Raw genomic sequence first — 56,357 nt, forward strand, 5'->3', positions numbered from 1 at the left:
TGGATGCGCCGCAAGCCCACCGTGCACGACACCGCCATGACCGGCGGCGACGGGCCGCGCATGCACCACGTCGCGTTCTCCACGCACGAGAAGCACAACATCCTGGCGATCTGCGACAAGCTGGGCGCCCTGCGCCGCTCCGACGCGATCGAGCGCGGGCCCGGCCGGCACGGCGTCTCGAACGCGTTCTACCTCTATCTGCGCGACCCCGACGGCCATCGCGTCGAGATCTACACGCAGGACTACTACACCGGAGACCCGGACAACCCGGTCATCACCTGGGACGTGCACGACAACCAGCGCCGCGACTGGTGGGGCAACCCGGTCGTCCCGTCCTGGTACACGGATGCGAGCCTCGTGCTCGACCTCGACGGCCACCCTCAGCCGGTCGTCGCCCGCACCGACAGCAGCGAGATGGCGGTGACGATCGGGGCCGACGGCTTCTCGTACACCCGCCGTCCCGAGACCGAGGGCCAGGAGACCGAGCACAAGCTCGGCAACCAGCTCTGAGGAGAAGCGGATGCTGACACCCGAGACCATCGCACGGCTCGCCGAGGAGCTCGCCGAGGCCGAGCGCACCCACGGCATGATCCCGCGGATCACCGCCCGGCACCCGGAGGCCACCGTCGAGGACTCCTACGCGATCCAGGGCGTCTGGCGCGACCGGCAGCTGGCCGCGGGCCGGAGGCTCTTCGGCCGCAAGATCGGGCTCACGTCGAAGGCGATGCAGCAGGCGACGGGGATCACCGAACCCGACTACGGCGTGATGTTCGACGACACGGTGTACCGTTCGGGGGCGGAGATCCCGTTCGACCACTTCTCCAACGTGCGCATCGAGGTGGAGCTGGCCTTCCTGCTCGCGAAGCCGCTGGAGGGGCCGGATGCGACGCTCGAGGACGCCCTCGACGCGATCGACTACGCGGTGCCGGCCCTCGAGGTGCTGAATTCGCACATCGAGCTGGAGGGACGGACGATCGTCGACACGATCAGCGACAACGCCGCCTACGGGGCGATCGTGCTCGGTGACGTCCGCCTGCGCCCCGACGAGATCGACCTGCGCTGGGTGCCCGGGGTGCTCAGCCGCAACGGGGAGATCGAGGAGACCGGGGTCGCCGCGGGCGTGCTCGGCCACCCCGCGACCGGCGTCGCCTGGCTCGCGAACAAGTTCCACCAGCACGGCGCGCGCCTCGAGGCCGGGGAGATCATCCTCGCCGGCTCGTTCACGCGACCGATGTGGGTGTCGCGCGGCGACGAGGTACTGTGCGACTACCGGGAGATGGGAACGATCGCATGCCGCTTCGTCTAGACGCGTCCTTCCGCGAACGGATCGCGGGAGCGGACCGTGCGCTGATCGGCATGTGGGCCTGCGCCGGCAGTCCCCTGGTCACCGAGGTGGCCGCGGGATCCGGGTTGGACTGGCTGCTGATCGACATGGAGCACTCCGCCAACTCCCTGGAATCGGTGCTGATCCAGCTGCAGGTCGCCGCGGCCTATCCGATCGCCCCGGTGGTCCGCGTCCCGTCGAACGACGTCGTCGCGATCAAGCAGGTTCTCGACCTCGGCGCGCAGAACGTCCTCGTGCCCATGGTGTCCTCGGCCGAGGAGGCCCGCGCGGCCGTGCGCGCCGTCCGGTACCCGCCGGAGGGCGTCCGCGGGGTGGGCAGCGCCCTGGCCCGCAGCGCCCGCTGGAACCGCGTGGACGGCTACCTGCACGACTCCGCGCGGCACACCTCCCTGACGGTGCAGATCGAGACCGCCGCCGCGGTGGACCGGGCGGCGGAGATCGCCGCGGTCGACGGCGTCGACGCGGTGTTCGTCGGCCCGAGCGACCTGTCGGCCTCGATGGGGCTGCTCGGGCAGCAGACCCACCCCGACGTGCTGTCCGCCGTCGGCCGGGTCTTCACCGCGGTCGAGGCGGCGGGCAAGCCGGTGGGCGTGAACGCCTTCGACCCGGCCGCCGCGGACGCCTACATCGCCCAGGGCGCGGGCTTCGTCGCGGTCGGCGCCGACGTCGCCCTGCTCGCCCGGGCCTCGGAGGCCCTCGCGGCACGCTTCATCCCGGCGCCCGGCGACGGAGAGGCATCCGGCGAGCGCGCCAGCTACTGACTTTCTTTCCGACTGGATCGACGTTCCCGCGGCGTGCCAGAATCATCGGATGCGGTCTCCCGGGCTCCTTCGATGATCCGCGGCCTCGCCGCGATGGCGGACCGCAACTTCCGGTGGTTCTTCCTCGCCCGCGCGATCACGCTGGTGACCGGATCGATGTCCTCGGTCGCCCTCGCCTTCGCGGTGCTCGAGATCGACAACGAGCCGACCAGCCTCTCCTTCGTGCTCGCCGCGTTCACGCTCTGCAACATCGTGTTCGTGCTCTTCGGCGGCGTCGTCGCCGACCGTCTGCCCCGCGCCCTGGTGATCCAGGTCTGCTACGTGGTCGACATCCTCTCGATCGGCGCGATCGCCTACCTGCTGTTCTCCGGCACGGCGTCGGTGCCGGCGCTGGTCGTGCTCGCCGGGGTGAACGGCGCGTCCACCGCGTTCGTGATGCCGGCGATGCAGGGCCTCATCCCGCAGCTGACCACCCCCGAGCATCTGCAGCAGGCCAACGCGATGCTGTCGTTCGTGCGGTCGGCGGTGACGATCGGAGGCCCGGTGATCGCCGGCCTGCTCGTGTCCACCGTCGGCCCGGCCTGGGCGATGGTGGTGCAGCTCTGCGGCTGGGCCGCGGCCATCCCGATCCTCGCGCTCGTGAAGCTCCCGCCGCCCTCGGGCACCGGGGAGTTCTCGCTGTTCGCCGACCTCCGGATCGGGTGGAAGGAGTTCTGGAGCCGCTCCTGGCTCTGGACGATCGTGCTGGCCTTCATGATCATGAACGCCATCCACGCCGGCGCCTGGGGGGTCGTGGGCCCGTACATCGCGAAGAACGACGACCGTCTCGGGATCACCGGCTGGGGCGGGGTGGTCGCCGCCGAGGGCGCGGGCGTGCTGCTGATGACGCTGATCCTCATGCGATATCCGCTGCGGCGCCCGCTCCGGCTCGGGATGATCGGGATGAGCGCCTTCGCGATCCCGCTCACCATCCTCGGCGTGCACCCCGCCGTCGTACTGCTGGGCATCGCGGCCTTCATCGCCGGAGCAGGCGCCGAGGTCTTCAGCACGGGGTGGAACCTGGCGATGATGGAGAACATCCCCGGCGACAAGCTCTCGCGGGTGTCGAGCTACGACATGCTGGGCAGCTTCGTGGTGATGCCCGTGGGCACGCTCGTCTACGGCTGGCTGATCACCCACGCCGATCCGGTCACGGTGCTGGTCACCTCCGGCGTCCTCTACGCGGTCGTCGCCCTCGCCGCGCTCACGGTGCCGAGCGTCTGGCGGATGGGCAGGCCCGAGGGCGCGATCCTCCGCTGACCGCGCCCCGCCGCCTCATCCCTGCCGATCGGACTGCAGGTTCGCCACGCAGCGCCGCACCGCCGTGGAGAGCTGCACGAACCGGCTGTCGCCCCCGCCCGGGTAGGACATCCGCTGCGGGATGTAGCCGAACGCGAGACGGTACATCGGATCGGCGTATCCGAGCGCCCCGCCCGCGCCGTCGTGCCCGAAGGCCAGGTGGCTGGCGAACGGGATCCGCGGCTGCGGCTTCATGAACACCACGCCGAAGGCCATCTCGTCGTGCAGGATCCTGTCGACCCCGTAGACCTGCTCCTGCGCCATCTCGGCCAGCGCCCGCTCCCCCACGACGGGCGCGATGCCGTCGATGCCCGTCGCCGCGGCCGCGTACACCGTGGCGAGCCCGCGGGCGTTGCCCACGCCGCCGACGGCCGCGGGCCCGGCGCGCCGGACGTCGGCCCGGTTCGGGATGAGGACGGGACCGTGGGCGTCGACGCCCGAGAACGCGGCGGACGAGAGCCCGTCCGCATCCCCGGGGATCGGCATGCTCTCCGCCTGCTGCGCGGGCGTGAGGATCACCGGCAGCTGGTCGCGGAACCGGGCGTCCTCGGCCTCGGGCAGTCCGAGGAAGAAGTCGAGACGGTACGGACGCCGGTAGGTCTCCGCGTAGAGCTCCTGCAGCGACGCGCCGTGCACGCGCCGGACCAGCTCCTCCATCAGCACGCCGATCGTCAGCGCGTGGTAGCCGAAGACCTTCCCGGGACGCCACGCCGGACGGACGGCCGCGAGCGCGGCGGCCAGCCCGCGGGAGTCGAGGTAGTCGTCGAGGGTGGTCCCGGGCGGCGCGAACAGGCCCGCCTGGTGGGAGAGCAGCTCGCGCACCAGGATGCCGTCCTTGCCGTGGGCGGCGAACTCCGGCCAGTAGCGGGTGACCCGCGCATCGAGGTCGAGCTCTCCGCTGTCGACGAGCGTCGCGATGCACAGCGCCGAGACCCCCTTCGACACCGAGAAGACGCCGGTGAGGGAGTCGGAGACCATGTCGGGCCCGCCCCACAGGTCGATCACCGGCCGGCCATGCCAGTACACGCACAGCTGCGCGCTGTAGGTCTCGTCCTCGAGGAGGAACCGGTCGAGGAGCGCCTTGACCGGCTCGAACCCTCCCTCGACGGCCCCCGAGGAGATCCGGTTCTCGGTGCTTCCGGCTGATTGCTGCATGGACATCAGGATGCCTCCTTCTCGCTCTCGCGCAGTCGGGTGAGGAGCTCGCGGCGCGCGACACGCCGTTCGCGTTGACGGACGGGGTCGGGCACCGGGGTCGCCCCCATCAGCGCCTGGGTGTAGAGGTCGCGCGGAGCGTCGCACACGGCGGCTGCGGCGCCCTCCTCGACGATCCGGCCGCCGCGCAGCACGGCGACCCGGTCGGCGAAGCCGCGCACCAGGGCGAGGTCGTGCGTGATGAAGAGGTAGGCGACGCCGAGGTTCTGCTGCAGCTCGCGCAGGAGCTCGAGCACCTGCACCTGGGTGGAGACGTCGAGCGCGCTGGTCGGCTCGTCGCAGATGATCACCGCGGGGTCGACCGACACCGCGCGGGCGATCGCGATGCGCTGGCGCTGCCCTCCGGAGAAGCTCCCCGGGTAGCGGTCGGCGGCATCCGCGGGGAGGCCCACCCGGGACAGGAGGTCCCGCACCACGCGACGCGCCTCGGCCCGCGGCATCCCGCCGCCCGCCTCGAGCGGTTCGCTGAGGATGTCGCCGATGCGCAACGACGGGTTGAGCGAGCCGTACGGATCCTGGAACACCACCTGCAGCTCCCGGGCGAAGGCGGCGCGGCGGCGCACGGGGATCGCGGTGATATCCCGTCCGCCGAGCTCGATCCGCCCGGCCGCCGCGGGCACCAGCCCGAGGATCGCCTTGCCGATCGTGGACTTGCCGCTGCCGGACTCTCCGACGAGCGCCAGCGTCTCCCCCGTCGCGATCCGGAAGCCGACGTCGTCGATCACGCGCACCGGACCGCGGCGGCGCCCTCCCGGGTACTCGACGCGGAGGCCGGTGACGGCGAGCGCCGTCGGGCGCCCCTGCTGCTCCTCGGTCATCTCATGCCCCTTCGCCCGGCGCGGAGGCCCGCACGGTCTGGAAGTCGGGCGTCGCTGCGAGCAGCCGACGCGTGTAGTCGTGCCGGGGAGCCGCGAACAGCTCCTCGGCGGGCGCGTCCTCCACGATCCGCCCGGACCGCATCACGCAGACCCGGTCGCAGATGTCCGCGACGACGCCCAGGTCGTGCGTCACGAGCACGATCGCCAGCCCGCGCTCGTCGCGCAGCTCGCGCAGCAGGTCGAGGATCTCCGCCTGCACCGTCACGTCGAGCGCGGTGGTCGGCTCGTCGGCGATGAGCGCCTTGGGCTGCCCTGCGAGGGCGAGCGCGATCACCACGCGCTGCGCCATGCCGCCGGAGAGCTGGAACGCGTAGCGCCGGAGCAGGGCCTCGGGCTCGGGGAGGTGCACCCTTCGCAGCAGGTCGAGCGAGCGGTCCCGCACCGCGGACGACGACAGCCCCCGGTGGTGCCGCCGGATCACCTCGCCCAGCAGGCTGCCGACCGTGAACGACGGATCGAGGCTCACCATCGGCTCCTGCGAGACGTAGGCGATCTCGCTGCCGCGGATCTTCGCGAGCTCGCGGTCGGAGGCGCCGAGCAGGTCCCTCCCGCCCACCTGCAGACGCGAGGCGACGACCTCGGCCTGACCGGGGAGGAGGCCGAGGAGCGCAAGCGCGGTGACGGTCTTCCCGCTGCCCGACTCGCCGACCAGGCCGACGATCTCGCCGCGCGCGACGGTGAGCGAGACCCCGTCGACCGAGACGGCCGCCGCGCCGCCGAAGCGGACGGACAGGTCGGTGATCGAGAGGGCGGCCTCGGGCGCGTCCACGGGGAGCGCGCCGGCTCCGGCGCGGCGCCGCGAGCGCCCGCCACCCCGAGCGGAGGCCTTGCGGCTGTCGGCGATGATGTCGCGGGAGGCGTCGCCGAGCAGACCGAGGGCGAGGATGAGGATCGCCACGATCCCGCCCGACGGCACGAGCAGCCAGGGGAACTGGTCGATGACCTGGGCCGCCTCGCCGATCATCCCTCCCCAGGAGGGCGCGGGCGGCGGGACGCCGAGGTCGAGGAAGCCGAGACCGGCCTGGATCGTCAGCGCCGCGCCGGCGAACAGGGCGAGCTGCACCACCACCGGCCCGATCAGGCCCGGCAGGATGTGGCGGCCGAGGATCCGGACGTCGCCGAGGCCGGCGACGCGCGCCGCGGTGACGTACAGCTCGCCGCGGATGCCGAGCGTCGCGGCCCGCACGACACGGACGAGCCCTCCTGCGGAGAGCAGGCCCAGCGCGATCATCGAGGCGGGGAGGCTGCGGCTGAACATCGCGAGCACGGCGAGGATGATCACGATCGACGGCAGCGACATCACGATGTCGACGATCGCGGAGATCACCCGATCGGTCCACCCCCCGAGGTAGCCCGCCACGATGCCGAGGAGCACGCCGACCACGAGCCACACCAGGACCGCGACGACCACACCCCACAGGGCGCTCTGGCCGCCGTGCAGGATGCGGGAGAGCACGTCGCGACCGAGGGTGTCGGTGCCGAGCGGATGGGCGGCGGAGGGCATCCCCATCACGTCGGCGAGGTCTTGGTGCAGCGGGTCGTAGGGCGAGATGACGCCGGCGAGCAGGCTGGCGAGCACGCTGATCAGGATGACGGCCAGCGAGACGACGCCGACGGGATGACGCAGCAGGCGCCCGGCGAAGCCTCGCCGCGCCGCGGCCGGCGCGGCGAGGGGGGTGTCGATGACGTCGGTCATGATGCTCGCAGTCTCGGGTTGATCCAGGCGTAGGTGAGGTCGACGACGAGGTTGACGATCACCACGATGACGGTGAAGGCGAGGGCGACGCCCTGGATGACGGGGATGTCGTGCTGCGCCGTGGCGTTGACGACGAGACTGCCCAGCCCGGGGAGGGCGAACACGTTCTCGACGAACACGCTGCCGGAGAGCGCGCCGACGAAGGCGACGCCCAGCACGGTGACGAGCGTGACCCCGGAGTTGCGCAGCGCGTGCTTCCAGAGCAGCGAGCCGCGCGGCACGCCGCAGGCGCGGAGGGTGCGGATGTAGTCGCTCTCCATCGCGCCAGCCACGCCGTCGCGGGCGACCTTCGCCACGTTCGCGAGCCCGCCGATCGCGAGCGCCGTGACCGGCAGCACGAGCGAGGTCGCCCAGCCGTTGAGCGAGACGTCGATCGGCACGTAGCCGACCGCCGGGAACAGCGGGATCGTCACCGCGAACAGCGAGACGAGCACGAGCGCGATCCAGAAGTTCGGCAGCGCGAGCCCCAGCAGGGAGATCACGTCGACGATCCGCGACACCCATCCGCCGGCGGCGACGCTGGCCATCCCCAGCGCGATGCCGACGACGGCGACGACCAGGAGCGAGAGCACCAGCAGCGAGAGCGTCACCGGCAGCCGCGCCGCGAGGCTGTGCGCGACCGGCTCGTGGTTGAAGAGCGACGATCCCAGATCGCCCTGCAGCAGGCGCGCCATGTACGCGCCGTACTGCACGAGCACCGGCTGGTCGGTGTGCAGCTCCCGCCGCAGCGCCTCGTACTGCTCCGGAGTGCCGTTCGGCCCGAGGATCGCCCTGGCCGGGTCGCCCGGGATGAGCGACTGCACCAGGAAGGTGACGAGCGAGACGACGAGGATCAGCGGGATGCTGATGGCGAGGCGCCGCAGGACGATCCCCCACACGGCTCAGCGGCTCCAGTAGATGACGTTGTTGATCTCGCCGGTCTTCTGCAGCGCCACTCCCTTGAGATCGGCCACGTGGTAGTAGATCGTGTCGACCTTCGCCACCGGGATCGAGACCGCGTTCTCGACCAGGATCCTCTCGACCGCCTGCGCCGTCGCGTCGCGATCGTCGACCGACGCCTCGGAGTACTTCTGGAACGCGGCGTCGAGACCGGGGGCGACGTGCCCGAACGGGTTGACCTGCGAGCCCGCCAGCCACACCTGCTTGGTGTTCGCGAACTGGCTCTGGCCGCCCCACTGCAGCGACCACAGCGAGTTCTCCTTGCTGGTCAGCATGGTGATGAGCTCGGTGATGTTCGCGGCGCCGTGCAGCTCCGCCTTGATGCCGATCTCGGACAGCTGCGACGCCATCGCCTGGACCACCTTCGCGGTCTGCGGCTCGTAGGTGGGGTAGGCCCAGGTCACGGTGAAGCCGTCGGGGTAGCCGGCATCGGCGAGCAAGGAGCGCGCCTTGGCGAGATCGAGGTCGTAAGTGCCCTCGAGCTTCTCGTCGAAGGCGTCGAACCCGGGGTCGTTGGGCTGCTGCACGGGGCTGGCGAACTCCCCGAACACCGCCTTCGCGATGGCGGCGCGGTCGATCGCGTAGTTCATCGCCTGGCGCACCTCGACCTTGCCGAGCGCGGGCGTGACCTCGCCCGCGGTGTCGAGCACGAAGGCCCCCGTCCAGGAGCTCGGCGCGTTGAGCACGGTGAGACCGGCGTCGCGAGCGGACTTCACCGTCGTGCTGTCGCCGGCGACGGCGTCGATCTGGCCGGTCTTCATCGCCTGGATGGCCGAGGAGGGGTTTGTGACGACCTTGACGACCACCTTGTCGAAGTGGATGCCCTTCTGGTCGTAGTAGTTCTTGTTCGGGACGAACGTGTAGTGGTCCCCGCTCAGGGACTGGTCGGAGTCGAGCACGTAGGCGCCGGCGCCGAACGTCTTGGTGCCGAGCGCATCGGGCGAGGCCAGACCTGCGGGGCTGATGATGTTGCCGCCGAGGAATCGCGTGGACACGAGGTCGGCGATGACGGGGTTGGCGACCGACGACGTGATGGTCACGCCCTTCGCACCGTCCGCGGCGGCGGAGAGGGTGGAGAACGCGGCGGCGGCGGGGCCGGTCGCGTTCTTGGCGAAGTAGTTCAGTGAGGCGGCGACCGCGGCGCCGTCGAGCGGGGTGCCGTCGGCGAACTTCAGGCCGTCGCGGAGCGTGAGGCTGAACGTGGTGTTCCCCTCGCCCTCGTATCCCCACTTCTCGGCGAGCCCCGGCACCAGGGCCCCCTCGGAGTCGATCTGGATGAGCGGCGCGTAGGCGAGCTGCTGGTACACCGCGTCCGAGCCGTTCCCGGAGGCCGCGGGGTTGAGAGTGCTCGGCGCGCTCACGCTGGTGACGTTGAGGACGCCCCGCTCCTTCGGTGAGCCCGACGATCCGGTCGCGCCGGGACCGGCGCAGGCAGCCAGTCCGAGTGTCGCGATCGCCGCAACGGCGACGGCCGCTCCCAGACGGCGACCAAGGTTTCGGGTCACCCCGGTCATTCCCCTCATCGGGCTCTCCTCACTTCTCTGTGCGATCCCGCGCTGTCGGATCAGCGCCGATCTCGATAGGATGCAGTGAACGTAGCACGCGCAATTAGAAGTGTCAACGATTTGGGATCCGCGACCCGCGACTCGGGTCGGCAGACATTAGGCTCGTTCGCGACGCCCGGCAGAGGAGGAAGGCGACCGGTGACCTACTACCACCACATCGGCCTGTTCCCCGCCGACATGGAGCCGCGCGACCAGGTGGTCAGCCCGCGGCAGCTGTGCCTCGAACTGCTCGCCGCCTACGCGTCCGACCGCGACCCGGTCCCCTCGCGCGGCCTCGTCGATGCGCTCGAGGACTTCGACGTCAGCCTCAGCGCCGCCCGCGCCGCGATCACGCGTCTCGCCCGGCGCGGCCTGCTGCGCGTCGAGCGGAGCGGCCGCAACACGTCTTACGCCGTGGTGCCCGAAGTGCTCGAGGGCATCGCCGGGATGGACCGCGCGACCAGGGAGTTCGGCCTCGCGGAACGCGCCTGGGACGGCACCTGGGCCCTCGCGGTGTTCAACCTCGGCGGGCCCGCCAGCGCCCAGGCGTACAAGATGCGCAACACGCTCCGCTGGCTGGGCTTCGGCCCCCTCCGCGACGGCGTCTGGATCTCGCCGCACGCCGAGCTGTCCGCCGGCATCCCGAGCCTCGAGGAGTCGTCGGCCGACGGCGAGCTGCTGCTGTTCCGGGCGCAGGCCGAGTACGGCCGGGTCGACCTCGAGCGCGCCTTCCCCCTGCGCCGCATCCGCGAGGACTACGAGGCCTTCATCGAGCGCTGCCGCGATCTCCACTACCGTCTGCGCGCCGGAGAGGTCAGCGACCACGAGGCCCTCGTGCAGCGCACCGACCTGATCTCGGTCTGGCGGCGGTTCCCGGTGATCGATCCCGATCTGCCGGCGTCGCTGCTGCCGAGCAGCTGGCCGCGGCGACGGGCGCGGGAGATGTTCGAGACCGTCGACCAGGCCCTCCGCGCCCCCGCCACGCGCCGGGCACGGCGCCTGCTGTGGCGCGAGGACGCGGACGCCGAGGCCGCCGCGACGGGCGCCGTCGCACTCGCCCGCTGAACGCGCGGCCCGGTGGCATCCGATTCACAGCAAGCGCCGCCAGGATGGTGCGATGACCTTCGATGACCTGCCGCCGCTGGCCGATCGCGCCGCGCTGTTCTCCGCACTCCGTCAGGACCAGCTGGTGGCCGCCGTCGACGCCCTCGGCGAGCACCGCTGGGACGCCGACCTCGAGGCGGGGACCATCACGTTCTCCGCATCCGCCGACCCGTCGCGGCGGGTCGTCGCGGGCGCCGAGCTCATTGCCTCGATCGCGCCGGGACCGCGCACGGTCCTCTGGGCCTGGGCGCACCCGCGCGGCAGGGCCGGAGGCGCGGCCGCCCGGCTCCGCGACTACGGCACGCAGCACGGCCTCCGCGCGCTGATCGAGGACGAGACCCCCTTCCCCGCCGATGCGGGACCCGATCTGGACGCCTGGATCGGGGACGCCGCGCACACGATCGGACGCCTGACGGCCGAGATCACCGGCCACGCCCCCTATTTCGCAGCCCCGCTCGGCGGCGGCGCGCGGGCGGTCTTCGTGCTCGACGGCATCGTGCCGCCGCTCACCGTCACGGACGCGTTGACGGTGCTCCCCCGCATCCTGGCGTCGACGACGATGACCGATCCGCGCACCTCGGTGTGGGATCTCGCGCGCCTCGCCGCCTGGGACATGCAGTGGACCGACGAGTCCTACGGCGGTGCCGTGCTGCGCGACGCGACCGGCTCGGCGACCTTCCGCTTCGACGATCAGGCCCGCATCTCCGGCGTGCAGGGGCTGCTCGGCGGGACGCCGCAGGCCTGATGTCGCCCGTCAGCGCCCCAGTCGCTGACGGGCGGTGTTGCGTCCTGCGGTGACCGGTGCGTGCGACGTCGCCGCGGCCAGGCCGAAAGCGGGCATGTCCACATAGACGGCCTCGAGCTCGGAGGCCGGCACCTGGTAGGTCTCGTGCCACACGCCGACGCTGCCGCTCCCCTGCGCCGTGCGCATGAACTCGCGCCAGGCGGCGAGGTGCGGGGCGTCGCGGTCGGCGGCGAAGCGCTGCAGGTGCTCGGGACTCTCCCAGTACGAGAGCAGCAGCGTCGTCCGGCCGAACCAGCTGTGGCTGCCCAGCATGCCCGCCTCGGGGTGCTGGGCGAGATGCCGCAGCATCGGCGGCATCCTTCGGGCCGTGCGCCAGACGCGGGCGAGCTGCCACCAGCGGTTGGCGCGCATCCCGATCAGGAACACGGTGACGTCCCGGCGCTCGACCGAGGCGGTGTAGCGGCCGGGGAACACATCGGCGGTCATGTCTGCTCCTCATGGAACGATGTTATGTAACGACGTTATGGAACAACGTTACGATACGATTGGCCGCATGGCAAGACCCATCACCCATGACGAGGGCGTGCGCGAGAGACTGCTCGAGGCCGCCGCCGAGCTCGTCGACCGCGACGGACCGGAGCGCGTCGCCCTGCGCGAGATCGCCGCCGCCGCCGACACGTCCACCTCCGCGGTCTACACGCTCTTCGGAGGGAAGGCGGGGCTCCTCGCGGCGGTCGTGGAGGACGCCTTCCGCTCCTTCGGGCGGGCGCAGGCCGAGGCTGAGCCGCGCGGTCTCCGGGCGCTCGGGCTCGCCTATCGCGAATGGGCCCTGCGTCACCCCGCCCGCTATCGGCTGATGTTCGGGGGATCGCTCGCCGGGGTCGAGGACGGCATCGACGAGGAGTGCACCATCGGCGCGCTCCTCCCCCTCGCCCGCACGCTCACCGGAAAGACCGATGTCCGCAGCGCCGAGGACTTCCGCGATGCGATGGCGGTCTGGGCGCACGTCCACGGCGCGGTCAGCCTGGAGTTCGCCGCGGTCGCGCCCCCGGCCGCCTCGCCCGACGAGGTCTACGAGACCGTGCTCGACGCGGTGCTGCGCGCCTACCCCGGCCGCTGAGCCCGGCCCCGCCGGGCTCAGACCTATCGCCGCCCGCCCGTTCGTGACACCCTTGGCGCATGAAGAACATCGTCGTGAGGTTCGCGTCCCTCTACGTCTTCAACGTGGTCGTCCTGCTGGTCATCGGCTGGCTGACGCCCGCCCGGGTGGGCTGGCACGCCCTGTGGGCGTCGGTGATCCTCACGGTCGTCACCCTGCTGATCAAACCGCTGCTGACCCGTGTCGCAGACTCACTGTCCCGGGGCGCCGCGAAGGCGATGCAGTACGTCGCGGTCTTCGTCGTCGAGTTCGTGATCTGGCTCCTCACCGTCTGGTTCAGCGGCATCACCGCCGGCAACGTCTTCGGCTGGCTGCTGCCCCCGGTCCTCCTGCTGATCGCCTGGGTGGTCTACGACCAGGTCGACGATGCCATCGGACGCAAGGCGGGAGAGCTCTACGACGCGGCGTCCACCCGGCTCTCCGGCGCGCAGCCCACGCCCACGCCCACGCCCGAGTCCTCTGCGACCCGCGCGGGCCGCGACGAGCTGAAGGACGGGCTGACGCCCGAGCAGCGCCGCATGCTCGACGACCTCTGAGCGGAGCGCGCCGAGAGCCTCAGCCGAGGCGCTCGGCGGCCTCCACCACGTTGGTCATCAGCAGTGCCACGGTCATCGGCCCCACGCCGCCCGGGTTCGGCGAGAGCCAGCCGGCGACCTCCGCGACCGCCGGATCGACGTCCCCGAAGACCTTCGGCTTCCCGGTCGCGGGGTCGTCCTCGCGGGTGACGCCGACGTCGAGCACCGCCGCTCCCGGCTTCACGTCCTCGGCACGGACGAGGTGCTTGACCCCTGCGGCGGCGACGATCACGTCCGCTTCGCGCAGGTACTTCGGCATGTCCACCGTGCCGGTGTGGGTGAGCGTCACCGTGGCGTTGAGCTCGCGGCGGGTGAGCAGCAGGCCGATCGAGCGGCCGATCGTCACGCCGCGGCCCACGACGACCACGTGCTTGCCCTTGAGGTCGTAGTCGTTGCGCAGCAGCAGCTCGATCACGCCGCGGGGTGTGCACGGCAGCGGGGTGTCGATCGGTCCGTTGACGTTCAGCACCAGACGCCCGAGGTTGGTGGGGTGCAGGCCGTCGGCGTCCTTGGCCGGATCGATCCGCTCGAGGATCGCATCGGTGTCGATGTGCTTCGGCAGCGGGAGCTGCACGATGTATCCGTGGCAGTCCGGGTCGGCGTTGAGCTCATCGATCAGCGCCTCCACCTGCTCCTGCGTGGCATCGGCGGGAAGCTCGCGCTGGATCGAGTTCATCCCGATCGCCTCGGACTGCCGGTGCTTCATCCCCACGTAGAGCTGGGATGCGGGGTCGGCGCCCACCAGCACGGTCGCGATGCCCGGGACGATGCCACGCGCCTTCAGCGCCGCGACCCGCTCGGTGAGCTCCGCCTTGATCGCCGCTGCCGCGGCCTTGCCGTCGAGGATCTTCGCGGTCATGTCGGGACCTTTCGTGTGGTGGTGCGCGTGGGCGATTCGTCTCGTCGCCCCGCCCGCCCGACGACACGGGGGTCCCGTGTCGTCGAGCGAGGAGCGGAGCGGGGTGAGCGCCTTACTGCTGCAGGTTCGGGTACAGCGGGAACTCCGCGGCGAGGGCATCGACCCGGGCGCGCAGCGCCTCGACGTCGGCGCCCGGCTGCAGCGCGAGAGCGATCACGTCGGCGACCTCGGTGAACTCGGCGTCGCCGAAGCCGCGGGTCGCGAGGGCCGGGGTGCCGATGCGCAGGCCCGAGGTCACCATCGGCGGACGCGGGTCGTTCGGCACCGCGTTGCGGTTCACCGTGATGTGGATGTCGTGCAGGAGGTCTTCGGCCTGCTTGCCGTCGATCTCCGCGTCACGCAGGTCGACAAGCACGAGGTGCACGTCGGTGCCGCCGGAGCGCACGGCGATGCCGGCGTCCTTCACGTCCTGCCGGGAGAGGCGGTCGGCGATGATCGCGGCGCCGCGCAGCACTCGCTCCTGACGCTCCTTGAACTCCGGGGTGCCCGCGATCTTGAACGCGGTCGCCTTCGCGGCGATCACGTGCATGAGCGGTCCGCCCTGCTGACCCGGGAACACCGCGGAGTTGATCTTCTTCGCGATCTCGGCGTCGTTCGTGAGGATGAAGCCGGAGCGCGGCCCGCCGATGGTCTTGTGCACGGTGGACGAGACGACGTGCGCGTGCGGCACCGGGTTCGGGTGCAGGCCCGCGGCGACCAGGCCGGCGAAGTGCGCCATGTCCACCCAGAGGAGGGCGCCCACCTCGTCGGCGATCTCGCGGAAGGCCGCGAAGTCGAGCGTGCGCGGGTATGCCGACCAGCCCGCGATGATCACCTTCGGCTTGTGCTCGACGGCGAGGCGGCGCACCTCGTCCATGTCGATCGTCGAGGTCTCGGGGTTCACCCCGTAGGCGACGATGTCGTAGAGGCGGCCGGAGAAGTTGATCTTCATGCCGTGGGTCAGGTGGCCGCCCTGATCGAGCGAGAGGCCGAGCAGGGTGTCACCGGGGCGGGCGATCGCGTGGAGCACGGCGGCGTTCGCGGTCGCACCGGAGTGCGGCTGGACGTTGGCGAACTCGGCGCCGAACAACGACTTGGCGCGGGCGATCGCGAGCTCCTCGGCGACGTCGACCTCTTCGCAGCCGCCGTAGTAGCGACGTCCCGGATAGCCCTCGGCGTACTTGTTGGTGAGCACCGACCCCTGGGACTGCAGCACCGAGACCGGCACGAAGTTCTCGGAGGCGATCATCTCGAGGAAGGTCTGCTGACGCTTCAGCTCTCGATCGAGCACCTCGGCGATCTCGGGGTCGACCTCGGCCAGCGGCGCATCGAAGAAACGGTCGGTCATGGCGTGCTCCTGTTCTCACGGGGAAAGGGGATGTTCCTCATCGGCCCAGGCGCGCGGTCGATTCCCATGAGGTCGCTCCCCGGTGGTGACCCACCCAGACGCCAGTCGCGACGCCTCCGAGCATAGCGGATGCGACGCCGATCGACGCTTGGGTCGGCGCCGGCTTCCGGGTAGGTTTTGTTCATGGTCTTGCCACTTCGCCTGCCCCTGGTCCCCTGGCCCCTCTCCGCCACCGCCGGCGATGGGCGGATGCCGCTCACCGGCGCCGTCCGCGTGATCGGGGGCGGTGCGGCGGCCGACGTGCTCGCGGCCGAGCTGCGACGCCGCACCGGCATCGAGGCATCGCGCGCCGACGAGACGCCCCGCCCCGGCGACATCGTGCTCCGCGTGGAGCCCGGGGAGCGGGCGGAGTCGTACACGCTCGCGGTCGGCGACACGGCCGAGGTCGTCGGCGCCGACGACGCCGGCCTCTTCTACGGCGTCCAGACGCTGCTCCAGCTCGTGCGCGAGGACGCCGAGGGGTGGGGGATCCTGCGCGCCGAGGTCGAGGACGCCCCGCGCTTCGCGTACCGCGGCGTCATGCTCGACGTGGCGCGGCACTTCTTCGGCGTCGACGACGTCACGGCGTTCATCGACCGCGCGAGCGCGTTGAAGCTCAACCACCTGCATCTGCATCTCAGCGACGACCAGGGATGGCGCGTGCAGATCGAAGCCTGGCCGCTGCTCACCGAACGCGCGGCATCGACCTCGGCCCTGGGCGACCCCGGCGGCTTCTACACCAAGGACGACTACCGCGAGATCGTGGCCTACGCGGCGTCGCGCCACATGACGCTCGTCCCCGAGATCGACCTGCCCGGGCACACCCACGCGATCGGCGTCGCCTACCCCGGGCTGGTCGAGCAGCCCGTGATGAACGATGCGCTGATCGCCGACTCCGAGCGCCTCGGACAGCCGCTCCCGGTCGGCGGCGAGCCCTACCTGGGCTGGGGCGTCGGCCACTCCAGCGTGCGCATCGGCGAAGAGGGCACCTATGACTTCGTGCGGGACGTCGTGCGGGAGCTGGCGGACATGACGCCCGGCCCGTACCTCCACATCGGCGGAGACGAGTCGCTCGGCACCGCACAGGCCGACTTCGATCACTTCGTCGAGCGCGCGACCGCGATCGTCGCCGAGGAGGGCAGGACCCCGGTGGCCTGGCACGAGGTGGGCTCGGCGGCCGGCATCGCCGAGGGCACCATCGGCCAGTACTGGGGCAGCACGACCCCGCAGGGCACGCACGCCGAGGAGGCGGCGCGCTTCGTCGAGCGCGGCGGCGCCCTGATCATGTCCCCCTCGAACGTCTCCTATCTCGACATGAAGTACGACGCCGGCTACCCGCTCGGTCTCAGCTGGGCCGCCCTCATCGACGTGCGGAGCGGCTACGAGTGGGAGCCGACGGCCGTGGCCCCGGTACCGGACGAGGCGATCCTGGGGGTGGAGGCGCCGATGTGGACCGAGACCACGCGCACGCTCGCCGAGGTCGACGGACTGGTCTTCCCGCGCATCGCCGGACACGCCGAGGTCGCCTGGTCGCCGGCGGAGGGCGAGGAGCGCGTCTGGGAGTCGTATCGTGAACGGGTCGGCGCACTCGCGCCGCTGTGGCGGGCCGCCGGCATCGGCTTCCATCCCGCCGCCGAGATCGATTGGAGCGCGCGATGAGCTCGCTGGTGATCCACTCCGCACGTCTCGTGGACGACGGCGCGATCGTCGAGGACGCCTGGGTCCGGATCGAGGACGGCGTCGTCGCCGAGGTCGGCACGGGCGCCGGGCGGCCGGACGCCGACGAGGCGGTCGACGCGGCGGACCTCGCCGGCCCGGGCGCGGTGCTCACCGCGGGGTTCGTGGACATCCACGGCCACGGGGGCGGGGGCGCGGCCTTCGACGACGGGGCCGACGCGATCCGCGCCGCCCGCGCACTGCACCGCGACCACGGCACCACCCGCGCGATCGTCTCCCTCGTGACCGCCTCGGTCGACGACCTTGCGGCCAGGGTCGCCGCGATCGCCGATCTGATGGAGACGGACGACGACATCCTCGGCTCCCATCTGGAGGGTCCGTTCCTCGACCCCGGCCACAAGGGCGCCCACGATCCCGCGCTGCTGCGCGAGCCGGTCGCCGCCGAGCTGGAGCGTCTTCTCGCCGCGGGGAGGGGGACCGTGCGCCAGGTCACCCTCGCGCCCGAGCTGCCCGGCGGCCTCGACGCCGTGCGTCTGGTCGTCGCCTCCGGGGCGGCGGCGGCGATCGGCCACACCGATGCCGACGACGACACCGTCCGCGCCGCGTTCGACGCCGGCGCGACGATCCTCACGCATGCCTTCAACGCGATGCACGGCATCCACCACCGCGATCCCGGTCCTGTGCTCACCGCTGCAGCCGACCACCGCGTGACGCTCGAGGCGATCGCGGACAACATCCACCTGCATCCGCACATCATCAAGCTCGTCTTCGACGAGGCGCCGGGCCGCGTCGCGCTGATCACCGACGCGATGGCGGCGGCGGGCTCGGACGACGGCGACTACATCCTCGGATCCCTGCACGTCACGGTGCTCGACGGCGTCGCCAGGGTCGACTCGGGCTCGATCGCCGGATCGACGCTCACCCAGGACGTCGCGCTGCGCAACGCCGTCTCCGCGGGGGTCGCCCTCCCGGACGCCGTCCGCGCGCTCACCCAGACGCCGGCCGCGGCGATCGGCTTCGGCGAGCGGCTCGGACGCCTGCGGCCGGGGATGCCCGGAGACGCCGTGCTGCTGACCTCCGACCTGGAGGTCGTACGCGTCTGGACCGGCACCGCCGTGCGGCGCTGAGAGAACGGCCCCGGAAAGGTGGGAGGCCGCCGCGCTCCCCAGCGCGGCGGCCTCATAGTTTCCCCCAGTGAGCGGATGGACTCGGGGTCTCCTCCCCCGAGGAACCCGAGTCCATCCGAACCGGTGTCGTTTACCCCAGCACCGGTGCCTTCCTGCGCCGCCCCCCGGTGGCGCTCTCAAGCTGGCTCACCTGAAGAGACGACGTCCTCACGGATTCATTACGCGGATCCCGAACTTTTTTCTGGGAGCGCTCCCAAGAGATCCTGCGAGTTCTCCATCGGGCTGGCCAGATCGGCGATTTCAGGAGAGAATGGCCCAGGCGCGTGATGAACATCCGATTCACGCGTCTCTTCATGGGGAGCGGTATTCCGCTTCCGACCAGAGGGAGCGAGCGATCACGGGGAATCTCCTCGCCCTGTGAACGGAGAAGAACGTGCACGAACAGACCGGCGAACAGCCCGCCGACTCCGACCTCGTCCTGCGCACCCGCTCGGGTGACGCGGCGGCGTTCGGGGAGCTCTGGCGGCGCCACTACCCGTCCGGGATGACGGTCGCCCGTTCCATCACCTCCTCGATCGATCCGGACGACCTGGTGCAGGAGGCCTACGCCCGTATCTACCAGGCGATCCTCAAGGGCGGCGGCCCCAACGGCTCGTTCCGCGCCTACCTGTTCACCAGCATCCGCAACACCGCGGCGGCCTGGGGACGCTCGCGCCGGGAGACGGCCATCGACGAGCTCGATGCCGTCGCCGATCCCGCCAGCACCGACGAGGCGGCCAACGAGGCCCTCGACCGCGGCCTCACCGCCCAGGCCTTCCGCAGCCTGCCGTCCCGCTGGCAGGAGGTGCTCTGGTACTCCGAGATCGAGCAGATGAAGCCTGCCGAGATCGGCCCCCTGCTCGGCATGAAGGCCGGAGCCGTCTCCCAGCTCGCGTTCCGTGCTCGCGAGGGCCTGCGCGAGGCATGGATCCAGGCGCACCTGCGCAACGCCGCCGCCGGCTCGGACTGCCAGTGGAGCATCGAGCACCTCGGCGCCTACTCCCGCGGCAATCTCGGCACCCGCGACCGGGTGCGCCTCGAGGACCATCTCAAGGACTGCGCCCGCTGCATGATCGTCGCCGCCGAGGCGAAGGACGTGTCCAACCGGCTCGCGCTCGTGCTGCTCCCCCTCGTGCTCGGCGTCACCGGCGCCACCGGCTACCTCGCCTCTCTGCAGGGCGGCGGTACGCCTCTCGCCGCTCTCGCGGCGATGCCCTCCAGCGTTGTCGACGGCGCGGTCGTCGTCACCGCTGCGACCGCTCCGGCGGTCGGCGCCGCCGCTGCCTCGGGCTCGGGCGCCTCGGGTGCCGGGGCGAGCGCCGGAGGCGGCGGCTCCATGGGCGGTGGGGCCCTCACCGGCATCGGCGCGCTCGTCGGCGCCGGCTCCGCGGCACTCGTCGTCGCCGGTGTCGTCGCCGCCGTCGCGGTGGTGCCCGGGATGATCAACGCCTCCCCCGCGACCTCGCAGCCGAACGCCGGCGAAGGCGGCTCGAGCTCGATCGCCTCCGAGGTGGCGCCGTCGTCGTCGATCGGCGATCAGGACGGCGTCATGGTCATCGAGGTGGACGAGAAGAAGCCCGTCGTCCCCGAGGAGCCGAAGCAGGAGACGCCGGCGCCCCCCGCTCCTGAGACCGCTCAGAAGCCGAAGCCCACCGATCCGCCGGTCACGCCGAAGCCCACCGATCCCGGAACGGACCCGGGCGATGGGGGAACCGATCCCGGCAACGGCGGAACCGACCCGGGAACCGATCCCGGAACAGACCCGGGAACGGACCCAGGCACCGACCCCGGAACCGATCCGGGCACCGATCCCGGAACAGACCCGGGCACAGACCCGGGAACAGACCCCGGCACAGATCCGGGCACCGACCCCGGAACAGACCCGGGAACAGACCCCGGCACCGACCCGGGAACCGACCCCGGCACAAACCCGGGCAACGGCGGAACAGACCCCGGCAACGGCGGAACCGACCCCGGCAACGGCGGAACCGACCCCGGCAACACTGACGTGGCGATCACCTGGAGCGCCGCGCGCATCTGGATCGACGACCAGTTCCGCACCCACTACTCGATCCCGGTGAAGGGCACCCCCGGCGCCGTCGTCGAGGTGTGGATGGACGGCAACCCGGCCCGCGGCGACCGCATCACGCTCGACGCATCGGGCTCGGGCACCGCCGACATCCGTCCGAACGCGATGCAGCTGCTGCGCAACGCCACCGTCACCTTCCGCTACGAGGGCGGCGAGTGGACCGGCACGACCAAGCTGTGGTCCCTGGGCATCGCCGGCTGATCCGCACCCCGGACCACGAATAGACTGGGGGCATGCCCCAGGAGACCGCCGCCGTACCGGGCGTGAACCGGCCGAACATCACGCCGCTCGACATCATCCGGGCGATCGTGCTCATCGTCGCCCTCATCACGCTCGCTCTGTGGGGCTTCGGCACCTGGGCGCTCCCGTGGAACGTGATCATCGGCATCGGCCTCCCGGTCGCCGTGCTGCTGGTCTGGGCGCTCTTCCTCTCCCCCAGACCGGTGCTGCGCCTGCACCCGTTCCTCCGCGCGATCGTGGAGGTGCTCATCTACGTCGGCGTCACGCTCGCCTGGTGGGCGATGGGGCTCGGCTGGACGGGTGCGATGTTCGGCGTCGTCGCCGTGGCCGCCGGGGTGATGGCGGGACGTCGCGCGCTGCGATGACCGTGCTCGAGAGGCTGCGCGAGGCGCTCGGCGACATCGTCGACGCCTCGCCGGAGAGCCTCGAGGCCGCGCGGGCCGATCGCTCAGGCCACGCCGCGGAGGGCCGTCCGCTCGCCGTGGTCCATGCCCGCAGCGTCGAGGACGTGCAGCGGACGATGCGGATCGCCTCCGAGACCGTCACCCCGGTGGTCGTCCGCGGCGCCGGGACCGGTCTTGCGGGCGGGGCGAACGCGGGATCGGGCGAGATCGTGCTCTCCACGGCCGCGATGACCCGCATCGTGGAGATCCGCCCGGAAGACCTCCTCGCCGTCGTCGAGCCCGGGATCCTCAACGGCGTGCTCGGCGCCCGTCTCGCCGAGCACGGCGTCTGGTGGGCGCCCGACCCCGCCAGCCGCGACATCTCGACCGTCGGCGGCAACATCGCCACCGGCGCAGGCGGACTGCTGTGCGCCAAGTACGGCGTGGTGCGCGACGCGGTACTGGCCGTGGACCTCGTGCTCGCCGACGGACGGCTGATGCGCCTCGGACATCGCAGCGTGAAGGGCGTGACGGGACTCGACCTCACGTCGCTCGTGATCGGGTCCGAGGGAACCCTGGGCGTGATCGTGGGCGCGACCCTGAAGCTGCGCCCTCTCGTGGCCGGCGAGACCTGCACCCTCACCGCGTCCTTTCCCGGTGTCCGGGCCGCGGCGGAGGCCTCAGCGGCGGTGACCGCCGCGGGCGTCCAGCCGGCGATCATGGAGCTGATGGACGCGTCGAGCCTGGCCGCCGTCCATGCCCTGCTCGGCATGGACCCGCCGGAGCCGGGCCGGGCCCAGCTGACCGTCCAGACCGACGGCACCGGGGCCCGCGCGGAGATCGAGCTCATCGCCGGTGTGCTGGGCGCCGCCGGGGGCGAGGTCGCGTGGAGCGCCGACCCGGAGGAGGGAGAGCGCCTGCTGCGCTTCCGCCGCTCGATCCACCCGGCCCTCGCGGCCCTCGGCACGACGCTGATCGAGGACGTCTCGGTGCCGCGGAGCCGGATGCCGGAGATGTTCGACGAGATCGCCCGGATCGAGCGCGAGACGGGCATCCCGATCCCCACCGTCGCCCACGCCGGCGACGGCAACCTGCATCCGAACTTCCTGTTCGACGGGCCCGACGTCCCCGATGCGATCTGGGCGGCGGCGAGCGACCTGTTCCGCTCCGCGATCCGGCTCGGAGGCACCCTCACCGGGGAGCACGGCATCGGCACGCTCAAGAGCCGCTGGCTGTCCGAGGAACTCGGCGACGACCAGTGGGAGCTCCAGCGCCGGATCGTGCGCGTGTTCGATCCGCAGGGCATCCTCAACCCCGGAAAGGTGTTCTCCTCCCATGCCTGACATCCACGTGAGCGCTGCCGTCATCACCGACCGGGACGGCCGCGCGCTGCTCGTCCGCAAGAGCGGCACGGAGCGGTTCATGCAGCCCGGGGGCAAGCCCGAGGCCGGGGAGAGCGCGGCGCAGGCCCTCGTGCGGGAACTGCACGAGGAGCTCGGCCTGGTCGTCGGCGAGGATGCGCTGCGGCCGCTCGGGACCTTCGTCTCGGCGGCCGCGAACGAGCCCGGCCATCGCGTGGTGGCGACGGCGTTCGCGATGACCGCCGAGCCCGAGGACGTGCAGGTGCAGGCCGAGCTCGCCGAGCTGCGCTGGCTCGCCCCCTCCGAACGCGGCGAGGTGCTCCTGGCGCCCCTCAGCGAGGAGCACCTCCTGCCCATCGCCTGGGGCTGACGGGCAGGAGGGCCGAAGCGGTCAGATGCCCTGCCAGGCCGGCTTGTTCTCGTAGGTGTAGCGGTAGTAGTCGGCGAGCTTCAGCCGCGACGCCGCCGCCGCGTCGACCACGACGGTCGCGTGCTCGTGCAACTGGATCGCCGAAGCCGGGAGGATGGCCGAGATCGGCCCCTCGACCGCGCTCGCGATCGCCTCGGCCTTGCCCTCCCCGAAGGCGAGGAGCACGAGGTGCCGCGCCCGCAGGATGGTGCCGAGACCTTGCGTGATGCAGTGCCGCGGCACCTGGTCGATCGAGTCGAAGAAGCGGGCGTTGTCCTCGCGGGTCTGCTCGGTCAGTGTCTTGACCCGCGTGCGGGAGGCGAACGACGACCCCGGCTCGTTGAAGCCGATGTGCCCGTCGGTGCCGATGCCCAGGATCTGCACGTCGACACCGCCCGCGGCCTCGATCGCCTCCTCGTAGTCGGCACCGGCGTGCTGGATGGTCGCCTCGGCGCCGTTGGGCACGTGGATGCGCTCGGGATCGAGCCCGAGCGGCTCGACGACCTCCCGGGTGATCACCGAACGGTAGCTCTCCGGGTGGGCCGGGTCGAGGCCGACGTACTCGTCGAGGGCGAAGCCCCGCACCTGTGACAGGTCGCGGCCGGCGACGCGCTCGGCGAGGGCGCGGTAGACGCCCAGCGGCGTGGACCCCGTGGCGAGGCCCAGCACGGCGTCGGCCTTCCGGTCGAGCAGTCGGACGATCTCATCGGCGACCAGGGCGCCCGCGGCAGCGGCGTTCTCGACGATGATGACTTCAGCCATGTGCGGCGGTCTCCTTCTCGGGGGTGGGGTGGTCTGCGGCGGCGTGATCGCCGAGCAGTGCGGCGCCGATCGCCGCCACCGGCGAGCCCGCCGGCAGCAGCTCGATTCTCTCATCCAGCCGCAGCGACCGCATGAACGGTGACGTCGCCGCATCCTCCCGGATCGCGGCGAGCAGGTCGGTGTAGAGACGGACGCCGAGGGCGGTCAGCCCGCCTCCGATCATCACGCGCTCGACGTCGACCGAGAGCACGAGCAGTCGCACCGCGGCCGCCGCACCGCGGGCGAGGTCCCTCCGCAGCGCGAGCGCCTGCGGGTCGCCCGTCTCTGCGGCATCGAAGATGTCGCGCACCGGAAGGGCGCCGGGGCGTCCCCAGGCCTTCGCGAGCGCTCCGCCGCCGCAGAGCGTCTCCACGCAGCCGCGCTGGCCGCAGCCGCAGATCCTGCCGTGCGGGTCGACCGAGACGTGTCCCACCTCACCCGCCGTTCCGTGGGCCCCGCGCCAGATGCGCCCACCGACGACGATGCCGGCGGCGACGCCCGTGCCGAGGTTGAGATAGGCCATCGAGGCGCCGTCGTGCCGCAGGGAGGCCGCGCCGAGCGCGGCCGCCTTGACGTCGTTCTCGACGGCGAACCGCGCGCCGATCGCGCTCTGCGCCCGCGCGGCGATGTCGAGCGAGTCGACCCCGAGGTTGACCGCATGGAGCACGCGCCCCGTGCCGTTCTCGATCATCCCGGGGATGCCGACGCCGACCGACTCGATGTCGCCGATCGCGAAGCCCCCCTCGTCGGCGAGCGCGGAGACGGCCTCGAGGATGCCCTGCACCACCGCATCGGGCCCGAAGCCGGTGGGACGCCGCAGACGTCCCAGGAGCGCTCCGTCGGGCGCGAGGGCGACCGCGTCGGTCTTGGTCCCGCCGACGTCCAGGCCCACTCGAACGGACCGGCCCGCCGGGCCGGTGAACACTGCCGCCATCGTCAGGAGACCCCCAGCTGCCCGGACAGCACCATGACGGCGGCTCCACGGAGCACGATGTCCTGCTGATGCGTCAGCCGGATGTCCACATCGTCGAAGATGCCCTCCAGGGTGCGCTCCCGCAGCGTCTCGATCGCCGCCTCGATGAAAGGGCCGCCGAGCAGGTCCGGCGGGGCGGAGAGCACGATGTCGGAGAGGTCGAGGGCGGCGACGATGGGCGCGATGCCGATCGCCATCCGCGTGCCCGCGTCGCGGAGCACCTCGTCCCTGGCATCCGGGTTCTCCGCGATCGCGGCGGTCAGACGGGTGACGCTCAGCCAGGCCTCGAGGCAGCCCTCCTTGCCGCAGGCGCAGCGCGGGCCGCCGTCGGTGCCGACCACGACGTGGCCGATCTCGCCCGCGGCGAACCTGCTGCCCAGCAGCGGCTGGCTGCCGGTGATCAGGCCGGCGCCGACGCCCCGCCCGATCTTGATGAGCATGAAGTCGCTCAGCGCCTCGCCGAAGGTGTACTCCGCGAGCACCGCGGCGTTGGCGTCGTTGCGGGCGATGACCGGCAGGTCGAGGTCGGCGGCGAGTCGCGCCTCGAGCGGCAGGTCGACCCATCCGAGGTTGGGAGAGCTGAGCACCACGCCGTCGGGGCGGACGACGCCCGGGGTGGCGATGCCGACGCCGAGCAGCGGGCGGTTCGACGCCGCGATCACGTCGCGGGCGAGCTGCAGCACGGCGGCGTAGACGGCCTCGCCGTCCTCACCGCCGGGGCGCGGGGTCTCCCGGCGCTCCAGGACGTCGCCGTCGAGGCTCAGCACGGCGCCCTCGAACGCGGTCGGCCCCGAGAGGTCGATGCCGATGATCTGGTGCCCCGCCCGGTCGATGTCGATGAGGATCGGGGGCTTCCCGGGACCCGTGGCCTCGCGCACCCCCATCTCGATGACGATGCCGTCGGCGATGAACTCCGCGACGAGGTCGGAGATCGTCACGCGGGTGAGCCCCGTCTCCCTGGACAGGTCCGCCCGGCTCATCGCGCCGGCGTGGTAGAGCGTCTGCAGCACGAGCGCGCGGTTGTGCCCGCGCGCGTGCTCCGGGAGCACCTTCGAGCGCGAACGCAGACGTCGCACCGCCCCGAAGGCATGACTCTGACCGTCGACGTACTCGATGGACGCCGACGCACGCAGATCATCCGATTCGGACATATTTGTTAGTAGACCTTACGAACAGAGTTTGCGCAACCCCGGCTCCCGCACTGCAACCCAGGGTTATCGAAACGTTACCTTATTCCCCGCCGTCTCCGGCTGCCATTCTCGCGACGAGTCCGGCCACGATCTCCTCGCGCTGCTCCAGGGTGAGCGGCTTGCCCGGGATCCCGGGCCTCCTCTGGTCCGGCCGTGGTCCGTCCAGGGGACGATACGCCACGCCCGCGGCCGCCAGGCGGCGCAGGTGAACGGGCAGGCGCGCGGCGAAACCGTCGAACGACGGCGCCGCTCCCCCGGCCCACAGCCGCTCCGCGATCGCCGAGAGCCTCGGGAAGACCGCGAAGTCGACTCGCTCCCTCGTCGGCAGGTGCTCGCTCCACACGTTGGCCTGGCCGCCGATCGCGCCGTCCGGCACCTCCAGCGTGTACGTCCGCTCGATCGGCAGCGGCGGCCCCACGCGGATCGGCTCGTCCGCCGATCCGCTCTGCGGATAGTCGAGATAGACCTCCATGTCGGGGCAGGCCACCACGGGGATGCCGCGACGCAGCGCCTCCCTGAGGGCCACGGGCCCGCGCCATGCGGCGAGCAGCACCCCTTCCGGCACCTCGCCCTCCAGCACCTCGTCCCAGGCCAGGGCGCGGCGTCCGCGCGCGCGGACGTGCGCCACGAACGCCCGGGTGAACCAGGGCTGCACCTCATGCGGCGTCGACAGCCCCAGCTCCCGCATCCGCTCCGCGGCGGCGGGGCTGGCAGCCCACTCGTCCACGGGCACCTCGTCGCCGCCGATGCCGATCCACTCCGCGTCGAAGACGTCGCAGAGCGCGTCGATCGCGGCGCGCCCGAAGGCGAGCGCCTCTTCCGTGGGTGCGAGCGTGCGACGGTTCACGCCGAAGCGCTCCCACGCCGAGGTCGGCGGCTCCTTCACATCGGTGTTGCCGAGCGCCGGATATGCGGCGAGCGCCGCCTGGACGTGCCCGGGCAGCTCCACCTCGGGCACGAGGGTCACGAAGCGCTCGGCGGCGTAGGCCACCAGGTCGCGCAGCTCCTCCGCGGTGTAGAACCCCTCGTGCGTTCCCGGTTCGACCGTCGACAGCGGACCGTGCCCGCGCTGCGTGGCGTGGCGCACCGCACCCACCTCGGTCAGTCGCGGATACCCGGGCACCTCGTAGCGCCAGCCCTGATCGTCGGTGAGGTGCAGATGCAGCACGTTCAGGTGATGGGCGGCGAGCAGATCGATCAGGCGCCGCACCTCCTCGACCGGCCGGAAATGCCGCGCCACGTCGAGCATCATCCCGCGCCAGCCGAATGCCGGCTCGCCGCTCCAGGTGCCGGACGGGATGCGGGATCCGATCGCCCGCTCGGGTGCGCAGAGCTGCCGCAGCACGGTCGCGCCGCGGAACACGCCCTCCGCCGTCGCGCCGTCGATCCGCACGCCGTCGGCCGAGACCTCGACGCGGAAGGACTCCGGGCCGCGACCCGTTCCCGGCACGACGCGGAGCGCGATCGCCGAGCCTTCCACCTGTCCGTCGAGCCCCAGCGACTCACGGAGCAGGGCGGCGACGCGCTCGAGGCCGGGCTCGGCGCGGACGCCCGCGCCGGACAGCAGCTCGAACGATGGCGCCCCCTCCTCGATCTGCGCGGCGACCTGCGGCACCGTCGCCCGGTGCGCAGGGGGAACGGCGCACAGGGCCCGGCCTCCTGCGACGCCGGCGGGTTCGCCGTCGACGAGCACCGGCGTCCCGCCGACGAGCACCTCGACGATCCCCGTCGGACGGCCCCGCGGGTCGTCGAAGTCCGCGGTCGAGCCGACCGTGCCGGGGTCGAACAGCACCAGATCGGCGGTCGCACCCTCCCGGACGACGCCGCGCGGGGCGTCCCCCCGGTCGAGGCCGAGGCGCCGCGCGGGCGTGGCGGAGAGGTGCCGTACGGCCTCCTCCAGCCCGAGCACCCCGAGCTCGCGGACGTAGTGCCCGAGGTAGCGGGGGAAGGTCCCGAAACCGCGTGGGTGCGGCTTGCCCCCGATGAGGATGCCGTCGCTGCCGGCGGTGTGGCGCGGGTGGCGCATGATCTCGCGCACGTTGTCCTCGTCACCGATGTGCATCAGCACCGTCGTCGCGCCCTCGTCGGAGATGACCGTGTCGATCACGAGATCGACCGCCCGTCGTCCGCGCTCCGCCGCGGCCTGCGCCACGGTCCGTCCGACGAGGTCCGCGAGCGCGGGATCGCCCACTCCGGCGATCTCGATCGCGGCCCAGTCGGCCCGTTCGCCGTGGAAGCCGTCGCAGCCGATGTCCTCGAGCTCGGCACGCAGGCGCTCGCGGCCGTCCGCGTCGAGTGCCCGCAGCGCTCCGACCGGGTCGCCGCCTTCGGAGAGCCGGCTCGGCAGCAGCGCCGCGAGGGTCGTCGCCCCGGGAAGGTAGGGGTAGGTGTCGAGCGTGACATCGACGCCGTCGGCGAGCGCGTCGTCGATCAGCGCGATCAGCTCGGCGGCCCGACCCCGGTTCACGCCGAAGTTCATCGTCGCGTGGGTGAGGTGGATCGGGCATCCGGTGCGGCGGCCGACGTCGAGGGCCTCCCGGAACGCGTCCAGCGCGCCCGCGCCGTAGCTCCGGGTGTGCGGGGCCCAGAACCCGCCGCGCTCCGCGACCACGCGGCACAGGGCCTCGAGCTCGGCGGTGTCGGCGTACATGCCGGGGGCGTACGTGAGCCCGCTCGACATCCCGAACGCGCCATCGTCGAGCGCCTCGCCCAGCAGCCGCTGCATCTCCGCGATCTCCGAGGGCGATGCCGGGCGGTTCTCGTGGCCGATCACCAGCATCCGCAGATTGCCCTGCGGCACGAGCACCGCGACGTTCGCCGCGGGGCCGGTGCCCTGTGCCTCGTCGACGGCGCGCAGGAAGCCGGCCATCGTCCGCCAGGCGATCGGCCCCCCGGGGGAGCCGTTCCACCCCGCGATCCGGGCGGGCACGGCCACGGCCGACGCGTCGTCGAGGGGCGCGTACCCGATGCCGTCCTGCCCGATCACCTCGGTCGTCACGCCCTGCCGGATCTTCACGTCATGGGCGGCGCCGCCGAGCACGGCGAGGTCGGAGTGCGCGTGCATGTCGATGAACCCCGGCGCGAGCACGAGCCCCGTCGCGTCCCGGCAGACCGCGCCCTCCGGGACCACGAGGGCGTCGGCGTCGCCCGGGCGCCGGATGGCGACCACCCGCGCGCCCTCGATCGCCACGTCCGCGATGTAGCGGTCGGCGCCGGTGCCGTCGACCACGGTCGCGCCCCGGTAGACGCGGACGCGTCCCTGTTCGGCGAGGACGGTGCTCAGAAGCATGTCTGCACCGCCCCGATCACCCGCGGATCGGCGGCGTCCGGGTCGTCCACCAGCACCGCCACCCGCCACTTGTCGAACGCCGTGCAGGGGTGCGAGAGCCCGAGGCGGACGACCTTCCCGACCACGATCTCCTCCCCCGGAGCGGTGCGCAGGAACGCGTGCTGGTCGTTGAGCGCCGTGATCTCGCCCGTCACACCCTGCGGCGCGGGCAGGTCGATGTCGTAGGGCACGTCGCGCCGGCCTGCGTCGAGCAGTGCGAGTCCCGCCTCGGGCTGGGACACCGCACGCGCCCAGACGTGCATGGCCGAGCGCAGCCGCTCGGTCCCGATCTCCGGCCCGAAGGGCGACATCCGCGCGTAGAAGCCGTCGTCGTGGATCTGGAACGCCCCGGAGCGCAGCACGACGTCGGCGCCGTCGCGGCGTGTCGCGAGCACCGCCGCCGCGCGATCCGGGAACGCGCTGCCCCCGGCGCTCAGGACGGGACGCACATCGTCGGGGTAGTCCAGGAGGTCGTGGAGCGCGACGAGGGTCTGCAGGTAGGCGTCGACCTTCGCGAGGGAGCCAGCCGAGCGGTCGGGGCCGATCGCCCCCTCGTAGCCCGCGACGCCGGCGAGGCGCAGCCCCTCCGCCGCTGCGATCGCCTCGGCGATCCGGAGTCCCTCCTCCGCCGTGCGCGCACCGGTGCGTCCGCCAGCGCCGCCGAGCTCGACGAGCACGTCGAGAGGATGCGACGGATCGGAGACCGCACCGTCCAGCAGCCGCACGGTGTCGACGGAGTCCGCCCAGCAGAGCACACGGAGCCCGGCGTCCCGCTCCAGCGCCTGGCCGAGCACCGCGGCGGCGGCCGCATCCGTCACGGCGTTGGCGATGAGCACCCGCCGCACACCCGCCTGGATCGCGACGCCCGCCTGCCAGGCCGTCGCCACCGAGATGCCCCAGGCCCCGGCGTCGAGCAGCCGCTGCCAGAGGGCGGGCGCCATGGTCGTCTTCCCGTGCGGGGCGAGGAGCACCCCCTGCGACGCCGCCCAGTCGAACACGATCCGCTCGTTGCGGGCGAGCGCGTCCTCGTGCAGCGTGAACGCGGGGGTCGGCAGATCGGAGAGGTGCAGTCCCGCATCCGCCAGCTCGGAGAGGCGCAGACCGTGCGCGCGGGCGGGGAGTCCCTTCGCCCACGGGCCGATCACCGGGTCGGGGATTAGTAGAGGCATCTCACAAAGGTACTAGTCTGAGCGCATGACCCAGAAGACCCGCGTCGCCACCGACGCAGCCCCCGCGCCCGCGCACACCTTCTCCCAGGGCGTCCGCAAGGGACCGATCGTCCAGGTCTCCGGCCAGGGCCCGGTCGACCCCGTCACCAACGAGTACCTCCACGCCGGCGACGTCGCCGCGCAGACCACCCGCACGCTGGAGAACGTGAAGGCGATCGTCGAGGCCTCCGGCGCCACCTTCGACGACGTGGTGATGCTCCGCGTCTACCTCACCACGCGGGAGGACTTCGCGACCATGAACGAGGCCTACGGCGCGTTCGTCACCGCCCACACCCCGAGCGGGGTCCTCCCCTCGCGCACGACCGTCTTCACGGGCCTCCCGCGCGAGGAGATGCTGGTGGAGATCGACGGGCTGGCCGTCGTCTCCGACTGACCGCGACACGCCGTGCCGGATGCCCCGCCTCCCCCGTGGACGCGGGGCATTCGCATATCCAACCGTTGCCGTCCCGTTACCGTCCAGCGCGTACCATAGGGCAAAGACGTCACGCCGTACAACGGGGGGTGAGTTCGTGACCGATCTGATCTCTGCGCCGAACACCGGTGCCAGCGATGCCCAGCCGACCGCTCCGATGCCGCCGTCCGACGGCGACCAGCCGGTCGAATGGGCCCCCGCCGAGCCGGCGCCGAAGAAGCGCCGCGTCGGCCTCTGGGTCGGGATCGGCGCGGGCGCCCTGCTCCTCGCCGCCGGCGGCGCGTCGACGATCCTCATCGCACCGGGCACCACGGTCGCGGGGATCTCGGTGGGCTGGATGACCCCCGGCATGGCCGCGGAGACGATCAGCTCGCATCTCGCCCAGACCAAGGTCACGCTCACCGGCGCGGGCAAGGACGCCACGGTGAACGGCGCCGCCCTCGGCGCGCAGGCGGACGCCACGACCCTGGCCGACAAGGCGTTCTCCGATCACCCGATGTGGAACCTCGGCTCGTGGATGGGCGAGGACATCCCGGCGAAGATCAGCCTCGACGCCGCCGCGGCCGACCGCGCGCTGCGCGCCGCCGTCCCCGGGAGCTACACCGACGCGGTCGACGCGACCGTGACGTTCGACAAGGCCAGCAGCACCTATGTCGTCACCGATGCCAAGGCCGGCACCGGCATCGATGTCGACGCCCTGAGCGCCGCCTTCGTCAAGGCCGTCGGGGCGAACAAGTCCTCGTTCGAGTTCTCCGGCGCGCCCACCGAGGCCGCAGCCTCGATCACGACCGACGCCGCCAAGGCCGCCGCTGAGAAGCTCAACGCGATGCTCGGCACCGCCGGCTTCTACATCGGCAAGGAGCGCACGGTGCCGATCGCGCCGGCGACGCTCGCCTCATGGCTGAGCGTCAAGGACGTCGACGGCAAGCTCGTCGTCAGCGCCGACCAGTCGGCCATCCAGACCACCGTCGACACCCTGGCCAAGACCGTCGACCGTCCGGCGGTCAACGCGACCAACATCGTCGACTCCGGCGGCAAGGTGCTGAAGACCATGACCGCGGGCGCCACCGGCCGCGTGCTGGGCGACACCTCGAAGATCGCGTCCGACTTCGCGGCGCAGCTCGGCGACGGCAAGGGCGTCTTCACGCTCCCCGTCACCGAGACCCCGTTCGAGAGCACGAACCTCGTCCGCAAGATCGAGGTCGACCTCAGTGAGCAGCGCACCTATCTGATCGAGAACGGCAAGATCGTGAAGTCCTGGGCGATCTCGTCCGGACGATCGGGTCATGACACCGCGATCGGCAACTTCCGGATCTACGCCCATGTGCGCATCCAGGACATGCGCGGCAACAACGGCGACGGCACCAAGTACCTCACCAAGGACGTCCCCTGGGTCACCTACTTCAACGGCGACCAGGCGTTCCACGGCACCTACTGGCACAACAACTTCGGCACCCCGATGAGCCACGGCTGCGTGAACATGCCGATCGAGGTCGCGAAGTACGTCTACGAGTGGGCGCCGACCGGCCTCGAGGTCCAGGTCCACGCCTGACCCGGGACTCCGACGGGCCCGGGACGGAGCACCCGCAGAACGTGACACCCTCCGCGAAACGGGCACCCCGCCCGAACCCCGGACTCTGACCCGAAACGCAGACGCACCCGGGCGAAACACCCGCAGAACGTGACACCCTCCGCGAAACGGGCACCCCGCCCGCACCGCAGACACGAAGAGGGGGCGGATGCCGCAGCATCCGCCCCCTCTTCTGCAGGATCAGGCCAGCGCGTCGATGACGCCGTTCAGCGTCTCGGACGGGCGCATCACCGCGTCGACCTTCACGGTGTCGGGCCGGTAGTAGCCGCCGATGTCGGCCGGCGAGCCCTGTGCGGCGTTCAGCTCGGAGACGATCTGCCGCTCGTTCTCGGCGAGCTGTGCGGCGATCGGCGCGAACGCGGCCGCGAGGTCGGCGTCCTTGGTCTGCTTCGCCAGCTCCTGCGCCCAGTAGAGGGCGAGGTAGAAGTGGCTGCCGCGGTTGTCGATCGTGCCCAGGGCGCGCCCCGGCGAACGGTCCTCCTCGAGGAAGGTCCCGGTCGCCGCGTCGAGGGTCTCGGCGAGGATGCGGGCCTTCTCGTTGCCGGTCGCATCGGCGAAGTGCTCGAGCGAGGCCGCCAGCGCGAAGAACTCGCCGAGCGAGTCCCAGCGCAGGTAGTTCTCGCCGACCAGCTGCTGCACGTGCTTGGGGGCGGAGCCGCCCGCACCGGTCTCGAACAGCCCGCCGCCGGCCAACAGCGGAACGATGGAGAGCATCTTCGCGCTGGTGCCGACCTCGAGGATCGGGAACAGGTCGGTGAGGTAGTCGCGCAGCACGTTGCCGGTGACCGAGATGGTGTCGAGCCCGTGGCGCATCCGCGCGAGCGTGTACCGCGTCGCCTCCTCCGGAGCGAGGATCGTCAGCGTCAGGCCGTGCGTGTCGAGCGTCGCGAGACCCTGGTGGACCTTCGCGATGATCTGCGCGTCGTGCGAGCGGTTCGCGTCGAGCCAGAACACGGCGGGAACACCGGTGGCGCGGGCACGCGTCACGGCGAGCTTCACCCAGTCCATGACCGCGATGTGCTTCGTCTGCGTCGCGCGCCAGATGTCGCCGGCACCGACCTCGTGCTCGATCAGCACGGCGCCCTCGCCGTCGAGCACCTGCACGACGCCATCGGCGGGGATCTCGAAGGTCTTGTCGTGGCTGCCGTACTCCTCGGCCGCCTGCGCCATCAGGCCGACGTTCGGCACGGTGCCGATGGTCGCCGGGTCGAGCGGCCCGTTCGCGATCACGTCGTCGATCACGGCCTGGTACACGCCGGCGTAGGACGAGTCCGGGATCACCGCGAGGGTGTCGTCCTCTCCCCCGTCGACGCCCCACAGCTTGCCGCCGTTGCGGACGAGGGCGGGCATGGACGCGTCGACGATCACGTCGCTCGGCACGTGGAGATTGGTGATCCCCTTGTCCGAGTTGACGTAGGACAGCCGCGGCCCCTGCTCGATGGCCTTCTGGAAGGCCGCAGCGATCTGCTCGCCGTCGGCGACCCCGGAGAGTCCGGCGAGGATCGAGCCGAGGCCGTCGTTGGCGCTGAGGCCGGCCGCGGCCAGCTGCTCGCCGTACTGCGCGAACACGTCCTTGAAGAACGCCTTGACCACGTGGCCGAAGATGATCGGGTCGCTGACCTTCATCATCGTCGCCTTGAGGTGGACGGAGTAGAGCACGTCGTCGGACTTCGCGGTCTCGAGGGTCTCGGCGAGGAATGCGTCGAGGGCCTTGGCCGACAGGAAGGTCGCGTCGATGATCTCGCGCGGGAGGACCTTGAGTCCCTCCTTGAGCACGGTGACCGTGCCGTCGGACGCCGTGTGCCGGATGCTCAGCACGTCGTCGTGGGCCGCGACCCAGGAGCGCTCGTTGGCCTTGAAGTCGTCATGGCCGAGCGTGGCGACACGGGTCTTCGATCCCCCGGCGAACGGCTTGTTGCGGTGCGGGTGCTTCTTCGCGTAGTTCTTCACCGCGAGAGGCGCACGGCGGTCGCTGTTGCCCTCACGCAGCACCGGGTTGACGGCCGAACCCTTGATGCGGTCGTAGCGGGCGCGGACGTCCTTCTCCTCGAGCGAGCCGGGCTCGTCGGGGAAGTCGGGGATGTCGTAGCCCTTCTGCTGCAGCTCGGCGATGGCCGCCTTGAGCTGCGGGATCGACGCCGAGATGTTCGGCAGCTTGATGATGTTCGCCTCGGGGAGCGTCGCCAGACCGCCCAGCTCGGCGAGCGCGTCGCCCACCTGCTGCTCGGGGGCGAGCTTCTGCGGGAAGGCGGCGAGGATGCGTCCGGCCAGCGAGATGTCCCTCGTCTCGACCTCGACGCCCGCCTGGCCCGTGAAGGCCTTGACGATCGGAAGGAACGAGGCGGTGGCCAGAGCCGGCGCCTCGTCTGTGTAGGTGTAGATGATGGCGTCGTCGGCCACTGGGGAACTCCGTTCGCGAGGGCTTTTTATCTCGATACCAAGATACCCGAGCGGGGCGGAACGCCCTATTTCCCGCGGAGGAGGGCCGGTCACCTGCTGTTCACCTGAGAGGCCGCGGATCATTCTGACGTCACCGGCGGGAAAGGGTCTAGCCTGGGAGCATGTCGGAACTGCGAATTGTGGAACTCTCCGCGGCGACGATCGTCGCCGTCAACAACCTGTCCCTGAAGCCGGGCCAGGAGCAGTTCCTGGCTCCGGTGTCCTATGGCATCGCGGCGACCGTGATCAATCCGAGCACGAGTTGGCAGCGGGTCGTGCTCGACGGCGACGAGGTCGTCGGCTTCGTCAGCGCGAGCTTCGATCCGGATGCTCCGGAGGAGCACTTCCGCAGCGTGCTGTGGCGGATCAACGTCGACGCCGACACTCAAGGGCGCGGCATCGGACGCTACGCCGTCGATGCGCTGCTCAGCGAGGCCCGCGACCGTGGCGTCGACCACGTCGACGTGATCTACGAGGCCGGCGAAGGCGGCCCCGAGGCGTTCTTCCGCCGGGTCGGCTTCGTCCCTGTCGGCGAGACCGAGTACTCCGAGGTCATCGCCGAGATCCGGGTCGCCGACTAGACCGGCGGCGGGGTCTCGGATTCCCTCCCCCACCGAGGCTCCGTCGCCTTCTTCCGCGCCCGGACGGGCTCAGGCGTCGTCCCGACGACGGCGACCCCAGGTCTCCGTGGCGTTGCGGAGCGCCTCCACCGACCGTTCGAGCACCGATTGGGCCGCGTCCTGCCAGGCCGGTCGGGGGTCCGCCGCCGCGCCGGCCGCGCGCTCGGCCTCGGCGAAGGCGCGTTCGAGAGCGGTGACCGCGTCGCGATAGGCACCGAAGCTCTCCGGGGAGATCTTCTTCTCCGCAGGGTCGAGCCGGGCGTCCCGCGCACGCTCGACCGCGGTCAGGAAGGCCGCGTTCGCCGGAGAGCGCCCGTCGCTCATCTGCGGATAGGCGATGAGCCGGGCCGGGTCGGTCTCGTACTCCATCCACCGGGCGAGCACCGCGTCGTGTTCGGCGTTCAGCCGCTCGACCGGGTCTCCCGGCGTGGAGAGGGCGATGCGTGCCGCGCTCACCTGCGCACGGCGGGCGCGGACGAGGGCCCCTGCCGCCTTGGAGCGCTGTTCGGCGTCGCGCAGCACGCGCCGGGCCTGCGCGACCACGGCGTCATCCGCCCGTCCTGCGGCCCGCTCCGCGGTCACCCGGGTGACATCGGCCCGCGCCATCCGTGCCGCCGCGGAGCGCGCGGAGGACTCCTTCTGCGCGGCGGCGAGCTCCTTGCGGGCGGCGTCGAAGGCCAGTCGGCGTCGACGGCCGTTGTGGCGCGCGACCATCACCGTGGCAGCTCCCGCCCCGACGACGGCCGGGGCGATCCACCAAAGCTCGACGACCGACTGCGGATCCACGTCTTCATGCTATCCACGTGCCTTCCTGCTCGTCGGGCGGGCCGGGAGACGGCCGAGGAGCCGGAGACGATCAGACCGGACGGCTCCGGCGGGATCTTCCCCGACTCCTCAGCGTAGGCGTCTCAGACGAGCGTCTCCTGCCAGGCGGCGTGCAGCTGGGCGAACTTGCCCGTGCCGCCGATCAGGGCGGCGGGCGCATCGTCCTCGATGATGCGCCCGTGCTCCATCACCAGCACGCGGTCCGCGATCGCGACCGTCGAGAGGCGATGCGCGATGATGATCGCCGTGCGGTCGGCGAGCAGGGTCTGCAGCGCATCCTGGATCAGCCTCTCCGACGGGATGTCCAGCGAGGCGGTCGCCTCGTCGAGGATCAGCACCGCCGGGTCGGCGAGGAACGCCCGGGCGAACGAGATCAGCTGCCGCTGCCCTGCCGACACCCGGCCTCCGCGCTTGTTCACGTCGGTCGCGTAGCCGTCCGGCAGCGAGGAGATGAACTCGTCGGCGCCGACCGCGCGCGCCGCGGCCCGGATCTCGTCCAGCGTCGCGTCGGGCTTGCCGAGCGCGATGTTGTCCGCGACCGTCCCGCTGAACAGGTACGCCTCCTGCGTGACCATCACGATCGCACGGCGCAGATCCTTGGGGTGCAACATCCGCAGGTCGACGTCGTCGAGCGTCACCCTGCCCTTGGTCGGGTCGTAGAACCGCGACACGAGCTTCGCGAGCGTGGACTTGCCGGCCCCCGTCGTGCCCACCAGGGCGATGGTCTGGCCGGCCGGGATGTCGAGCGAGAAGTGCGGGAGGATCGTCTTCTCGCCGTTGTACCCGAAGGTGACCTCGTCGAAACGGATCGCGCCGCGCGACTGCCACAGGTCGACGGGCTTCTCCGGGTCGGGCACGGTCGGCACCTCTTCGAGCACTCCCGACACCTTCTCCAGCGCCGCGGTCGCCGACTGGTAGGAGTTCAGGAACATCGCGATCTCCTGCATCGGCGCGAAGAAGTTGCGCACGTACAGCACCGCCGAGAGCAGCACCCCGACGCCGAGCGCACCGGTGGACACCCGGATGCCGCCCCACAGCACGACGGTCGCCAGGGTGAGCGCAGCCACGGCCATCAGCCCGGGCTCGAAGGTGCCGAACAGCAGCATCGAGCGGCGGTTGACGTCGCGGTAGTCTCCGGCGAGCTTCTGGAAGGTCTCGTCGTTGCGGGGCTCCTTGCGGAACGACTTCACGGCGCGGATGCCGGTCATCGTCTCGACGAACTGCACGATCACCTTGGCGCTGACCACCCGCGACTCACGGTAGATCGTCTGCGAGCGCAGGTAGAACCAGCGCATGAGCAGGACCAGCGGGATGCCGGCGAGCGCGAGGATCACGCCCGACTGCCAGTCCGCGATCACCAGTGCGATGAACGTGAAGATGCCGAACAGCACGCCGGAGACGAGGTTGTTCAGCCCGCCGTCGAGGAGCTCCCGGATCGAGTCGAGGTCGCTCGTCTGGCGCGAGATGATGCGCCCGGAGGTATACGACTCGTGGAACTCCAGGCTCAGGCGCTGGGTGTGCAGGAAGATCCGCTTGCGCAGGTCGAGCAGCACCGCCTGGGTGATCCGGGCGGCGAGCACGACGTACCAGCCGATCAGCGCCGACCCCACGATCCCCGCGAACAGGTAGGCGCCGACGACCATGAAGGTCGGCATCCAGTCGGCCTTCTCCAGCAGCACCGGCAGCGCGGTGTCGAGACCGATGCCGATGAGGATCGGTCCGGACACCTGCAGGGCTGTGGAGATCACCAGCACCGCCGCCGCCGCGGCGATCCGGAGTCGGAGCGGGTGGATCAGCGAGCCGAGCAGCCGCAGCGAGCGCTGCCGGATCGCACGGCTCTCCTCGCGCGTGTATGTCGAGCGGTCCTCGTCCTGGGTTCCGGTGAGAGTCATGCCTGCACCTCCTCTTCCTCGGCGGCGGACGCGTCGACGGCATCGGCCGCCGTCGCGTCGGTGATGATCGGGATCGCCCCGGTGCGGGCGGCCTCCTCGGCCTCGAGGCTCGAGATGACGTGCCGATAGTGCGTGCTCGTCCGCAGCAGCTCGGCGTGCGCGCCCACGGCGGTGATGCGCCCCTTCTCGAGGAGCGCCACCCGGTCGGCGAGCGCGACCGTGGACGGGCGGTGTGCGACGATCAGCGCGGTGGTGTCCGCGAGCACGTGGCGCAGCGCCTCCTCGACCAGCGCCTCGGTGTCGACGTCGAGCGCCGACAGCGGGTCGTCGAGCACCAGGACCTTGGGCTTCGCGGCCACGGCGCGGGCGAGAGCGAGACGCTGCCGCTGACCGCCGGAGAGGCTCAGCCCCTCCTCGCCGATGATCGTCTCGGTGCCCTCCGGCAGCGTGTCGACGAAACCGGCCTGGGCGACGTCGAGCGCCTCGCGCAGGACGCGCTCCGCCTCGTCGCTCTGCAGGTCGAGGTCGGCGCGGCCGAGCAGCACGTTCTCGCGCACCGAGGCGGAGAACAGGGTCGCGTCCTCGAAGGCCATCGCGATATGACGGCGCAGCTCCGTCAGCGGAAGATCCCGCACGTCGACGCCGTCGAGCGTGACCTTGCCTCCCGTCACGTCGTAGAGGCGCGCCGGGAGCGTGGTGAGCGTGGTCTTGCCGCTGCCGGTCAGGCCGACGAGCGCCATGGTCTCGCCAGGACGCAGCACGAGGTCGATGCCGTCGAGCAGATCACGCTCGGACGGGCCCGCGTCCTGGTACCGGAAGCGGGCGCCCTCGAAGGCGAGCTCGCCCCGGGGCTCCTCGATGTGCGACGGGCTCTCCGGGTCGGTGATCGTGTTGGTCTCCTGGAAGATCTCGAACACGCGGTCGGTCGCCGTGCGGGCGTCGAGCATGAACGAGAACAGGAACCCGATCGACTCGATCGGCCAGCGCAGCACGGTCGCCATCGCGAAGAAGGCGAACAGCTGCGGCAACTCGATCGCGCCCTGGGCGATGAGCCAGATGCCGGACAACAGGCTGAGGCCGAACGCGATCTGCGGCATCAGGTCGAGCCAGAACCAGATCTCGCCGACGGCCCGCGCCTTGTTGAGCTCGGTCTCGCGGAGCGTCTCGGCCTGACGGCTGAACCGGCTCAGCGCGTGCTTGCCGCGGCCGAAGGCCTTCAGTACGCGGATGCCGTGCACGCTCTCCTCGACGCTCGTGGCGAGGTCTCCCGCCTGGTCCTGGCTCTGCCGGGCGAGCGCGCCGTAGCGCTTCTCGAAGAGGAAGCCCTGGATCCACATCGGCACGCCGGTCACGAGGAAGATCGTGCCGAGGAGCCAGTGCCACTGGAAGAGCAGGACCGCGCCGATGACGATGGTCAGCACGTTGACCACGAGCAGGATCAGACCGAAGGCGATCCAGCGCCGGATGAGGCCGATGTCCTGCATCATGCGGCTGAGGAGCTGACCGGACTGCCAGCGGTCGTGGAACGCGACCGGGAGCGTCTGCAGGCGGGAGTAGATCTCCGACCGCATCCGGTACTCGACCTCGGTGGCCGGGGTGAGCACGAACCAGCGGCGCAGCCACACCATGGCGGCCTCGCCGAGGGCGAGGGCGAACACGACGAGCGCGCCCGCCGTGATCGCGCCGACGAGGCCCGACTCGATCGGGCCCCGCACGATCTGCTCGAGGGCGATCGGGATCATCAGGGCGAGCACGGCGGCGGCGAGCGCGCTGGCCGCGCCCCCGACGAGACGCCAGACGATCGGACGGACGAAGGGCTTCAGGCGCCACAGGGCGGCGACGGTGGACAGTTCGGAGGATGCCGGAGCGGATGCGGATGACGCAGACATGGAATGACGACGATTCTCAGAGTCGAGGATGGACGGCGAACGTGGGGATGACGCAGTGCGCCCGCGGATCGGCGGGGTGCGTCGGCGGTAGGACTAGCTCCGAGAACGAGCGTAGGCCGAGCCGGGGACATCGGTGACGACCGGCGTTGCGGTGTTCGAGTTCATGACGTCCTCCTCGGGCTCGGCGATATCGCAACGGACGATGCGACAGCCTTGTAGCCTATTGCAGCCCCGACGCCGAGGGCAAGACCCATTTCCGGCCGCCTAGGGTGGAGGCATGAGCGCGCGCTTCCGCATCGACGGCATCGACGTCGGACCCGACGACCTGCCCGCCCAGCTCCCCCGCGAGGGCGCGCTGCTGCGGCAGGTGCCGGGTCCGGATCGCCCGGACTACTTCCTCGGCGTGCTGGACGCGCCCCTCACCTACCGCACGACGCTCGACGCCCTGCGCGAGAACGGCGTCGACCCGGCCTCCGCGGATCCTCGCCTCATCCGCATCGAGGACGACGGGACGGTCGAGCTGGGCGTCTTCGGTGTCTGCTTCGCGGCGCGCATCGTCGGACAGGCCCCGCACGCCGGCATGAGGGACTTCCCCGTGATGCTCGCCTACGTCGTCGACAACTCGGCCATGCGCGACGAGACGATCGACTTCTCGAAGCTGGTGTACTCGGCGGTCGCGTTCCTCAGCGACGCGACACCGGCGGAGGGCTGAGTCAGCGCGCCCCGGCGCTCTCCCTCGCCAGCAGCGAGCGCTTCACGTCGACGCCCCAGGCGAAGCCGCCCATCGAGCCGTCGCCGCGCAGCACGCGGTGGCACGGCACGAAGAGCGCCGGCGCGTTCCGGGCGCAGACCGACGCCACGGCGCGCACCGCGCGCGGGCTGCCGAGCTCGACGGCGAACTCCGTATAGGTGAGCGGCTCGCCGGGGACGATGCGCCGCAGCGCCTCCCATCCGGACCGCTGCATGTCGGTGCCGTGCTGGTGCACGGCCACTCCGTCGATCGCCGCGAGGTCGCCCTCATAGTAGGCGCGGACGGCGTCGGCGGCGGTCGTCTCGCCCTCCACGACGTCGTCCGGACGATGGGCGGGCGCGAGCCGCTCGAGGATCTCCTCGCGCGTGGCCGTCCATCCGGAAGCCAGAACGCGCTGCCCCTCGTCGACGAGGATCGTGAACGGGCCGTCGGGGGTGTCGATGGTCTGGATGGTCGCGGACATGGTGTCTCCTTCTTTCAGATGCTGTTCGATCGGGCGCCCGCGGCGCGGCGGGGGCGCTTCACCGGGGCGTTGCGCCAGAGATGCGCGGTGAGATAGCTGCGCCAGGGAGCGGTGCGCGTCGCCCAGGCGTCGAGCGCCGGGGCGTCGGCCGGCAGTCCGGCGGCCGACCCCCCGGCGCGGGCCGCGACATCGCCGGGGAGGAAGACGTCGGGGTCCCCGATCACGCGCATCCGCACGTAGTCGGCCGTCCACGGCCCGATCCCCGGCATCGCGAGCAGCGCACGGCGCTGTTCGGCCCCGTCGTCGCCGACGGTGAGGGTGAGGGTGCCCTCGGCCAGCGCAGCGGCGGCTCCGGTGATCGCCCTGATCCGCGTGGCGGGGCCGCGCAGCACCTCGGCGCCGCGCTCCGCGATCGCGGTCATCGTGGGGAAGAGCACGCCCCCGTCCGGCAGCCGCTCGCCCAGCGCGTCGGCCAGTCCGGTCAGCGCCGTGCGGGCCGCAATCACCGTGATCTGCTGCCCCACCATGGCGCGGATGAGCATCTCGTGCGGATCGGCTGCGCCGGGCACCCGGATGCCCGGCACCCGTCCCACCAGAGGAGAGAGCTCGTCATGGGCGCTCAGCGCCGCGTCGACCGCCGCGGGATCCGCGTCGAGGTCGAAGAGTCGTCGCGATCTCGCCACGAGGGGTGCGAGGTCGCCGAGGCGAGAGAGCCGGGCGCGCAGCCGCAGCCGGCCCTCCTCGAGACTCAGCGCGAACCACGCGGGCCCCCCGTCGAGGCGCAGCAGCCGGGAGAACGAGGCGGGGCCGGCCTCCTCCACGCCCGGAAGCGCTCGCGCGGCCATCCAGGCGAACAGCCCCTCGGCGTCGAACGGCTCGCGGAACGGGAGCACGAGGTCGATCGTGCCGGCCATCGCCTCGTCGGCGCTTCCGGCGCGGCGACGGGTCCTCAGCTCGCTCGGCGTCATGCCGAAGACCTCGCGCACCGTGTCGTTGAACTGGCGGATGCTCGCGAACCCCGCGGAGAAGGCGGCATCGGCGATCGGCATCTCGGTTCCGGTCAGCAGCATCCGGGCGGTGTGGGCGCGATGCGCTCGCGCGAGGGCGAGCGGTCCCGCTCCGAGCTCCGCGCCCAGCAGGCGGTTCAGGTGCCGCGGCGTGTAGCCCAGCCGCGCGGCGAGCCCGGGGACGCCCTCGCGCTCGACCACCCCGTCGGCGATGAGCCGCATCGCGCGCGCGGCCGCGTCGCCGCGGAGGTTCCAGTCCGGTGAGCCGGGGGCCGCCTCGGGCAGGCAGCGCTTGCAGGCCCGGTAGCCCGCCTCATGCGCGGCCGCGCTCGTCGGGTAGAAGGTGACGTTCTGGGGTTTCGGCGTGCGCGCGGGGCAGCTCGGCCGGCAGTAGATGCCGGTGGAACGCACCGCAGTGACGAACTGCCCGTCGAAGCGGGTGTCCCGCGCGCTGATCGCGCGGTACCGTTCGTCGAAGGTCATCCCCGTGCTGCTCATGCCTCCACTCTGTCACGTCGACGACGCCGCGGCTCGCGGAAATCGGACATGACGCTTCCGGTCATGGAGCGCCGGAGGCGAAGCACGACGCGGGCCGGCGGATGACCCCGTCCCCGTTCGGCCGGGTGCCTCCGCCGTGATCCGCGCACGGACCTCAGTGGAAGAAGTGACGCTCTCCGGTGAAGAACATCGTGACGCCCGCCTTGCGCGCCGCGTCCACGACCTCGCCGTCGCGCACCGAGCCGCCGGGCTGCACGATCGCCGTGATCCCGGCGTCGATGAGCACCTGGGGCCCGTCCGCGAACGGGAAGAACGCGTCGGAGGCCGCGACCGATCCGGCGGCGCGATCCCCCGCGCGCTCGACCGCGAGGCGGCACGAGTCGACGCGGTTCACCTGCCCCATCCCGACGCCGACGGTCGCGTTGCCCTTGGCGAGCACGATCGCGTTCGACTTGACGGCGCGGCACGCCTTCCAAGCGAAGATGAGGTTCTCCAGCTCGTCGTCGTCCGGGCGCTCGCCCGAGACCAGCTCCCACCCCTTGGCCACGGAGAAGATGTCGTCCGGGAACCGATCGGCGTCCTGCAGCAGCAGCCCGCCCGACACCAGGCGGACGTCCATCTTCTCCTGCTGCCAGTCCTCGGGGAGCTTCAGCAGCCGGAGGTTCTTCTTGGCCTTGAACACCTCGAGCGCCGCGGGCTCGAAGTCGGGGGCGACGATCACCTCGGTGAAGATGTCCTTGAGGTTCTCGGCCATCTTCAGGGTGACCGTGCCGTTGGCCGCGATCACGCCGCCGTACGCCGACACCGGGTCGCACTCGTGCGCGCGCAGGTGGGCGCTGGCGATCGGGTCGAGGGCGTTCGGCGCGGTCGTGGCGATGCCGCACGGGTTGGCGTGCTTGATGATCGCGACGGCCGGCTTGACCATGTCGTAGGCGGCGCGCAGGGCGGCGTCCGCGTCGACGTAGTTGTTGTACGACATCTCCTTGCCCTGCAGCTGGGTCGCCTGGGCGATGCCCTGCCCCCCGACACGCGTGTAGATCGCCGCGCGCTGGTGCGAGTTCTCCCCGTACCGGAGCGTCTCGAGGCGCTCGGCCTTGATCGTGAGGTGCGCGGGCAGGTCGACGCCGTCGCCCAGCGTGCCCTCGGCGAACCAGGAGGCGACGGCCGCGTCATAGGCGGCCGTGTGCGCGAACGCGCGGGCGGCGAGCTCGCGGCGCTGGGTGAGCGTGGTGCCGCCGGCACCCACCGCCTCGATCACCGAGGGGTAGGACTCCGGGGAGACGACGATCGCGACGTTGGCGTGGTTCTTCGCCGCCGCACGGACCATCGCCGGTCCGCCGATGTCGATCTGTTCGACCACGTCGTCGCCCTCCGCACCCGACGCCACGGTCTCGACGAAGGGGTACAGGTTCACGACGACGAGCTCGAACGGCGAGATCTCCCGCTCGGAGAGCTGCTTCTCGTGATCCTCCAGGCGGAGGTCGGCGAGCAGGCCGCCGTGGATCTTCGGATGCAGCGTCTTCACGCGCCCGTCGAGCATCTCCGGCACTCCGGTCACGGCGGCGACATCGGTCACCTCGTGCCCGGCGTCGCGGATCGTCGCCGCCGTCGAGCCGGTGGACACGATCTCCACGCCGGCGGCGGCGAGCGCCGCGGCGAGGTCGAGGAGGCCGGACTTGTCGCTCACCGAGACGAGCGCACGGCGGATCGGGACCGTGTCGCGGTGACGGTACAGCGAGGGGTCCAGACGAGGGCCGGCCATGATGATGCTCCTTCGGGGTCGGTGCGAGGGGAGGGAAGGGGTCAGGGGGCGAGGACGAGGTCGCCGACGGCGATGCGCCGGACCACGTCGATCAGCAGCCGGCGCTCGACCGGCTTGATGCGCTCGTGCAGGGTGTGCTCGGTGTCGCCGGGGAGCACGGGCACCCGCTCCTGGGCGAGGATCGGTCCGGAGTCGACGCCGTCGTCGACGACGATCACGCTCGCACCGGTCTCGGAGACTCCGGCGGCGAGCGCGTCGCGCACGCCGTGCGCGCCGGGGAACTCCGGTAGATAGGCGGGGTGCGTGTTGACGATCCGCGGCGCGTAGCGGGCGACGAGGGACGCGGGGAGCAGCCGCATCAGACCGCTGAGCACGATGAGGTCGGCGTCCCAGACGGCGAGCTGCCTGCCGAGCTCCTCGCCCCAGGCGTCCCGGCTCTCGTGCTCGTGCCAGGGCACCGTGAAGGCCGGGATGCCGAACTCCTCGGCGTGCGCGAGGCCGTCGGCGTCGCGATCGGCGCCCACGACGACCACCCGAGCCGGGAAATCGGGGTGGCGGGCGGCTTCGAGCAGGGCACGGAGATTCGAGCCGGTGCCCGAGATGAGAACGGCGACCGTCAGCACCCGGTCAGTCTACCGGGGTGCCGGCGCCGGGTTTCGCATGCGGCCCTGCCGTCAGCGATCGGCGTCGGGAGAGGCGCCCAGCTCGGCCATCTCGGCGCGCCAGCGATCGGTGCGCTCCTCGGCGAGCTCCTCGCGATTGCGCGGTGCGAGGAGCAGGATCGCGGCGCCGACGAGCACCTCGACGCCGATCGCGAGGGCGAACGGACCGGGACGGGGACCGAGCTCGGCCATCCGGCCGGGGCCGATCGACCCGGAGGCGAGGACCGCGAGCAGCGCCGCCGCACCGGCGGACAGCGCGGCGATCCCGCCCGCGATCGCGGCGCGCGGGCCGACTCCGACCGCGGTCCGCTCCCACACCAGCCGCGAGCGGACCATCCAGCCAGCCACGGCTCCCGCGGCGATCGGCAGCAGCACGACGACCAGCATCCAGAACGAGCCGACCTCCGGCAGCAGTCCGAGCACGGGGATGCCCGGCACGACGCCCAGTTCGGTGCCGGCCGGGGACACGGTCGTGCCGGCGCCCACGGCGAAGCCCGGACCGGCGAGCCAGGAAGCCGCCCACACCAGCAGGGTCGGGAGGTAGGCCAGCTGCCCGAGCGTGATCACCGTGGCGCCCAGGGCGTCGACCCGGGCGGTCTGGTAGAGCGCGACCACCTCGCCGCCGCGCAGCACGGTCATCACCGTGAGGCCGAGGGCGGAGACGCCCATGAGCGCGACGAGCACGATCGACGCGCCGCGCACGCTCTCGCCCGCCACCGGGCTCCAGTCGCCCCAGCCGTCGACGAGGTCGTGCAGGCGATCGATCGGCCCGCCGTCGCCCTCGGACCAGGCGTGGGCGATCGCGCCGGCCAGCGAACCGACGAGGTAGACCGCCGCAGGGAGCAGGATCCCGAGCCAGAGCGGCGTGCTGCCGGCATCGGCCTTCGCGGTGAGTCCGATCAGCGCGGAGATCGCGGCGAAGACGGCGCCCCCTGCGACGACGCCGGTGATCCAGGCGCCGGCGGCGGAGGCACGGCGCCCCGAGCGGGCGCCGAACAGCAGCGTGAAGAAGAACAGCGCCAGGGGGGCGAGGGAGAGCACGAAGGTCGCGGCCTGCGGGGCGATCCCCGTGGCGACCACCACCTGGTCGGGGACGGAGACGTCGATCGGGGTGCCATGCCCGAACCGCCAGAGCGTGCCGGTCACCGGCCACAGCTCGCCCCAGTCGGCGGAGGCGCCGAACGACAGGGTCCACAGCAGGGTCAGCGGAGCAAGCAGCACCGCGACGCCGATCGCGGCCGCGATGGCGGCGTCGAGGGCGGCGAGCAGGGCGACGGTCAGGCGTTGCATGTCTCCACGAGCCTACGATGCGCCACCCTCCCTCCCGCCCCGGGGCGCGCGGAAGCACGCGGACACGATAGCGTTTCCGCGGAGGTCCCCCGATGACTACTGCCCCTGAACCCCTGACCGTCGACAGACGCCCCCGGAACGCCGTCGACCGCTTCTTCGAGATCACCGCCCGCGGCTCGAGCTTCGGCGCCGAGATCCGCGGCGGCGTCGTGACGTTCGTGACGATGGCCTACATCGTCATCCTCAACCCGATCATCCTGTCGTCCAGCCCGGACGTCGCCGGCAACGTGCTCGAGTTCGCGCAGCTGAGCGCCGTGACCGGGCTCACCGCGGCGATCATGACGATCCTCTTCGGCCTGGTCGCCCGTCTGCCGTTCGGCTTCGCCGCCGGCCTCGGCATCAACGCGTTCCTCGCCTTCTCCGTCGTCGGCGAGGTGACCTGGCCCGAGGCGATGGGCCTGGTGATCATCAACGGCCTCATCATCGTGCTGCTGAGCGCCACGGGGCTGCGCCGCATGATCTTCGACGCCGTCCCCATGCAGCTGAAGATCGCGATCACGGTCGGCATCGGCCTGTTCATCGCGTTCATCGGCCTCGTCAACGCCGGCTTCGTCACCTCGACCAAGAGCGACTCGCCGCCGGTCGGCCTGGGCGTGGGGGGCTCGGTCGCCACCGTCCCGACCCTCATCTTCGTGCTCACCCTGCTGCTCACCGCCGTGCTCGTCGCGCGGAAGGTGAAGGGCGGCATCCTCATCGGCCTGGTCACCGGCACCGTCGTCTCGGTCATCGTCGAAGCGGTCTGGCACATCGGTGCCCGCGGCGAGAAGAACCCGGGCGGATGGGGTCTGACCCTGCCCGCGCTGCCCGAGCGGGTCATCGATCTGCCGGACCTGACCCTGGTCGGCCAGTTCGACCTCTTCGGCTCATTCGGACGGATCGGGGCGCTCGCGGCCCTGATGCTCGTCTTCACCCTCGTGTTCACCAACTTCTTCGACGCCATGGGCACCATGACCGGCCTCGCCAAGGAGGCCGACGTGGCCGACGAGAAGGGCAATTTCCCCCGCCTGAAGTCGGCGCTGATCGTCGAGGGCGTCGGCGCGGTCGTCGGCGGTGCCACGTCGGGCTCGTCCAACACGGTCTTCGTCGAGTCGGGTGCCGGCATCAGCGAGGGCGCCCGCACCGGATTCGCCAACCTCGTGACGGGGGCGCTGTTCCTCATCGCGATGTTCTTCACCCCGCTGGTCTCGATCGTGCCCACCGAGGTCGCGGCTGCGGCCCTGGTGGTGGTCGGGGCGCTGATGATGAGCCAGATCCGCTTCATCGACCTCACGGACTTCTCGGCGCTCTTCCCGGTGTTCCTCACCGTCACGGTGATGCCGCTCACGTACTCGATCGCGAACGGCATCGGCGCCGGCTTCATCGGCTGGGTGCTCGTGCGCGCCCTGTCCGGCAAGGCCCGCCAGATCAGCCCCCTGCTGTGGATCGTGACGGCCGGCTTCGTGATCTACTTCGCCCGTGGCCCGATCGAGCAGCTGATCGGCGGCTGAACGGCCTTCTCGGCGCGACAGAAGGGGCGGATGCCACGGTGTCCGCCCCTTCGGCGACTCAGAACGGGAGCGGCTCCCCGTGGACCGGGACGCGGAGGCGGCCGTCGAGGCCGGCGTAGACGAACTCCCGCACCAGGCGCTCCCTCGTCTCGCTGAAGTGATGCCACCCCTCCGCATGCACCGGGATGATCACGGCGTCGCCCAGCACCCGAGCGGCCTCGACCGCCGTGCGGGCGTTCAGGGTCAGGTCGGCGTCTCCGAACCTGCCGACGTTCGCCGCCCCCGTGAACAGCACCGCGACGCCGACCCCTCCCCCGCGTGCGACGATCGCCGCGACCACGTCGACCGATGCGTTGTCACCGGAGACATAGACCACCGGATGCCCGGGCGCCCGCAGCAGGAAGCCGGTGACCGTCCCCGACAGCGCCTCCGCGCCCTCCGGACCGTGCCGCGCGGGCACCGCGGTGACGTCCACCCTGCCGAAGCGACGGGACTGCCACGGTGACAGGCCGATGACACCGTCCACCCGGGTCGCTGCCTCGGGCGTCGACAGCACGGCACCTGCCCGCGCGAGGAACCCCCGTCCCGAGGTGTCGAGGTTGTCGGGGTGCTGATCGTGCGAGAGCAGCACGGCGTCGATGTCGCCGACCTCGTCGGGTCCGAGAGCCGGGCCGACGAGCTTGTGCAGGGCGACGCCGCCCTCGTAGCTCCCCGGCGCATCGAAGGTGGGGTCGGTGAGGAAGCGCACTCCGGCGTACTCGATGATCGCCGTGGGGCCCCCGACGAGCGTGAGGCTGTTCGAAGTCATGCCTCCATGGTGCCGCGAGCGTCGCCGGCGCGGAAGCCGTGCGCGGGGCGTCGGGAACGGAGGAGGGCCCGGACGCCGACGCGTCCGGGCCCTCCTCCGTTGCTGCTTACAGGCCTTCGATGATCGCGCGCATCAGATCGGCGGTCTCGGACGGCGTCTTGCCGACCTTGACCCCGGCGGCCTCGAGGGCCTCCTTCTTCGCCTGCGCGGTGCCCGCAGAGCCCGAGACGATGGCGCCGGCGTGGCCCATGGTCTTGCCCTCGGGAGCGGTGAAGCCCGCGACGTAGCCGACGACCGGCTTCGTCACGTTCGCCTTGATGAAGTCGGCCGCGCGCTCCTCGGCGTCGCCGCCGATCTCGCCGATCATCACGATCGCCTTGGTCTCCGGGTCGGCCTCGAACGCGGCGAGCGCGTCGATGTGGGTGGTGCCGATCACCGGGTCGCCGCCGATGCCGATGGCGGTCGAGAAGCCCAGATCGCGCAGCTCGAACATCATCTGGTAGGTCAGCGTGCCGGACTTCGACACGAGACCGATCGGCCCCTTGCCGGTGATGTTGGCCGGGGTGATGCCGACCAGCGACTCGCCGGGGGTGATGATGCCGGGGCAGTTCGGTCCGATGATGCGGGTCTTGTTGCCCTTGCTCTGGGCGTAGGCCCAGGCCTCGGCCGAGTCGCCGACGGGGACGCCCTCGGTGATGACGACGAGCAGCGGGATCTCGGCGTCGATGGCCTCGACCATGGCCGCCTTGGTGAAGGCGCCGGGGACGAAGGCGATCGACACGTCGGCGCCGGTCTTCTCGATCGCCTCGGCGACCGAGCCGAACACGGGGAGCTCGACGGGGTTGCCGTCCTTGTCGGTGTGCGAGACGGTGGTGCCGGCCTTGCGGGCGTTCACGCCGCCGACGACGTTGGTGCCGGCCTTGAGCATGAGGGCGGTGTGCTTGGTGCCCTCGCCGCCGGTGATGCCCTGGACGATGACCTTGGAATCCTTGTTGAGGAAGATCGACATTCTCTTGTTCCTTCTGTCTCTCGGATCCGGATCAGGCGTTCGCCAGCTCGGCGGCCTTGTCGGCGCCCTCGTCCATGGTGGCGGCGAGAGTGACCAGCGGGTGGGCGTACTCTGCGAGGATCGCGCGGCCCTCGTCGACGCGGTTGCCGTCGAGGCGGACGACCAGCGGCTTCGACGCGGTGGCGCCGAGGGTCTCGAGGGCGCCCTTGATGCCGTTCGCGACGGCGTCGCAGGCGGTGATGCCGCCGAAGACGTTGACGAAGACGCTCTTCACCTGCGGGTCGCCGAGGATGACGTCGAGGCCGGCGGCCATGACCTCGGCCGACGCGCCGCCGCCGATGTCGAGGAAGTTGGCCGGCTTCACGCCGCCGTGGTTCTCGCCCGCGTAGGCGACCACGTCGAGGGTGGACATCACGAGACCCGCGCCGTTGCCGATGATGCCGACCTCGCCGTCGAGCTTGACGTAGTTGAGGCCGGATTCCTTGGCCTTGGCCTCGAGCGGGTCGGCGGCGTCCTTGTCCTCGAGCGCCTCGTGCTCCGGGTGGCGGATCTCGGAGGCGTTGTCGTCGAGGGTGACCTTGCCGTCGAGCGCGATGATGTCGCCCTCCTCGGTGCGGACCAGCGGGTTGACCTCCACGAGCGTGGCGTCCTCGCCCTTGTAGACCTCGAAGAGCTTGACGAAGACGTCGGAGACCTTCTCGACGAGCTCCTCCGGGAACTTCGCCGTGCGGGCGATCTCCAGGGCCTTCGCCTTGTCGATGCCCGTGAGCGGGTCGACCTCGACCCGGGCGAGCGCCTCGGGCTTCTCGACGGCGAGCTGCTCGATCTCCATGCCGCCCTCCACCGAGCAGAGGCTCAGGTAGGAGCGGTTCGCACGGTCGAGCAGCACCGAGAAGTAGAACTCCTCCGCGATGCGGGCGCCCGCGGCGACCATGACGCGCTTGACCACGTGGCCCTTGATATCGAGGCCGAGGATCGCCTTCGCGGCCTCATAGGCCTCCTCAGGGGTCTTCGCGACCTTCACGCCGCCCGCCTTGCCGCGACCGCCGGTCTTCACCTGCGCCTTGACGACGACCACGCCGCCCAGCTTCTCGGCCGCTGCCTTCACCTCCTCAGGGGTGTCGGCGACGATGCCGGCGAGCACCGGCACCCCGTACTTCTCGAAAAGGTCTCGTGCCTGGTACTCGTAGAGATCCACTGTGTTTCCTTCACTCGGCTGTGGTCCGGAAAAGTATCTCGATGTCGAGACATCGTCCAATCCACCAGCTTACTACCTGCGCCTGGCCGGACCGTGCGGCGGGGTGCCGCCCCGGAACGGCGATCGGACAACCCGCGACGGGCAGGAGGTCATAGGCTTCTCGCTATGCATGAATCCGCTGAAGCGCATTCCGCCGTCGTCGCCGCCGCGCTCGAGCTGTTCCGCGCGCAGGGGTTCGACCAGACCTCGGTGGAGCAGATCGCCAAGGCGGCCGGCGTCTCCCGGTCGACGTTCTTCCGCCAGTTCGGCGGCAAGGAGGACGTGGTCTTCGCCGATCACGAGGTGGTCATCGAAGAGCTGCGCAGCTTCCTCGCCGAGGGGCACGACGACCCGTGGGCCGCGGTCTGCGAGGCGTCGGAACGGGTCTTCGCGCACTTCGCCCGCGATCCCGAGATGGCGCGGCTGCGGTATCAGGTGGTGCGGCAGGTGCCCGTGCTGCGCGAGCGCGAGATCGTCACGGTCTTCCGCTACGAGCGCCTGTTCGACGAGTACCTGCGCTCCTCGCTCCCCGGGATCGACCCGCTCGACGCGGTGGGCTTCGCGGCCCTGGTGACCGCGGTGCACAATCACGTGCTCCGGCAGCTGCTGCGGGGCACGGCCAAGGTGCCCCTCTCCCGGCTGCAGAGCGCCCTCCAGGACGTGCGTCGCCGGTACGGCGTGCAGGACGACCCCTCGGAGCCGGCCGCGGACGATGTCGTGGTCGCGGTGTTCCCGCGGTCGATGCCGATGGCCGAGGTCGCCCGGCGGGTACAGGACGAGCTCTCCTGACTCAGTCGCAGCCGCAGGCGCCCGAGGCGCCCCGCACCATGAAGCACACGTCGCAGACGCCGTAGTCGCGCTCGGCGGGCTTCAGCGCGCGCGGGGCCGCGACGGCCCGAGGCGCGGCCGGCTTCCTCGCGCCCGCCGGCCGCTTCGCCCGCACCGGAGCCGCCTGCGGGAACTCGCTCGGGTGGCTGACGTAGAAGTACGGAGCGCGCCCCTCGCTCGGCTGCAGGCGCAGCGCCACGGATCCGACGACGATCCGCTCGTCCTCGGCGAAGCCGTTGGTGTAGGTGCGGCCGATGTGCAGAGGCGTCCCCTGGTCGCGGCGGATCGCCTCGATGTAGCGCCCGCGGTCGATGAACGAGCTGACGCCGACGGCGTCCGCGATCGCCGCGATGAACGCGTGGTTCTCCTCCGGCACCCGATGGGCGCGGAGCGCCTCGGCGAGGGAGCGGTACGGTCGGGAGGTTCCGGTCGGGGTGGGACCCTGCACTTCGTTCATCCCCTCCAGGATCGCACGCCCGGGACGTCCCCGCGCGCCACCGGTGCCGAGGCGGGCCGCGCATCCGCCCGGCATCAGGCGACCCCGCTGCGCGTGACACACTGAGGGCATGCGGCGGGCGACCATCATCGGCAGCGGACCGAACGGGCTCTCCGCCGCGGTGTCCCTCGCCCGAGCCGGATACGAGGTCGAGGTGCTCGAGGCCGCCGCGACCGTCGGCGGCGGCGTGCGCACCCTGGAGGGGCCGGAGCCCGGGTTCCGGTACGACGTCTGCTCCGCCGTGCACCCCGCCGCGCTGACCTCTCCGTTCTTCCGCGCCTTCGGGCTCGTCGAGCGGGTGGAGTGGATCCGTCCGGAGATCTCCTACGCCCATCCGCTCGACGACGGCGGCGCGGCGATCGCGTGGCGCGATCTGGAGCGCACGGCAGACGGGCTCGGGCCGGACGCCGGCCGCTGGCGGGCCCTGCTCCGCCCGCTGACCCGTCGTCTCGGGGAGCTGGTCGAGACGACGTCCGGCTCGATGCTGCGGATGCCCCGGCATCCGGTGACCGCGGCGCGCTACGCGCTGCGGATGCTCGACCAGGGCACCCTCCTCGCCGGACGCTCCTTCCGCACCCCGGAGGCCGCCGCGCTCCTCACGGGCGTGACCGCCCACGCGAACGCGGTGCTCCCCTCCCTCTCGGCCGCCGCCGCGGGCCTGCTGCTCGCGGCCCACGGGCACGGCCCCGACGGCTGGGCGTACCCGCGCGGCGGGGCGCAGCGGATCGCCGACGCGCTGCGTCTCGACCTGGAGCGGCACGGCGGCCGCGTCCGCACGGGCGTGCGCGTGCGCGACCTCTCCGCGCTGGACTGGGGCGATCCCTCCCGCGGTGACGTCCTGCTGCTGAACGCACCGCCGCGCCTGATGCTGAGCCTGCCGGGCGTGCCGGCGCGCTACGCGAGGGCGCTGCGGGCGTTCCGCTACGGACCGGGCGCGGCGAAGGTCGACTTCGCGCTGAGCGGCCCCGTGCCGTGGACGAACCCCGACGTCGCCCGCGCGCCCACCGTGCACGTGGGCGGGACGAGGGCGGAGATCGGCGTGAGCGAGCGGGCGGTCGCGGAGGGGCGCGTGAGCGGGCGGCCCTACGTCCTGGTGGTGCAGCCCTCGGCCCTCGACGACAGCCGCGCGCCCGAAGGGCGGGCGGCGCTCTGGTCGTACATCCATGTGCCCGCGGGCTCGGAGATCGATGCGACCGCACGGGTGACCGCGCAGATCGAGCGGTTCGCCCCGGGCTTCCGCGACGTGGTGATCGGCTCACGCGCCGTCCCCGCATCGGCCAGGGAGGCGATCAACCCCGCCGAGATCGGCGGCGACGTCTTCGGCGGCTCCTTCACGCTGACCCAGGCGCTGCGCCGACCGGTGCTGTCCGCGGAGCCGTGGCGCACACCGCTGCGCGGGGTCTACCTCGCCTCCGCGTCGACGCCGCCCGGCCCGGGGGTCAACGGGATGGCGGGTTGGCACGCGGCGCGCGCGGTCCTGCGCGATGCGGGGACACCGGCGGGCCTCGGCGACCTCTTCTGACTCCGGGCGTGGGCGCGGGAGGCCTCCCGGGCGTCCGAGGCCGGGGGCAGAATGTACGCATGTACGACATCCCCGCCCCGATGCTCGCCAAGGCCGCGGCATCCATCCCGGACCCGGCGAAGACGCCGATGCTCTTCGAGCCGAAGTGGGACGGCTTCCGCGGCCTCATCGCCTGGGACGGCGACGAGCTCGAGATCGGATCCCGCGGCGCGAAGCCGCTGACCCGGTACTTCCCCGAGCTCGTCGAACAGCTCGCCGCCGCCCTTCCCGGCCCCTGCCTCCTCGACGGCGAGATCGTCGTGGCGACCGGGCCGGCCGGGGCGCAGCGCCTCGACTGGGAGGCGCTCAGCCAGCGGATCCACCCAGCGGCCTCCCGTGTGGCGAAGCTCGCGGCCGAGACGCCCGCCATGTTCATCGCGTTCGACCTGCTCGCCGACGGCGACGAAGACCTGCAGCCGTTCCCGTTCCGCGAAAGGCGCTCCCGCCTCGAGCGGATGCTCGCCGGCGCGCCGCACCCCCTGCACCTCACCCGCACCACGGGCGACCCCGAACTCGCCCGCCGCTGGCTGGCGGAGTTCGAGGGCGCGGGCCTCGACGGGGTGGTCGCGAAGCCGCTCGACGACCCCTACGCACCGGGCAAGCGGACGCTCGTCAAGATCAAGCACGCGCGCACCGCCGACGTCGTGGCCCTCGGCTACCGTGTGCACAAGAGCGGATCGGGCGTGGGCTCTCTGCTCGTCGGGCTGTACGGCGACGACGGCGTGCTGCGCCAGGTCGGCGGGGTCGCCGCCTGGAGCGACGCCATGCGGCAGCAGCTCGTGGACGACCTCGCCCCCCTCGTCGAGCGCGACGCCGACGGGGGCGTCGTCACGGCAGAGGGCGAGCGTTCGCGGTTCTCCGGGGCGAAGGACGTCTCCTTCGTGCGACTACGGCCCGAGCGCGTGCTCGAGGTGCGGTATGACCAGCTCGAGGGCGCGCGGTTCCGGCACACCGTGCAGTTCGCGCGCTGGCGTCCCGATCGCGACGCGGCCTCGTGCACCTACGCGCAACTCGACACGGTCGCCGGATACGACCTCGCCGACGTGCTCGACTGACGGATCAGCGCTCGGCGGGGCGCCCCTCCTCGTCCCAGTTCGCAGCGACCTTCTTGCTGGGCTGCACGCGCGGCGGCTCGCCCGGCATCTTCGGGAACTCCGGCGGGAAGGGCATCTCGCCGAGGCCGTTCGCGACGTCACGCTCCCACCATTCGAGAAGGGTGTCGATGCGACCGGGCGACTCCTGCATCCGCGCCCAGGGGTCTCCGACCTCGGCGAGTCTCGTCGGGATCGTGCGCACCGTGAACCGCGCGGGGTCGAGATCGTCCAGCTCCTCCCAGTGCACCGGGGTGGAGACCGGCGCACCGGGAAGCGCGCGGGGGCTGTAGGCGCCGGCCATCGTGCGATCGCGATTGGCCTGGTTGAAGTCGACGAAGATCCGCTCCCCGCGCTCTTCCTTCCACCACCTGGTGGTCACCGCGTCGGGCATCCGCCGCTCCAGCTCCCGCCCGGCGGCGATCACCGCGTGCCGCACGACGAGGAACTCCCATTCCGGCACGATCGGGCAGAACACGTGCAGACCGCGGTTGCCGCTGGTCTTGATGAACGGCTCGAGACCGGCTTCGCGCAGCACGCTGCGCAGCTCACGGGCCGCGGCGATCGCCTCCGGCATCCCGGTGCCGGGCTGGGGGTCGAGGTCGATCCGCAGCTCGACGGGATCGTCGGTGTCGTCGGCGAGGGAGGCCCAGGGGTGGAAGACGATGGTGTTCATCTGCACGGCCCAGACGATCGCGCTCGCGCGGCCCAGCACGATCTGCGGATGCCGGCGGCCGCTGTTGTAGGTCACCGTGACGGCGTCCACGAAGTCGGGCGTGCCCTTGGGCGGGTTCTTCGAGAAGAACCCCTCGCCCGAGATGCCGTCGCGGAACCGCTCCAGCGACACCGGGCGATGACCGTTCGCGGCGAGGAAGGGCTCCGACACCTCCTGCACATATGCGGCGTACTCCGCCTTCGTGATGCCGTCGGCTCCGTCGACGGGCCACACCACCCGGTTCGGGCTCGACAGGGCGATCTCCCGCTCACCGTCGGCGTCGGTCACGGTCAGGGTCACGCGCTCTGAGGCCATGCTCCGACGATACGCGGCGCGGCGTCCGGCCGGTATGGTCGCGTCGAGACGGCAGGAAGACCACGCACGGCGCGCACCGGGCGGACGGCTTCGCACCGGATCGGCGCCGGGCGCTCGAGCCGGAACTGGACGCGGGCGCCTCAGCGGCCCGCGGCGAGG

Annotated in this window: 50 protein-coding genes and 1 riboswitch (1 of these 51 running past the window's edge); of the genes, 22 read left to right on the top strand and 28 right to left on the bottom strand. The window is 71.7% G+C overall.

Annotated features, from left to right (window positions below; all coding sequences use genetic code 11):
• The 4 genes from ABWO84_RS13105 to ABWO84_RS13120 all read left to right on the top strand — a co-directional run.
• On the top strand, positions 1-510 hold a 510-nt coding region (locus ABWO84_RS13105; protein ID WP_353115240.1), incomplete at its 5' end, for a VOC family protein.
• A 10-nt stretch (positions 511-520) separates the two neighbouring features.
• Positions 521-1,306 (top strand): fumarylacetoacetate hydrolase family protein, encoded by a 786-nt coding sequence (locus tag ABWO84_RS13110; RefSeq protein WP_353115242.1) that lies wholly within the window; start codon positions 521-523, stop codon positions 1,304-1,306.
• The gene (locus ABWO84_RS13115) at positions 1,291-2,106 is read left to right on the top strand and encodes an HpcH/HpaI aldolase family protein (protein ID WP_353115244.1); all 816 of its coding nucleotides are present in this window, start codon (positions 1,291-1,293) and stop codon (positions 2,104-2,106) included. Before ABWO84_RS13110 ends, ABWO84_RS13115 begins: the two co-directional genes overlap by 16 nt.
• A 72-nt stretch (positions 2,107-2,178) precedes the next feature.
• Positions 2,179-3,405 carry an MFS transporter gene (locus ABWO84_RS13120; protein WP_353115246.1) on the top strand — a complete coding sequence of 409 codons (1,227 nt, stop codon included), beginning with the start codon at positions 2,179-2,181 and terminating at the stop codon, positions 3,403-3,405.
• Between the two features lie 15 nt (positions 3,406-3,420).
• Here the strand turns inward: ABWO84_RS13120 and ABWO84_RS13125 are convergent, their stop codons facing one another.
• Genes ABWO84_RS13125 through ABWO84_RS13145 form a run of 5 tightly spaced genes read right to left on the bottom strand, consistent with a single transcriptional unit; the run spans position 3,421 to position 9,737 of the window.
• Positions 3,421-4,605 carry a serine hydrolase domain-containing protein gene (locus ABWO84_RS13125; protein WP_353115248.1) on the bottom strand — a complete coding sequence of 395 codons (1,185 nt, stop codon included), beginning with the start codon at positions 4,603-4,605 and terminating at the stop codon, positions 3,421-3,423.
• Positions 4,605-5,477, bottom strand: coding sequence for an ABC transporter ATP-binding protein (locus ABWO84_RS13130; RefSeq protein ID WP_353115250.1), 873 nt, complete (start codon positions 5,475-5,477; stop codon positions 4,605-4,607). The genes ABWO84_RS13125 and ABWO84_RS13130 overlap by 1 nt, the downstream gene beginning before the upstream one ends.
• Position 5,478: 1 nt before the next feature.
• Positions 5,479-7,233 carry an ATP-binding cassette domain-containing protein gene (locus tag ABWO84_RS13135; RefSeq protein WP_353115252.1) on the bottom strand — a complete coding sequence of 585 codons (1,755 nt, stop codon included), beginning with the start codon at positions 7,231-7,233 and terminating at the stop codon, positions 5,479-5,481.
• A complete protein-coding gene (locus ABWO84_RS13140) occupies positions 7,230-8,171 on the bottom strand; it encodes an ABC transporter permease (RefSeq protein WP_353115254.1) in 942 nt (313 codons plus the stop codon). The genes ABWO84_RS13135 and ABWO84_RS13140 overlap by 4 nt, the downstream gene beginning before the upstream one ends.
• Positions 8,172-8,174: 3 nt before the next feature.
• Positions 8,175-9,737, bottom strand: coding sequence for an ABC transporter substrate-binding protein (locus tag ABWO84_RS13145; protein ID WP_353115256.1), 1,563 nt, complete (start codon positions 9,735-9,737; stop codon positions 8,175-8,177).
• Between the two features lie 198 nt (positions 9,738-9,935).
• Here ABWO84_RS13145 and ABWO84_RS13150 point away from each other — a divergent pair, with 198 nt between their 5' ends.
• Entirely contained in the window at positions 9,936-10,841 is a 906-nt protein-coding gene (locus ABWO84_RS13150) for a PaaX family transcriptional regulator (protein ID WP_353115258.1), read from the top strand.
• Positions 10,842-10,893: 52 nt separating this feature from the next.
• Complete coding sequence (locus ABWO84_RS13155; protein WP_353115260.1) at positions 10,894-11,625, top strand: DUF6882 domain-containing protein; 732 nt, start codon at positions 10,894-10,896, stop codon at positions 11,623-11,625.
• Between the two features lie 9 nt (positions 11,626-11,634).
• Here the strand turns inward: ABWO84_RS13155 and ABWO84_RS13160 are convergent, their stop codons facing one another.
• The gene (locus ABWO84_RS13160) at positions 11,635-12,111 is read right to left on the bottom strand and encodes a DUF4188 domain-containing protein (RefSeq protein ID WP_353115262.1); all 477 of its coding nucleotides are present in this window, start codon (positions 12,109-12,111) and stop codon (positions 11,635-11,637) included.
• 67 nt (positions 12,112-12,178) lie between these two features.
• Between ABWO84_RS13160 and ABWO84_RS13165 the strand changes: the two genes are divergently transcribed.
• The gene (locus tag ABWO84_RS13165; RefSeq protein ID WP_353115264.1) at positions 12,179-12,745 is read left to right on the top strand and encodes a WHG domain-containing protein; all 567 of its coding nucleotides are present in this window, start codon (positions 12,179-12,181) and stop codon (positions 12,743-12,745) included.
• A 59-nt stretch (positions 12,746-12,804) separates the two neighbouring features.
• Positions 12,805-13,320 carry a hypothetical protein gene (locus ABWO84_RS13170; RefSeq protein ID WP_353115266.1) on the top strand — a complete coding sequence of 172 codons (516 nt, stop codon included), beginning with the start codon at positions 12,805-12,807 and terminating at the stop codon, positions 13,318-13,320.
• Positions 13,321-13,339: 19 nt separating this feature from the next.
• Here ABWO84_RS13170 and ABWO84_RS13175 read toward each other — a convergent pair whose 3' ends face one another.
• Together ABWO84_RS13175 and glyA are read right to left on the bottom strand one after the other, a co-directional pair.
• Positions 13,340-14,218, bottom strand: coding sequence for a bifunctional methylenetetrahydrofolate dehydrogenase/methenyltetrahydrofolate cyclohydrolase (locus ABWO84_RS13175; RefSeq protein WP_353115268.1), 879 nt, complete (start codon positions 14,216-14,218; stop codon positions 13,340-13,342).
• A 112-nt stretch (positions 14,219-14,330) separates the two neighbouring features.
• Positions 14,331-15,605 carry a serine hydroxymethyltransferase gene (gene glyA, locus ABWO84_RS13180; protein ID WP_353115270.1) on the bottom strand — a complete coding sequence of 425 codons (1,275 nt, stop codon included), beginning with the start codon at positions 15,603-15,605 and terminating at the stop codon, positions 14,331-14,333.
• A gap of 36 nt (positions 15,606-15,641) precedes the next feature.
• A riboswitch (ZMP/ZTP riboswitch) is annotated at positions 15,642-15,724 on the bottom strand.
• 64 nt (positions 15,725-15,788) lie between these two features.
• Between glyA and ABWO84_RS13185 the strand changes: the two genes are divergently transcribed.
• From ABWO84_RS13185 to ABWO84_RS13210, 6 genes are all read left to right on the top strand, one after another.
• Positions 15,789-17,303, top strand: coding sequence for a beta-N-acetylhexosaminidase (locus ABWO84_RS13185; protein WP_353115272.1), 1,515 nt, complete (start codon positions 15,789-15,791; stop codon positions 17,301-17,303).
• A complete protein-coding gene (nagA, locus tag ABWO84_RS13190; RefSeq protein WP_353115274.1) occupies positions 17,300-18,448 on the top strand; it encodes an N-acetylglucosamine-6-phosphate deacetylase in 1,149 nt (382 codons plus the stop codon). The genes ABWO84_RS13185 and nagA overlap by 4 nt, the downstream gene beginning before the upstream one ends.
• Before the next feature lie 433 nt (positions 18,449-18,881).
• A complete protein-coding gene (locus tag ABWO84_RS13195; protein ID WP_353115276.1) occupies positions 18,882-20,777 on the top strand; it encodes a sigma-70 family RNA polymerase sigma factor in 1,896 nt (631 codons plus the stop codon).
• A 32-nt stretch (positions 20,778-20,809) separates the two neighbouring features.
• Entirely contained in the window at positions 20,810-21,181 is a 372-nt protein-coding gene (locus tag ABWO84_RS13200) for a YrdB family protein (RefSeq protein WP_353115278.1), read from the top strand.
• Positions 21,178-22,542: an FAD-binding oxidoreductase gene (locus ABWO84_RS13205; protein WP_353115280.1), complete on the top strand. Its 1,365-nt coding sequence runs from the start codon at positions 21,178-21,180 to the stop codon at positions 22,540-22,542. Before ABWO84_RS13200 ends, ABWO84_RS13205 begins: the two co-directional genes overlap by 4 nt.
• Positions 22,535-22,930 (top strand): NUDIX hydrolase, encoded by a 396-nt coding sequence (locus ABWO84_RS13210; RefSeq protein ID WP_353115282.1) that lies wholly within the window; start codon positions 22,535-22,537, stop codon positions 22,928-22,930. The genes ABWO84_RS13205 and ABWO84_RS13210 overlap by 8 nt, the downstream gene beginning before the upstream one ends.
• 21 nt (positions 22,931-22,951) lie before the next feature.
• On the opposite strand, the gene nagB is transcribed toward ABWO84_RS13210, so the two are convergent.
• From nagB to ABWO84_RS13235, 5 genes are all read right to left on the bottom strand, one after another.
• Entirely contained in the window at positions 22,952-23,731 is a 780-nt protein-coding gene (gene nagB, locus ABWO84_RS13215; RefSeq protein WP_353115284.1) for a glucosamine-6-phosphate deaminase, read from the bottom strand.
• A complete protein-coding gene (locus ABWO84_RS13220) occupies positions 23,724-24,695 on the bottom strand; it encodes an ROK family protein (RefSeq protein WP_353115286.1) in 972 nt (323 codons plus the stop codon). The genes nagB and ABWO84_RS13220 overlap by 8 nt, the downstream gene beginning before the upstream one ends.
• Before the next feature lie 11 nt (positions 24,696-24,706).
• Complete coding sequence (locus tag ABWO84_RS13225; RefSeq protein ID WP_353115288.1) at positions 24,707-25,894, bottom strand: ROK family transcriptional regulator; 1,188 nt, start codon at positions 25,892-25,894, stop codon at positions 24,707-24,709.
• Positions 25,895-25,973: 79 nt separating this feature from the next.
• Positions 25,974-29,222 (bottom strand): family 20 glycosylhydrolase, encoded by a 3,249-nt coding sequence (locus ABWO84_RS13230; protein WP_353115290.1) that lies wholly within the window; start codon positions 29,220-29,222, stop codon positions 25,974-25,976.
• Positions 29,213-30,430 (bottom strand): alanine racemase, encoded by a 1,218-nt coding sequence (locus ABWO84_RS13235; protein WP_353115292.1) that lies wholly within the window; start codon positions 30,428-30,430, stop codon positions 29,213-29,215. Before ABWO84_RS13235 ends, ABWO84_RS13230 begins: the two co-directional genes overlap by 10 nt.
• Positions 30,431-30,455: 25 nt before the next feature.
• On the opposite strand from ABWO84_RS13235, the gene ABWO84_RS13240 reads away from it, so the two are divergent.
• Both ABWO84_RS13240 and ABWO84_RS13245 read left to right on the top strand, forming a co-directional pair.
• Positions 30,456-30,863 carry a RidA family protein gene (locus ABWO84_RS13240; RefSeq protein WP_353115294.1) on the top strand — a complete coding sequence of 136 codons (408 nt, stop codon included), beginning with the start codon at positions 30,456-30,458 and terminating at the stop codon, positions 30,861-30,863.
• 136 nt (positions 30,864-30,999) lie between these two features.
• Complete coding sequence (locus ABWO84_RS13245) at positions 31,000-32,454, top strand: L,D-transpeptidase family protein (protein WP_353115296.1); 1,455 nt, start codon at positions 31,000-31,002, stop codon at positions 32,452-32,454.
• A gap of 219 nt (positions 32,455-32,673) precedes the next feature.
• Here ABWO84_RS13245 and ABWO84_RS13250 read toward each other — a convergent pair whose 3' ends face one another.
• Positions 32,674-34,893, bottom strand: a complete 2,220-nt coding sequence (locus tag ABWO84_RS13250) for an NADP-dependent isocitrate dehydrogenase (protein WP_353115298.1) — start codon at positions 34,891-34,893, stop codon at positions 32,674-32,676.
• A gap of 161 nt (positions 34,894-35,054) precedes the next feature.
• On the opposite strand from ABWO84_RS13250, the gene ABWO84_RS13255 reads away from it, so the two are divergent.
• Positions 35,055-35,513: a GNAT family N-acetyltransferase gene (locus tag ABWO84_RS13255; RefSeq protein WP_353115300.1), complete on the top strand. Its 459-nt coding sequence runs from the start codon at positions 35,055-35,057 to the stop codon at positions 35,511-35,513.
• A gap of 69 nt (positions 35,514-35,582) precedes the next feature.
• On the opposite strand, the gene ABWO84_RS13260 is transcribed toward ABWO84_RS13255, so the two are convergent.
• From ABWO84_RS13260 to ABWO84_RS13270, 3 genes are all read right to left on the bottom strand, one after another.
• Complete coding sequence (locus ABWO84_RS13260; RefSeq protein WP_353115302.1) at positions 35,583-36,338, bottom strand: hypothetical protein; 756 nt, start codon at positions 36,336-36,338, stop codon at positions 35,583-35,585.
• A gap of 122 nt (positions 36,339-36,460) precedes the next feature.
• A complete protein-coding gene (locus tag ABWO84_RS13265) occupies positions 36,461-38,269 on the bottom strand; it encodes an ABC transporter ATP-binding protein (RefSeq protein ID WP_353115304.1) in 1,809 nt (602 codons plus the stop codon).
• Positions 38,266-40,158 (bottom strand): ABC transporter ATP-binding protein, encoded by a 1,893-nt coding sequence (locus tag ABWO84_RS13270; protein ID WP_353115306.1) that lies wholly within the window; start codon positions 40,156-40,158, stop codon positions 38,266-38,268. The genes ABWO84_RS13265 and ABWO84_RS13270 overlap by 4 nt, the downstream gene beginning before the upstream one ends.
• A 277-nt stretch (positions 40,159-40,435) precedes the next feature.
• Here ABWO84_RS13270 and ABWO84_RS13275 point away from each other — a divergent pair, with 277 nt between their 5' ends.
• Complete coding sequence (locus ABWO84_RS13275; protein WP_353115308.1) at positions 40,436-40,870, top strand: hypothetical protein; 435 nt, start codon at positions 40,436-40,438, stop codon at positions 40,868-40,870.
• 1 nt (position 40,871) lies between these two features.
• On the opposite strand, the gene ABWO84_RS13280 is transcribed toward ABWO84_RS13275, so the two are convergent.
• The 5 genes from ABWO84_RS13280 to ABWO84_RS13300 form a co-directional block, all read right to left on the bottom strand.
• The gene (locus ABWO84_RS13280; RefSeq protein WP_353115310.1) at positions 40,872-41,372 is read right to left on the bottom strand and encodes a methylated-DNA--[protein]-cysteine S-methyltransferase; all 501 of its coding nucleotides are present in this window, start codon (positions 41,370-41,372) and stop codon (positions 40,872-40,874) included.
• Positions 41,373-41,386: 14 nt separating this feature from the next.
• Entirely contained in the window at positions 41,387-42,877 is a 1,491-nt protein-coding gene (locus tag ABWO84_RS13285; RefSeq protein ID WP_353115312.1) for an AlkA N-terminal domain-containing protein, read from the bottom strand.
• A 154-nt stretch (positions 42,878-43,031) separates the two neighbouring features.
• Positions 43,032-44,639 (bottom strand): bifunctional phosphoribosylaminoimidazolecarboxamide formyltransferase/IMP cyclohydrolase, encoded by a 1,608-nt coding sequence (gene purH / locus ABWO84_RS13290; RefSeq protein WP_353115313.1) that lies wholly within the window; start codon positions 44,637-44,639, stop codon positions 43,032-43,034.
• 41 nt (positions 44,640-44,680) lie between these two features.
• Positions 44,681-45,262, bottom strand: a complete 582-nt coding sequence (gene purN / locus ABWO84_RS13295; protein ID WP_353115315.1) for a phosphoribosylglycinamide formyltransferase — start codon at positions 45,260-45,262, stop codon at positions 44,681-44,683.
• A 51-nt stretch (positions 45,263-45,313) separates the two neighbouring features.
• A complete protein-coding gene (locus ABWO84_RS13300; RefSeq protein WP_353115317.1) occupies positions 45,314-46,591 on the bottom strand; it encodes a cell division protein PerM in 1,278 nt (425 codons plus the stop codon).
• A 92-nt stretch (positions 46,592-46,683) separates the two neighbouring features.
• On the opposite strand from ABWO84_RS13300, the gene ABWO84_RS13305 reads away from it, so the two are divergent.
• The gene (locus ABWO84_RS13305) at positions 46,684-48,138 is read left to right on the top strand and encodes an NCS2 family permease (RefSeq protein ID WP_353115319.1); all 1,455 of its coding nucleotides are present in this window, start codon (positions 46,684-46,686) and stop codon (positions 48,136-48,138) included.
• Between the two features lie 58 nt (positions 48,139-48,196).
• Here ABWO84_RS13305 and ABWO84_RS13310 read toward each other — a convergent pair whose 3' ends face one another.
• The 3 genes from ABWO84_RS13310 to sucC all read right to left on the bottom strand — a co-directional run bounded on the left by ABWO84_RS13310 (position 48,197) and on the right by sucC (position 51,153).
• Positions 48,197-48,946 (bottom strand): MBL fold metallo-hydrolase, encoded by a 750-nt coding sequence (locus ABWO84_RS13310; RefSeq protein WP_353115321.1) that lies wholly within the window; start codon positions 48,944-48,946, stop codon positions 48,197-48,199.
• Positions 48,947-49,052: 106 nt separating this feature from the next.
• On the bottom strand, positions 49,053-49,955 hold the full coding sequence (gene sucD, locus ABWO84_RS13315; protein ID WP_353115323.1) for a succinate--CoA ligase subunit alpha: 903 nt from the start codon (positions 49,953-49,955) through the stop codon (positions 49,053-49,055).
• 31 nt (positions 49,956-49,986) lie between these two features.
• Positions 49,987-51,153 (bottom strand): ADP-forming succinate--CoA ligase subunit beta, encoded by a 1,167-nt coding sequence (gene sucC, locus ABWO84_RS13320; protein ID WP_353115325.1) that lies wholly within the window; start codon positions 51,151-51,153, stop codon positions 49,987-49,989.
• Between the two features lie 165 nt (positions 51,154-51,318).
• Between sucC and ABWO84_RS13325 the strand changes: the two genes are divergently transcribed.
• Positions 51,319-51,981 (top strand): TetR/AcrR family transcriptional regulator, encoded by a 663-nt coding sequence (locus ABWO84_RS13325; protein ID WP_353115327.1) that lies wholly within the window; start codon positions 51,319-51,321, stop codon positions 51,979-51,981.
• A gap of 1 nt (position 51,982) precedes the next feature.
• Here the strand turns inward: ABWO84_RS13325 and ABWO84_RS13330 are convergent, their stop codons facing one another.
• Positions 51,983-52,477, bottom strand: a complete 495-nt coding sequence (locus ABWO84_RS13330) for a hypothetical protein (RefSeq protein ID WP_353115329.1) — start codon at positions 52,475-52,477, stop codon at positions 51,983-51,985.
• Positions 52,478-52,586: 109 nt separating this feature from the next.
• Here ABWO84_RS13330 and ABWO84_RS13335 point away from each other — a divergent pair, with 109 nt between their 5' ends.
• Both ABWO84_RS13335 and ABWO84_RS13340 read left to right on the top strand, forming a co-directional pair.
• Positions 52,587-54,038 (top strand): phytoene desaturase family protein, encoded by a 1,452-nt coding sequence (locus ABWO84_RS13335; RefSeq protein ID WP_353115331.1) that lies wholly within the window; start codon positions 52,587-52,589, stop codon positions 54,036-54,038.
• A gap of 59 nt (positions 54,039-54,097) precedes the next feature.
• Positions 54,098-55,132 carry an ATP-dependent DNA ligase gene (locus tag ABWO84_RS13340; protein WP_353115333.1) on the top strand — a complete coding sequence of 345 codons (1,035 nt, stop codon included), beginning with the start codon at positions 54,098-54,100 and terminating at the stop codon, positions 55,130-55,132.
• A gap of 4 nt (positions 55,133-55,136) precedes the next feature.
• Here the strand turns inward: ABWO84_RS13340 and ligD are convergent, their stop codons facing one another.
• Positions 55,137-56,198, bottom strand: a complete 1,062-nt coding sequence (gene ligD, locus ABWO84_RS13345) for a non-homologous end-joining DNA ligase (protein ID WP_353115335.1) — start codon at positions 56,196-56,198, stop codon at positions 55,137-55,139.
• A 140-nt stretch (positions 56,199-56,338) separates the two neighbouring features.
• Positions 56,339-56,357, bottom strand: the 3' portion of a protein-coding gene (locus tag ABWO84_RS13350; RefSeq protein ID WP_353115337.1) for a heme/hemin ABC transporter substrate-binding protein. The gene runs 1,103 nt beyond the window's last position; the window shows 19 of its 1,122 coding nt (coding positions 1,104-1,122); its start codon lies off the right edge, out of view — the gene reads right to left on this strand; the stop codon is at positions 56,339-56,341.

The sequence above is a fragment of the Microbacterium sp. genome (genome assembly GCF_040394595.1).
Lineage (GTDB): Bacteria > Actinomycetota > Actinomycetes > Actinomycetales > Microbacteriaceae > Microbacterium.

Bases quoted from the DNA above. Each gene is read 5' to 3' on its own strand.
- ABWO84_RS13110 (WP_353115242.1), top strand. From the start codon at position 521: ATGCTGACACCCGAGACCATCGCACGGCTCGCCGAGGAGCTCGCCGAG.
- ABWO84_RS13115 (WP_353115244.1), top strand. From the start codon at position 1,291: ATGCCGCTTCGTCTAGACGCGTCCTTCCGCGAACGGATCGCGGGAGCG.
- ABWO84_RS13120 (WP_353115246.1), top strand. From the start codon at position 2,179: ATGATCCGCGGCCTCGCCGCGATGGCGGACCGCAACTTCCGGTGGTTC.
- ABWO84_RS13125 (WP_353115248.1), bottom strand. From the start codon at position 4,605: ATGTCCATGCAGCAATCAGCCGGAAGCACCGAGAACCGGATCTCCTCG.
- ABWO84_RS13130 (WP_353115250.1), bottom strand. From the start codon at position 5,477: ATGACCGAGGAGCAGCAGGGGCGCCCGACGGCGCTCGCCGTCACCGGC.
- ABWO84_RS13135 (WP_353115252.1), bottom strand. From the start codon at position 7,233: ATGACCGACGTCATCGACACCCCCCTCGCCGCGCCGGCCGCGGCGCGG.
- ABWO84_RS13155 (WP_353115260.1), top strand. From the start codon at position 10,894: ATGACCTTCGATGACCTGCCGCCGCTGGCCGATCGCGCCGCGCTGTTC.
- ABWO84_RS13160 (WP_353115262.1), bottom strand. From the start codon at position 12,111: ATGACCGCCGATGTGTTCCCCGGCCGCTACACCGCCTCGGTCGAGCGC.
- ABWO84_RS13165 (WP_353115264.1), top strand. From the start codon at position 12,179: ATGGCAAGACCCATCACCCATGACGAGGGCGTGCGCGAGAGACTGCTC.
- ABWO84_RS13170 (WP_353115266.1), top strand. From the start codon at position 12,805: ATGAAGAACATCGTCGTGAGGTTCGCGTCCCTCTACGTCTTCAACGTG.
- ABWO84_RS13175 (WP_353115268.1), bottom strand. From the start codon at position 14,218: ATGACCGCGAAGATCCTCGACGGCAAGGCCGCGGCAGCGGCGATCAAG.
- glyA (WP_353115270.1), bottom strand. From the start codon at position 15,605: ATGACCGACCGTTTCTTCGATGCGCCGCTGGCCGAGGTCGACCCCGAG.
- ABWO84_RS13185 (WP_353115272.1), top strand. From the start codon at position 15,789: ATGGTCTTGCCACTTCGCCTGCCCCTGGTCCCCTGGCCCCTCTCCGCC.
- nagA (WP_353115274.1), top strand. From the start codon at position 17,300: ATGAGCTCGCTGGTGATCCACTCCGCACGTCTCGTGGACGACGGCGCG.
- ABWO84_RS13200 (WP_353115278.1), top strand. From the start codon at position 20,810: ATGCCCCAGGAGACCGCCGCCGTACCGGGCGTGAACCGGCCGAACATC.
- ABWO84_RS13205 (WP_353115280.1), top strand. From the start codon at position 21,178: ATGACCGTGCTCGAGAGGCTGCGCGAGGCGCTCGGCGACATCGTCGAC.
- ABWO84_RS13210 (WP_353115282.1), top strand. From the start codon at position 22,535: ATGCCTGACATCCACGTGAGCGCTGCCGTCATCACCGACCGGGACGGC.
- nagB (WP_353115284.1), bottom strand. From the start codon at position 23,731: ATGGCTGAAGTCATCATCGTCGAGAACGCCGCTGCCGCGGGCGCCCTG.
- ABWO84_RS13225 (WP_353115288.1), bottom strand. From the start codon at position 25,894: ATGTCCGAATCGGATGATCTGCGTGCGTCGGCGTCCATCGAGTACGTC.
- ABWO84_RS13230 (WP_353115290.1), bottom strand. From the start codon at position 29,222: ATGCTTCTGAGCACCGTCCTCGCCGAACAGGGACGCGTCCGCGTCTAC.
- ABWO84_RS13235 (WP_353115292.1), bottom strand. From the start codon at position 30,430: ATGCCTCTACTAATCCCCGACCCGGTGATCGGCCCGTGGGCGAAGGGA.
- ABWO84_RS13240 (WP_353115294.1), top strand. From the start codon at position 30,456: ATGACCCAGAAGACCCGCGTCGCCACCGACGCAGCCCCCGCGCCCGCG.
- ABWO84_RS13255 (WP_353115300.1), top strand. From the start codon at position 35,055: ATGTCGGAACTGCGAATTGTGGAACTCTCCGCGGCGACGATCGTCGCC.
- ABWO84_RS13265 (WP_353115304.1), bottom strand. From the start codon at position 38,269: ATGACTCTCACCGGAACCCAGGACGAGGACCGCTCGACATACACGCGC.
- ABWO84_RS13270 (WP_353115306.1), bottom strand. From the start codon at position 40,158: ATGTCTGCGTCATCCGCATCCGCTCCGGCATCCTCCGAACTGTCCACC.
- ABWO84_RS13275 (WP_353115308.1), top strand. From the start codon at position 40,436: ATGAGCGCGCGCTTCCGCATCGACGGCATCGACGTCGGACCCGACGAC.
- ABWO84_RS13280 (WP_353115310.1), bottom strand. From the start codon at position 41,372: ATGTCCGCGACCATCCAGACCATCGACACCCCCGACGGCCCGTTCACG.
- ABWO84_RS13285 (WP_353115312.1), bottom strand. From the start codon at position 42,877: ATGAGCAGCACGGGGATGACCTTCGACGAACGGTACCGCGCGATCAGC.
- purH (WP_353115313.1), bottom strand. From the start codon at position 44,639: ATGGCCGGCCCTCGTCTGGACCCCTCGCTGTACCGTCACCGCGACACG.
- ABWO84_RS13300 (WP_353115317.1), bottom strand. From the start codon at position 46,591: ATGCAACGCCTGACCGTCGCCCTGCTCGCCGCCCTCGACGCCGCCATC.
- ABWO84_RS13305 (WP_353115319.1), top strand. From the start codon at position 46,684: ATGACTACTGCCCCTGAACCCCTGACCGTCGACAGACGCCCCCGGAAC.
- ABWO84_RS13310 (WP_353115321.1), bottom strand. From the start codon at position 48,946: ATGACTTCGAACAGCCTCACGCTCGTCGGGGGCCCCACGGCGATCATC.
- sucD (WP_353115323.1), bottom strand. From the start codon at position 49,955: ATGTCGATCTTCCTCAACAAGGATTCCAAGGTCATCGTCCAGGGCATC.
- ABWO84_RS13325 (WP_353115327.1), top strand. From the start codon at position 51,319: ATGCATGAATCCGCTGAAGCGCATTCCGCCGTCGTCGCCGCCGCGCTC.
- ABWO84_RS13330 (WP_353115329.1), bottom strand. From the start codon at position 52,477: ATGAACGAAGTGCAGGGTCCCACCCCGACCGGAACCTCCCGACCGTAC.
- ABWO84_RS13335 (WP_353115331.1), top strand. From the start codon at position 52,587: ATGCGGCGGGCGACCATCATCGGCAGCGGACCGAACGGGCTCTCCGCC.
- ABWO84_RS13340 (WP_353115333.1), top strand. From the start codon at position 54,098: ATGTACGACATCCCCGCCCCGATGCTCGCCAAGGCCGCGGCATCCATC.
- ligD (WP_353115335.1), bottom strand. From the start codon at position 56,198: ATGGCCTCAGAGCGCGTGACCCTGACCGTGACCGACGCCGACGGTGAG.